The organism is Ruegeria sp. AF5, from assembly GCF_056541905.1.
Map to the genome: position 1 here is coordinate 1 of NZ_JBQFYZ010000010.1, position 54269 is coordinate 54269.

Genomic DNA, 54269 nt, shown 5'->3' on the forward strand with positions numbered 1-54269 from the left:
GACAAATACTGGTCCCCCGTCAACCGCGTCGACAACGCATACGGCGACCGAAACCTCGTCTGCACATGCCCACCAATGACAGAATACGAAGACGCCGCTGAGTAACACAGACAAACCCCGCCGAAACATCGGCGGGGTTTTTCGCCAATCGGAAACGCGTGTTCTGATTTGTGCCCGTTTCAGATGTCGTTTTTACCCGGTAAAGCGTCTTTTCCGCTTGCTGCAGATGCGAAGGCCCCCTAGGTCTGTCCGTGGGACACCCCTCCCCAACGAGGGGCGTGTATCTGGAAGGGTAATACACATGACGATCGAACAACCGGCGACGCGGCCGGCCAATCCGCGCTTTTCTTCGGGCCCCTGTGCCAAACCCCCCACATTTGACCTGACAAAACTGGCCGATGCCGCATTGGGCCGGTCGCACCGCGCCGCTGTCGGCAAGGACAAGCTGAAGGCGGCCATCGAAGGCACGCGCGAGATTCTGGGCATTCCGGCGGATTACCGCGTTGGCATCGTTCCCGCCTCGGACACTGGCGCGGTTGAAATGGCGCTGTGGTCTTTGCTGGGTGAGCGCAAGGTCGAGATGCTGGCCTGGGAAAGCTTTGGGTCCGGCTGGGTGACCGATGTGGTCAAGCAGTTGAAAATCGACGCCGAGGTGAAAACCGCGGATTACGGGCAGATCGTTGATCTGGCCTCGGTCGATTTCGCAAATGACGTGGTCTTTACGTGGAACGGCACCACCTCGGGTGTTCGGGTGCCCAATGGCGACTGGATTGCCGATGATCGCCAGGGCCTGACGATCTGTGATGCAACCTCGGCGGCCTTTGCGATGGATCTGCCCTGGGACAAGCTGGATGTAACGACCTTCAGCTGGCAGAAAGTGCTGGGCGGCGAAGCAGCCCACGGGATGCTGATCCTCAGCCCGCGTGCGGTTGAACGGCTGGAAAGCTATATCCCCGCATGGCCGCTGCCCAAGATTTTCCGCCTGACCAAGGGTGGCAAGCTGATCGAGGGCATCTTTACCGGGGCAACGATCAACACACCGTCAATGCTGGCGGTTGAGGATTATCTGTTTGCGCTGGACTGGGCCCGCTCGGTGGGCGGATTGCAGGGGCTGATCGCGCGGGCGGATGCCAATACGGGTGCGGTACACGCGTTCTGCGACCAGAACGGCTGGATCGCAAACCTGGCCGAGGATGAGGCGACACGGTCGAACACTTCGGTCTGCCTGAAGTTCACCGATGCGCGTATTCAGGACGGTGCAGCCTTTGCCAAGGCAGTCGCCAAGCGGCTTGAGACCGAGAATATCGCGCTGGATATCGGCGCCTATCGCGACGCGCCAGCAGGTCTGCGCATCTGGTGCGGCGGTACGGTTGAAACCTCGGATATCGAGGCGATGCTGCCCTGGCTGGCCTGGGCCTTTGCGACCGAGATCAAAGCGCAGGCGCAGGCTGCCTGAGTTTCATGTGCCGGGCTGAAGCCCGGCCTACCCCATCACCGTTTTAGGGCGGGCGTCAGCCCGCTATCCCCCTGAAGAATTCAAAGGACCAAGCAAAATGGCTCCCAAAGTACTGGTATCCGACAAGCTCAGCGAAACCGCAGTGCAAATTTTCCGCGACCGTGGCATCGACGTGGATTTCATGCCCGAGCTTGGCAAAGACAAGGACAAGCTGGCCGAGGTGATCGGTCAATATGACGGTCTCGCCATCCGTTCGGCCACCAAGGTCACACCGACCCTTCTGGAAAAAGCCGACAGGCTGAAGGTCATCGGCCGCGCCGGGATCGGCACCGACAATGTCGACAAAGAGGCGGCCTCGAAAAAAGGTGTGATCGTGATGAACACACCCTTCGGCAACATGATCACCACCGCCGAACACGCCATCGCGATGATGTTCGCCGTGGCGCGGCAGATCCCCGAGGCCAGCACCTCGACCCATGCGGGCAAGTGGGAAAAGTCCAAGTTCATGGGGATCGAGCTGACCAACAAGACACTGGGCGTGATCGGTGCCGGCAACATTGGTGGCATCGTGTGCGAACGCGCGTTGGGCCTGAAGATGAAGGTTGTCGCCTATGATCCTTATCTGGGCGAAGAGAAAGCCTCTAAGATGGGCGTCGAAAAGGTCGAGCTGGATGAACTGCTGGCGCGTGCCGATTTCATCACCCTGCATGTGCCGCTGACGGATCAGACTCGCAACATCCTGAGCCGCGAGAATCTGGCCAAAACCAAAAAGGGTGTACGGATCATCAACTGTGCCCGTGGCGGTCTGGTCGATGAAGTGGCGCTGGCCGAGATGCTGCAATCCGGCCATGTTGCCGGAGCGGCCTTTGACGTGTTCAGCGAGGAACCCGCCAAGGACAACGCATTGTTCAACCTGCCCAACGTGGTCTGCACGCCCCATCTGGGCGCGGCGACGACCGAGGCGCAGGAGAACGTGGCCTTGCAGGTGGCTGAACAGATTTCGAACTACCTGCTGACAGGCGCGGTCGAGAACGCGCTGAACATGCCCAGCGTGACCGCTGAAGAAGCCAAGCTGATGGGGCCGTGGATCAAGCTGGCAGGTCATCTGGGCAGCTTCATCGGCCAGATGACGGACGAGCCGGTCAAGGCGATCAACATCCTCTATGACGGTGTGGCCGCTGAAATGAATCTGGCTGCGCTGAACTGTTCGGTGGTCGCGGGGATCATGAAAAAGTTCAACCCCGAGGTGAACATGGTCTCGGCCCCTGTGGTCGCGAAAGAGCGCGGGATCAAAATCTCGACCACCAATCAGGACAAGTCGGGTGTTTTTGATGGCTATATCAAGGTCACGGTCGTAACGGACAAGCGTGAACGGTCGATCGCGGGTACGGTGTTCAGCGATGGCAAGCCGCGCTTTATCCAGATCAAGGGCATCAATATCGATGCCGAGGTCGGCGCTCATATGCTGTACACCACCAACGAAGACGTGCCCGGCATCATAGGCACGCTGGGTCAGACCATGGGTGAAAACAACGTGAACATCGCCAACTTTACCCTCGGCCGATCCGAGGCCGGAGGCGAAGCGATTGCATTGCTCTATGTCGACGAACCGGTCCCGGCCGAAGCGCGGGCGAAGCTTGCCGAAACAGGCCTGTTCACACAGATCAAGCCACTGGAATTCGACGTCGCCTGATCGGGGCTGTTGAGTTTGAGGAACAGTTCAGGACCCGGTTATGCGAATATCCGGGTCCTTTGTTCTCTCAAACCATGATCTGAGGCACAAGCAAGCTGAACTTTACCGCCGGAGGCCGTCTATGACGCAGCCAATCTATGTTATTGGTGATCTGCACGGGCAGGTGGCTGAGCTGGAGCGCGCGCTGTCCCTGATCCAAAGCGACGGCGGCCCCGATGCTCAGATCGTGTTTCTGGGTGACTACGTTGACCGCGGCCCTGACAGTCGCGGGCTGATCGAACGCCTGATTGCCGGGCGTGATGCGGGTCGGAACTGGATCACTCTGCTGGGCAATCACGATCGCATGTTTGCCTGGTTCATGGAGGACACGCCGCGCCACGATCCGCATTTGTTGGTGGGATACCACTGGCTGCATGACAGGTTGGGCGGGGTCGAAACCCTGCGCAGCTATGGGGTGGAATTCGAAGGTCAGATCCGCCTTGAAAACCTGCACCGGATGGCACAGGCAGCCGTGCCGAAATCGCACCTGACCTTTCTGCGCGATCTGGTGGCGATGCATCAGACGCCCGAGATTGCCTTTGTTCATGCGGGTATCCGTCCGGGTGTGCCGCTGAATGAACAGCAGGCAAGTGATCTGATCTGGATCAGACAGGACTTCCACGACTACCAAGGCCCGCATCCCAAACTGATCGTTCATGGACACACGCCTGTGGATCAGGCGACGCATTATGGCAACCGGATCAATCTGGACACGGGGGCCGGGTACGGACGCCCGACGGGCGTCGCCGTATTCGAGGGACAGAATTGCTGGGAACTGACCGAACAAGGTCGAACACCATTGACGCCCTGACCGTTCCGCATGGGTATGACACTGGAGATTGGAATATGTACGTCGCCACTTTGCTGACCAACCCGGCTGCACCCTCACTGGACCGCGACTTGCCAGAATCGCTGCGCAACGCGTGGGGCGGTGGGGATGTCCTGTGGCTCAGCCCGGACGAGGCGGTCGAGTTTGACCTGCGCGACATGCCCGCCAATCGCTGGGACGTTTGGGCAGACTTGCAAGGCATGGGCGTGGACCTGATTGTACAGCCTGCGGCTGGGCGGCGCAAAAAGATGCTGCTGGCCGATATGGACAGCACCATGATCCAGCAGGAATGCATTGACGAACTGGCGGATGAGGCTGGCGTCGGCGAAAGGGTCAAGGACATCACCGCCCGCGCCATGAACGGAGAGTTGGATTTCGAAGGTGCCCTGATCGAACGGGTTGGTCTGCTGAAGGATCTGGATGAAAGCGTCATTGGCAAAGTTCTGCGCGAACGGATCACGCTGATGCCCGGCGGACAGGCGTTGCTGGCAACGATGCGGGCTAACGGAGCCTATGCTGCACTGGTGTCCGGTGGCTTTACCGCCTTCACCACGCGGGTGGCAGAACTGCTGGGGTTCGATGAAAACCGCGCCAACACTCTGCTGGCCGCAGATGGCAAACTGACGGGCGATGTGGCGCGTCCTATTCTGGGACGTCAGGCCAAAATCGAGGCGCTGGAACAGATCTCCACTCGCCTTGGCCTGTCCGAAGTTGACGTGATCGCCGTCGGCGACGGGGCCAATGATCTGGGCATGCTGGGGCGGGCCGGAACCGGCGTTGCCCTTCATGCCAAGCCGTCGGTGGCCGCGAAATGCGATGTGCGGGTGAATCACGGCGACCTGACGGCACTGCTTTACCTGCAAGGGTACAGTCGCGCGGATTTTGTCGAGTCTTGACAGGGCTTTTCATTATTTAACATTTGTGTTAAATATAGGTCATGAGCACGCTTCTGACCACCTTTTCCGCTTTGTCCGACGCCACCCGGTTCTCGATTGTCGAGCAATTGATGGAGCAGGGCGAACTGCCCGCCGGTGACCTGATCGAAGGGCGCGGAATGTCCGGCGCTGCGATTTCGCGCCATCTGAAAGTATTGCGCGAAGCCGGGCTGGTTGAACAGCGCGTGCGGGGCACCCAACGGATGTACTCCATCCGGCCCGACGGGCTGCGGATGATTGCCGACTGGACGATCTCCAAACGGCAATTCTGGGAAAGCAGCCTCGATCGCCTCAGTGATATCATCGAAAGGGAGAATTCATGGCCGACCTGAAACTGGAACGGGACTTCCCCGTCAGCCCAGAAGACCTGTTTGCATGGATCAGCGACGGCAGCCGGTTGTTGCAATGGTGGGGGCCCGAAGGGATGCACGTGCCTGAACACAATCTGGATTTCTCGCGCACCGGCCCGTGGTATTCGGTCATGGAAAACGGCGAGGGCCAGCAATACAAGGTCTCGGGCCACGTCACGCATGTCGACCCGCCAAACTCGGTGGGGTTTACCTGGGGCTGGCATGACGATCAGGATCAGCGCGGGGCCGAAAGCCACGTCACCTTCACAGTCACAGCGACAGGCACGGGGTCACGCCTGGTTTTGGACCATCGCGAACTGGCCGATGCCGAAGCAGCCGCGAACCACAATCAGGGCTGGACGTCTTCGTTGCGCAAACTCGAAGCGAATTGCAAATAAGATTTCATCAGGGAGGAGCGATATGCCCCAATATTTGTTTGTCTATCACGGGGGACACACCCCGACCGACCCCGCCGAGATCGAGGCGACCATGGCCGCTTGGGGCGCATGGTTTCAGGGTATGGCCGAAGCGTTAGAGATCCCCGGCAACCCGGTCGGACAATCCTATACGGTCAGCAGCAGCGGGGTTGTCGACAATGGTGGTGCAAACCCGGCCTCGGGCTTTACCGTGATCAAGGCCGACAGCATCGACGCCGCGACCGAGATGGCCAAGGGCTGTCCGATGGTCGTCAACGGCTCGGGCTCGGTCGAGGTTGCCGAGGTGCACGAGATCGAGATGTAGCGGCCTTAGCCGGGGAAACCCGGCGCAGGTTTGATCACGCCGCATTCCAGCCCCCGGCGGCTGTATTGCGTGGCGTTCATGAATTTGCGGGTGGCCGGGTGATCGGCCTCCAGCACACCTAGGCTCACCAGAATGGCGGCGATGGCACATTCGCTGGCGCGTGTGGTGCCATCGGTGATCTTCAACGCAACGCCCATACGTTTTTCCGGGATGATGGCCACAAACACCGCCTCGGCCCCGGTCTTGATGGCGACGCGCCCGTTCATGGCGCGCATCAGTTCGGTGCAGGCACGGGTCTCACCGGCAACCAGTTCCGGATGTTTCACCATGGCTGCCACCAATTGAACCGCCGCCTCGCTGGAACGGTCGGACCGATCCGAGGCGCTTGCGAACCATGCCATCGACCGGGCCAGCCCGGCCAGCGACACGGCGAAATTCGGGGCGGAACAGCCGTCAATACCGTAACCGGGGCTGGTTTCGCCTGACGTTTCTTCGATGGCAGACAGGCAGGCCTGCTGCACCGGGTGATCGATTTCCAGATATTCCGGCCCTGCGCCCATATGCTGACCCAGTGTCAGGAAACCACAATGCTTGCCGGAACAATTGTTGTGGATCTGGCACGGGGTGTCATCCGCCAGGATCAGCCGATCCCGCGCGGCAGTGTCTGCCGGCTCCTGTGGCCCGCAGCGCAAGTCGTGCTCGCTCAGCCCCAGATGATCAAGCCACGCCGTCACGCGGTCGGTATGGATCGCGGCCCCGTTGTGTGACGCGCAGGCCAGCGCAAGATGTTCGCTGTTCAATCCGTATTTTGCCGCGGCTCCTGACGTGACCAGCGGAAGCGCCTGAATCATCTTGGCGGATGAGCGCGGATAGATAACCGCCTGCGGGTCGCCCCAGCTGCGCACGATCTGGCCGGTGTCGTCGCAGATGACCGCGTGGCCCAGATGCAGGCTTTCCAGCAACTTGCCGCGCCACAGTTCTGTCATTGCTACGGGCTGCGTCATCAGGACCTCCGAAATTTATGCGCAAAAATCTGCCAATCGCCCTTTCGCCTGTGGCGAAACCTGCGTTAGTGTGTGTATGTCGGCAATCATCGGAATGCGCAACGGAATAGACGGGCCGGAAGGGTTCGCAGCCATGTCCGATGGATTTGAGGTATCGGTCGAGCTAGGAGGCTGGACAAATGGGATCAATGCTCGTTCGTACGATTGCGGGCCTGTGTGTGGCAGGCATCGCCGCAACGTCTGCACTCGCCCAACAGGCGACAAGCACAAACCGGGTTGCTGCAAAAACGGACTGGAGCGTTTTTGTCGAAGATGATCCCACCGAATGCTGGAGCGTTTCGGCCCCCAAGGAAACCGTGAACACCCGGGGCGGGCGTGTCGTATCCGTTCGGCGCAGCGACATCCTGTTGTTTGTGTTCTATCGCCCCAATGCCGAGGTCAAAGGACAAGTGACCTTTACCGGCGGCTACCCGTTTGCTCCTGGATCGACGGTGAACCTGAATGTCGACGGGTCCGAGTTTGAACTGTTCACCGAAGGTGAGTGGGCCTGGCCCGCATCAGATGCAGATGACGCCAAGATCGTCACCGCGCTGAAACGCGGAACCGAGGCTGTTCTGACTGCCCGGTCCGAACGCGGCACACAAACCAAGGACACCTTCTCGCTGCTGGGCTTTACCGCAGCAATCGAAGACGCTGAAAAGCGCTGCACCAAGTAAGCACCCCGACCTAAGCAAATGGTCCCGTCTTTGGCGGGGCTTTTTTTTGATTGGCTACGGTCAACGGCGTTCAGCAATTGCTACGGCATTCCTGAAATGTCCGTTGGTTCAGGAGTTACCCCTGTCGCAGTGAGCATGGCATGTACCTGTCCCCGGTGATGGGTTTGGTGGTTGAAAAGCTGAACGACACAGACAGCTTTCGGCATTTCAATTTTGGCAGAGCCGTCCGGAGGGTACCATTTGATCGCGCCCTTGAGATCTGTGTCGGTTGTACTGGCTGCCCACCGTTCGATTTCCGCGTCTCGTTCTATGCGTAAGCTTTTGAACTCAGACCAGTCTGTTGGACTGGTTAGTGAGTGTGTGATCGTATCTTGTGGGCGTTCATTGCCTTTAATGCGCTCAAGGATAAGCGCGTCGGCCCAATAGAGGTGGTTCAATGTCCCGGCGATGGACTGAAAAAAAGCGCCTCGATCCATCCAACGCTCGGCATTTGTCAATTCGTTGGCCGCTGTAACGAGTGAGGAGTTTTGCCAGCTGTTGTAGCGTGCCATGAGTTGGCAATATTCGGCTGAAATCATTTTCAATGACCTTAGTTCTATTGAAGGGATTGTGGAAAGATGGGGCGCTTAGCATTGGCATTGAGCAAATTGCGCCTTCAAACGGGCAGGCTAGCGCGCCGCCGCGTGACGCCATGTTAGATGCGCCACCGACTTTGCGTAAGCTTTTTCTTATTTGTGCCTGTCAGGATGCAGTATCACCAAGCGCCGCTTTCGGTACGCTCCACATTCAACCAGTATGCCACACAAGCGCTTCCGTCGTAATTATGTTTAAACCCTCTGAGATGGGGAACCTTCAACACCGCGGAACTCAATCACAACGTGGACCAGTACTGTAATTCCTTCCAGAGCGTGGGTTGTAACTTTACGCAGGATCAACCCGTTTACTTGATCCGTATCAATGTGAGCTCTGACGATTTCCGAACTAATCAGTTCAAGAGAAACCAGGGAGTTGCCACCATGCTGAACAAATCTCTTGCCGCGTTGATGATGATATCAGCCATGCTGCTGAGTGCCTGCGAAAACAAGGGCGAGACTTATCCTGTAACCGGCGAACAATGCGGACCGAACGATCCGGTCAAGACCCTGGATGCCGAAGATTGCTATATCCCACCCGCGGGTGTCTGACGCGGAACTGCATTTCCGTTGGTTTAGGGGGCCAACCGGCATCTAAACCTTTCTGGCAAAAAATGTTACTCTGGCCTGACCCCAGCTGAATGGATGAATGAGGCGGCCATGCGTCTGATCTTGATCGCGCTGCTTTTGCCAGCCACCGCAACCGCCGACCCGGCGTTGGAATGTTCCGACGCCGGATCACAAGTCGAAATCGGATCCTGCGTCGGAGAGATGGAAGCACGGATCTCGCGCGCGCTGCAGGTGAGTTTTGATTTGGCGGTACAATCTGCCAAGGAACTGGACGAGGTCACCGGGCGGATAGTGGCTGAACCTGCCCTCATAGCGGCGCAACAGGCCTGGGAAACCTATCGCGATACGCATTGCACCGCCGTCGGCGCGTCGTTTGGTGGCGGATCGGGTACAGGTATCGCAATCACATCATGTCGGGTGAATTTGGGGCGGGCACGCGTTGAAGAACTGTTGAGTTTTGCAGACTGACTGAAACGATTCCTTTTGATCTTTGCACAGGTTCCTATATAGAGGCGCATCCCAAGCCAGAATCCTTGAAGATACGCCTCAGCAGGTACCACAATGTCGCCCAAAGCGCCGATCACTCAAGACGTCATGACCCTCCCTCGCAAATTGCCCGAGGGGAAGGTGAACCTTGTCGGTCTAACCCGCGACCGTTTGCGCGAGGTCCTGATCGAACATGGTACGCCCGAAAAGCAGGCAAAGATGCGTACCGGTCAGATCTGGCAGTGGATCTATCAATGGGGTGTGTGTGATTTTTCCCAGATGACGAATCTGGCCAAAGCCTACCGTGCGCAACTGGCCGACAACTTTGTGGTCGAGATACCCGAGGTGGTGACCCGACAGGTGTCCGAGGACGGCACCCGCAAATATCTGTGCCGGATCGCGGGTGGGCACGAGGTCGAGGTGGTCTACATCCCCGAGGAAGATCGCGGAACGCTGTGCATATCGTCTCAGGTCGGATGTACGTTGACATGTTCGTTTTGTCATACCGGCACCCAGAAACTTGTACGTAATTTAACATCTGCAGAAATTGTCGGGCAGATCATGATGGCGCGCGACGATCTTGAAGAATGGCCGACCCCCGGTGCGCCAAAGGATGAAACGCGCCTTCTGTCGAACATCGTTCTGATGGGAATGGGTGAGCCGCTATACAATTTCGAAAACGTCCGCGATGCGATGAAGATCGCGATGGATCCCGAGGGGATTTCCCTGTCGCGCCGCCGCATCACGTTGTCAACCAGCGGAGTGGTGCCCGAGATTGCGCGCACCGCCGAGGAAATCGGCTGTCTGCTGGCGATCTCGTTCCATGCAACCACGGATGAAACCCGCGACGTTCTGGTTCCGATCAATAAACGCTGGAATATTGAAGAGTTGTTGAAGGCGCTGGCCAGCTATCCGAATGCCTCGAACTCCGAGCGGATCACGTTCGAATACGTGATGCTGGATGGTGTGAATGACAGCGACGCGGATGCCCATCGTTTGATCGACCACATCAAGCGTCACAAGATTCCGGCCAAGATCAACCTGATCCCGTTCAACGAATGGCCCGGTGCACCGTACAAGCGCAGCTCGAACAACCGCATCCGCGCTTTTGCCAACATCATCTATCAGGCAGGCTACGCCTCTCCCATTCGCAAGACACGGGGCGAGGATATCATGGCGGCGTGCGGTCAGTTGAAATCGGCAACCGAACGCGCCCGCAAATCGCGCAAACAGATTGAGTCCGAAGCCGGTTTAACCCGGTAGTTTTTCTGTTGGATTCATCATGGTTTGGATGGTCGCGCTTTGATTGTCAAAGATGACCGCCCGCACGCATGAAGTGTGCCTGTAAACTTAATGTTTCAGGTACTGATTCAATATGCAAAGTTTGCTATATTTTAATGATTCAATGCCGCAGGATGCAGGTTCAAATCGATGCACAAGGCGGTGAGTTTCCGGGACCTGAGCTGGTAAGAGATCCCGGAGCCGCTAAAATGCGAATACTGCCGTCAAGTGGCGCTCAGGCGAACTGATTTTCAGGTGGGTCGTAATAATGGACTCGTATCTTCGAATTTTTCTCCAGCACAAGGCCATTGCGTGCGCGATACTTCTGATTTCTTCAGGATTGGCAACGGCGGATGGCCACAACGCTCATATCGCGATTGAAAATCCGGCAGAGCTGAGCAAGGATGAAGCCGCGGCTCACTACCATTCACTGCGCCGCCGCATGGCACGGGGGTATGCTGCGGCGCAACTGGATCTGGTTCTAAACTATCAAAGCTGGCCGCTTTTCAACGACGCGCCATATATTTCCGCGACACACGGTCAGCGTTACGTAAACACGTATGCCAACCGAATGGCCCATAACTACGGGACATTGCAGCAAGGCGAAGAACTTCCCATGGGATCGGTGCTTGCCAAGGACAGCATGACGGTGACCGATGAAGGTCACATACATCCCGGCGCCATGTTCATAATGGAAAAACTGCCAGAGGGTACCAGCCCGAACACCGCTGACTGGCGTTATATCATGGTGCTGCCAGACGGGTCCTTGTATGGCGATACAATGGGCGCCCGTGCCAGCGAAGTTGCATATTGCCATGTCTGTCACGAACAAGTGGCGGATCGTGACTATACGTTCTTTGTTCCCGAAGAATATCGGGCGGGAAACTAAGCCGGTTCTCCCGGCAGCTTGAGTTCTGTCGCCTCGCGGCGGCTGAGTTGCTCGCCTTGCTTCCGTTTGGACAGTACCTCGCGGGCCAAAGCGTATTTGTCATCCTGCCAGAAGATCAGGCATCCGTTGCAGCCCTTGCCGCAGCATCCTTCCGTACCGATGCGGTTTGTCTTGAACCGGCGTTCGTTACCGTCTGCGCCGATCTTTTCAACCAGATCATCGCGACGGCGTGCATAAGCTGTTGGATTGTCTCGACCGGAGGTTTCCAATCCCTGCACGAGCTTGTCAAAGCGAATGCGGCTCCAGTGTTCGTCGGTCAGGGCGCGTTCCTTGCGCAGCACCGAGTAGACCGGAAAACGGGCGCGCAGGTCGTCGGTATCCTCGTGATCGAACAGGGTGAAAGGCAACCGGATGATGGTTTTTGTGCTGCCATGAACCACGTCCAACCGTGCGCCATCATGGGCGCGTTCGAAATCATAGACCCGCAGCAGAACCGTGTCGCGTGCGACTGGCGAGACGAAATCCAGCACATCACCCGGTTCCAGCTTGTTCTTCACCTCAACCAGAAAGGCATCCTCGGTCACTTCGGTGACGATCCCGGCATATTCCCATTGCGAGATCGAGGCCGTGTGTTCGTAATCATGTGCATAGTTTGTCAGCCGACCCTCGTGAAAGGCCAGCGTATAGCCGCGATTTCCGACGGTTTCGAGCTCGCGCATGTAAGGCTTGGGGTCCCAGTTTTCGGGATCCGCGAAATAGTCATCGATGGCCATACGATAGGCCCGCGCGACGATCGCGGCGTAGTATTCCGATTTGCCGCGCCCCTCGACCTTGAGGCTGTCGACTCCGATTTTCAGGTACTCGTCCAGCTTCGGCATGATGCAGAGGTCGCGTGAGTTGAGGATGTACGAGCCGCGATCATCCTCTTCGATGGGCATAAGGTCACCGGGGCGGCAGCCTTCTTCCAGCAGGAATTCGAACAGGTCGGCGTTTTCCTCGGTGATACGCAGCTCCTGATGTGTGCCATCCTTGAGGCGCAGTTTCAGACCATAGTTCCAGCGACAGGAATTGGCGCAGTTGCCCTGGTTGGCCCCGCGTTCGGCCATGAAATTCGACAGCAGACAGCGGCCCGAGTAGGTCATGCACATAGCACCGTGCACGAAGGCTTCTAGCTTTATATCAGGGCATTTCTCACGAATCTCGACCAGTTCGGGATAGGAAACCTCACGCGCCAGAACCACCAGCTCGGCCCCCTGATCCTGCCAGAACTTCACCGACAACCACGAACAGATATTGGCCTGGGTCGAGATATGCAGCGGCAGTTCGGGCGCGCGCTCGCGGACGTATTGGAATACGCCCGGATCGGCGATGATCAACCCGTCGGGCTGCGCCTTGCGCACCGTGTCGATGTATTCGTCCAGTTTCGGGATGTCTTTGTTATGCGAGAACAGGTTCAGTGTCAGGTAGGCGCGCCGGCCATGGTTGTGGCAGAACTCGACCCCTTCAATTACCTCGTCCAGCGAAAACTCGGACTTGGTACGCAGCGACATATCCGGCGTGCCCAGATACACGGCGTCTGCCCCATAGAGGATGGCGAGTTTAAGTTTGCGCAGATTGCCCGCAGGCATCAGCAACTCGGATCTGGGCTGGGTCATGGAAGCTACCTGACAAAGGATCAAGGCGGCCTTCTACGCCATAATCATTGCGCCCAAAACCCTGTTATCTGCGACGGAACAGCGCTGTGCCGATAACTTCGATCAGTTGTTGGCGCACCGGCTCGGGTTGCGCCTCGACTGCGTTCAGAACCTCACGCAGTTCGGCGCGCAGCCCATGCATCTGATCAATCAGCGAGATCATCATCGACAGCGCATCGGCCTCCATGTCGTATTGCTCGTGCAACTCGCAAGCCAGTTCCAGCCGGGCAACGTCGATACTGTGATAGACCAGCCCCTGCTCCGATTGTTCAGGGATCACGATCTCGGCCGCAAGATACTCGGTCAGGCGGTCCGAGGTCAGGCGCGAGACGGTTTCGATCAGTTCCTTTTCGGTCAGGGTCATGACGGCATTCCTTTCCGCGGATCGTAGCGGTGCGTTTCGCGCCATGTCTCCATGAACTGCCTGAGATCATCATCGATCTTGTCGGGCATCGAGACAGTCAATTCGATCAGTTGGTCGCCGCGCAGGGACGAGCCGCGTTTCTTCACCCCCTTGCCGCGCAGGCGAAGGGTTTTGCCGCTGCTTGTGCCCGCCGGAACATTGACGTTCACACCGCCATCGATGGTGGGGGCGGCGACTTTCCCGCCCAGAATGGCCTCATCGATGCTGATCGGCAGCGTGATATGGATGTCGTCGCCCTGACGGTCAAACACCGGATGTTTGGCGACCGTGACGGTCACCAACGCATCCCCCGGAGGGCCTTCGCCATAACCCGGAGCACCCTTGCTGCGCAGGCGGATGGTCTGACCTTCTGTTATACCGGCGGGGATCTTGATCTCGATCCGGTTGCCGTCTGGTAGGGTCAGTTTCTGGCTGGCGCCAAACACGGCATCCAGAAAGCTGATTTGCAGGGAATAGTTCAGGTTATGCCCCGGCGCATGAAACTCATGCCTTTGCTGGTCGCCAAATCCACCGCGGCCGCGCATGAATTCGGCAAAGATGTCCGACATGTCGTCCGGGTCCGCCTGACGCCCGCGATAGGGGTTTCCAGCGGCCTCGGCATAGTCCCGGTAATAGTGTTGTTGCGGGCGTTCCTGACCCGATGCGTCGATTTCGCCATTGTCGTAACGGGCGCGGGTTTCAGGGTCTTTCAGCAAGTCATACGCAGCAGCTGCGGCCTTGAATTTGGCCTCGGCCTTGGCATCGCCGGGTTTCAGGTCCGGGTGGCACTCCTTGGCAATACGCCTGTAGGCTTTCTTGATTTCGTCGGCACTGGCGTCTTTCGATACGCCAAGGACGGAATAGGGATCGTCGCTCATCTCACACTCACGGGTCAGGGACAGGTCTGATCTTGATGAATGTGTTCTACCACGTGTTTTCAACGGGTCAAAAGGAAGAGGCGATTGAATTGTCTCGAAAAAACTCAGAAGCCTGCTAATATCTTCATATTTCTGATTGTAGATTGACGGAGGCCATCCCATGTCGCGCAGAATTAAATCCGCTTTGGCCCTGCTGGCCGGCAATGCCATCGGGTTGTTGCTGGCTTCGCTGATACTGTCCGGTTTCGCGATCAAACCGATCTCATTTATCGTGGTTGTGATCGTTTTCACTGTCGTTCAGGTGATCGCCGAGCCCTTGATACTGAAGCTTGGCGAAAAGAAAGCGCCCGCATTGAAAGGCGGGATCGCCCTGGTCGTGACATTTGTGGGCCTGCTGGTGACCGACCTCATCGCGTCGGGGCTGACCGTTGGCGGTATCTCGAACCTGCTGGCGGCGACGCTGCTTGTCTGGCTGGGGGCGCTGATCGCCAGCGTGGTACTGCCGATCTACGTTTTCAAGGACCTGCGTGCCGCGAATAAGTAATCACAGCGCGTTCAGGCTGGCCTCGATCGCCTTCCACAGTTCGTCCACCGGTTCGCATCCAACGGACAGGCGGATGAAGGCCGGGTCGACACTATCGCCCCAGCGTGCGCGGCGCTCGGCCGAGCTGTGAACACCACCGAAGGAGGTGGCGGGGCGCAAAAGCGGGCAAGTGTTGATGAAGGCCTCGGCCTTGTCTTCGCTTTCCAAAGTCAAGGATAGCAGAAATCCGAACCGTGCCGTTTGTGCCTGCGCCAGTGTGTGTGATGGATCATCGGCCAGCCCAGGATAGCGGACCTGTTTGACCGCCGGGTGACCTGCCAACCGTTCCGCTATTACCTGAGCCGAGTTGCACATCCGGTCAAACCGGACATCCAGCGTTTCCAACCCGCGATGCAACAGCCATGCCTCATGCGGTCCGGGGATCGAGCCGGAGACTCTCCGCCATTCCTCGACCCGTTCCATGATGTCACTGTTGCGGCTGGCCACGTGACCCATCAGCATGTCGGAATGCCCGCCCATAGCCTTGGTGTCGGACGACACGACCACGTCGATGCCCAAATCCAACGGGCGCTGACCCAGCGGTGTCATCGTCGTATTGTCGGCAATCGTCACCCCGCCAGCAGACCGCACCTGTTCGGCTATAACTTTCAGGTCAATCATGTCCAGACCGGGGTTCGAAGGGCTTTCGGCGAACACAACGTCAAACTCATCAAAACCACCTGCGGCAAACGCTGTGGTCGGGCGCTCTTCAACTGTCACGCCAAGACGCGAAAGGAATCGGTCCGCCAGCAGACGGGTGACATAGTACCCGTCCGAAGGGATCAGAAGGCGCGACCCGGCTTGCACCGTTGCAAAAAGAGCCGCAGAAATTGCGGCCATCCCCGAAGGAAAACTGAGGCAAGGCGCGTCTTCCAGATGGGACAAAACATGCTCAAGATGTGCCCAGGTGGGGTTATCGACACGGCCATAGGTCGGGTGACCGTCCGGCGCGCCCGGCAGATGGAACATGCTGCTTTGCGTCAGTGGAAGGGCGACGGGTTCGCCTTTTGACAACGCGTTGCCACGCAGGTGGAGCATTTCGCCTGTCTTTGGGAGTTTCATCGCTCAGCGTCCCGGAATTTCGTCGCGGGGCGGGGCGGGTTCCCAGTTCTCGATGATCTCGGCCGCCTCCTGCGCGGTATCGACAAAGCGGAACAGGTCCAAATCCTCCTCCGAGATCGTACCGGCATCCGCCAGTGCGTCCCAGTTGATAACCTTCTCCCAGAACGCGCGGCCAAACAGCAGGAATGGCACGCGATCCATTCTGCCGGTCTGGATCAGGGTCAGGGATTCGAACAGTTCGTCCAGCGTCCCAAACCCACCGGGAAAGATGGTGATGGCGCGGGCGCGCATCAGGAAGTGCATTTTGCGGATCGCAAAATAGTGGAAATTAAAGCTGAGCTCTGGCGTCACGAAACTGTTTGGTGCCTGTTCGTGCGGAAGCACGATATTCAGCCCGATCGAGCACCCGCCTGCTTCGTGTGCACCGCGATTGCCAGCTTCCATCACACCGGGGCCGCCGCCAGTGACAATCACATTCTCGCGGCAGCCGGTTTCTTTTGATTTTACGGTCATCAGCCGGGCAAACTCACGCGCCTCATCATAATATTTCGAGAGGCTGGCCAGAGTCTCTGTCCGAGCGGTGTGCTTTTGCGAGGGTTCGGGAATGCGGGCACCACCGAACATGACGATGGTCGACGTGATCTCACGCTCGGTCATGATCATTTCGGGTTTCAGCAACTCAAGCTGCAAGCGTACAGGGCGCAGCTCGTCCCGGCACAGAAACTCGTCATCCGCGAAAGCCAGACGGTAGGCCGGAGAGCGTGTTTGCGGTGTGTCCGGAACCTCTTTCGCGGTCGAGCGGTCGGTCTGCGCATCGCGAAACGGACTGTGACGGTCTTCTCTCATCGGTGATCGATCCCTGCTTGCGTGTTTGACAAACAGCTATAGGGTTCGCGGGCAGAGTGCCAGTCACGGAAAGATGAGAATGAATTGGAAAAGTGAAATATCGGCAGCACGGGACCGCATCGCGGGATATGCGCAGGTGACCCCTGTTATGGAAAGCAACATTCCCGGCTATCCGGTTGAACTGAAACTCGAGCACATGCAGCATACTGGCAGTTTCAAGGCGCGGGGTGCGTTCAATACGCTGCTCAGCTCGGACGTGCCGGCTGCGGGTGTGGTCGCCGCATCCGGTGGCAATCATGGTGCGGCGGCGGCCTATGCAGCGCAGACGCTGGGGTATCCTGCAAAAATATTTGTGCCGGAACTGGCGGGCCCGTCCAAGATCGCACTGATCCGGCAAACCGGTGCCGACCTGAGTGTTGTTTCCGGTGAATACGCGAACGCGCTGACCGCAGCGCAAGAGCATGAGGCAACGACGGGTGCAATGCAGATCCATGCTTATGACGCCCCGGCCACGGTGGCGGGGCAAGGGACCTGTTTTGCCGAATGGGACGCCCAGGGCTTGCAGGCGGATACGGTACTGGTCGCTGTTGGCGGCGGCGGGCTGATCGCAGGGGCGCTGGCCTGGTTCGGTGGCGCGCGCAAGGTTGTGGCGGTCGAGCCGGAAACGTCCTGTGCGTTGAATGCAGCGTTGCGCGCTGGTGAACCGGTCGATGTTTCCGTGTCGGGGATCGCCGCAAACGCGCTGGGCGCGCGGCGGATCGGCGAAATCTGTTTTGAACTGGCACAGGGTATGAGTTCGGTTCTGGTGTCTGACGATGCCATCGCTGCGGCACAACTGGCGCTTTGGCGCGCGCATCGCATTCTGGTAGAACCTGCGGGCGCGACCGCATTGGCAGCCTTGACCTCGGGTGCGTATCGGCCTGAACCGGGTGAACGCGTGGCCGTTCTGGTGTGCGGTGCAAATATCGCGCCGGACCCGTTCGCTGGGTAAATTATCGGGTTGTGGATGTGGATGGTGGATTTTATCTATAATCCATGACTGCAATGATTTCCGACACGATTTACCAAAGCCTCAGCCAGCGGATCATCACCGGAGAGCTGGCGGCCGGTGAAAAGCTGCGGCAGGATCATATTGCCCGAACCTTCGATACCAGCCATGTTCCGGTGCGCGAAGCCTTGTTGCGGCTTGAGGCGCATGGGTTGGCCCGGCATGAACCACGCAAGGGAATGCGGGTTACGGCGCTGGACCCGGCAGAGGTTCGGGAGGTGATCGAAATGCGCGTGGCGTTGGAAACGCTGGCGTTGCAGCAATCGATGCAAAACATGTCTCCGGTCGCGCTGGAGAAGATCGAAAACGCACGCATCGCCTGTGACGAGGCGCAGTCGATGCCGCAATGGGAGGCTCTGAACAGAACGTTTCATCGCGCCATCCTGACACCTTGCGGGTTGCCTCGGCTTTTGCACGCAATCGACGATCTGCATATCGCAAGCGCACGCCATCTGTTCGCGCAATGGCGGTTGAAATGGGTGCAACGGGCTGACACGGATCATGCGGCCATCGTGCGGGCGTTGAAGCGCAAGGAAATGGCCACAGCAACGGCGATCCTGACCCGCCATATCCGGCGCGCAAGCTGATGACCCTCTGCCTCAGACGCAATTGGGCCCGTCTACGTCGCATTGCGCCATGGGTCGGGCTTGCGTATAGGCCAAATCAACGTGAACAGATTCTGTAGGGAGACACCCCATGTCCAACGCGCAACTGGAAGCCGCCATCGAAGCCGCCTGGGAGGCACGCGAGACCATCACGCCCGCCACAACAGGCGAGCAGCGCGAGGCGATCGAGGACACGCTGAATGCGCTGGACAGTGGCTCGCTGCGCGTGGCGGAAAAGCTGGAAACCGGTGACTGGCACGTAAATCAATGGGCCAAAAAGGCGGTTCTGCTGGGCTTCCGTATCAAGGACATGGAAATCCAGCCGGGCGGTCCGCAGGACGGCGGCTGGTGGGACAAGGTAGACAGCAAGTTCGCCGGTTGGGGTGAAAACCAGTGGCGGTCTGCCGGGTTCCGCGCGGTTCCAAACTGTGTGGTTCGCAAGTCGGCATATATTGCACCGGGCGTGGTGCTGATGCCGTCTTTCGTGAACCTCGGGGCCTATGTTGACGAAGGCACGATGGTTGATACCTGGGCCACCGTCGGATCCTGCGCGCAGATCGGCAAGAATGTGCACCTGTCGGGCGGCGTTGGCATTGGCGGAGTGCTTGAGCCGATGCAGGCTGGCCCAACCATCATTGAAGACAATTGCTTTATCGGCGCGCGCTCGGAAGTGGTCGAGGGATGTATCGTCCGCGAAGGCTCGGTTCTGGGGATGGGCGTGTTCATTGGTAAGTCCACCAAGATCGTGGACCGAGAAACCGGAGAAGTCATGTATGGCGAGGTTCCGCCCTATTCGGTTGTGGTCGCGGGTTCCATGCCGTCGAAGAACAACGTCAACCTCTATTGCGCGGTGATCGTGAAGCGGGTCGACGAAAAGACCCGCTCGAAAACGGGCATCAACGAATTGCTGCGGGACTGATCGTTCTGGGAATGTCATAAGGCCGGAGCAGTTACGCTCCGGCCTTATTTGTTCTTTGGGTCAGGTCGGCTAAGGCAGATACCAAGCTTGTGGCCCTAGCCTGCCTTGAAGTGCTGCTTAGCGGCTCTCACCCTGCATGGCTTCCACTTCTGTGCTTCCTGCATTGGTTTCCGCACCATCGGCCTCACCACCGCCTTCGGCCTCGCCGCCGCCATCGGCTTCACTGCCACCTCCGGATTCACCATCGCCGCCGGATTCGCCTCCGCTTTCGGCCTCACTACCGCCTTCGGAATCGCTACCGCCCTCGGTTTCACTGCCACCTTCGGCCTCACCATCGCTGCCGGATTCACCTCCGCCTTCGGTCTGCGCGCCGCCTTCGGCCTCGCCGCCACCGGTGGTTTCGCCGCCTTCACCGCCCGCTTCTTGGGCATAAGCAGCATCACTTGTTACAAAGGACAGAATTGCAACAGCCGGTATACCGGAAAGTACAATCACGCTTGCTGTTGTTGTCATCAATCTGGACAGAACACTCATCTCAACTCTCCTTTGAAAATGACTTATGCAGTACCCACAGCGTAGGGCCGGCATCGACGCTTAGTTGTGAAATGCTGGCGTCGTGTCCCGGCTAGCGGGAATTGGCCCAAAATGAAGAGGAAGACTGGCGCAAAAGTGCCGGATTCAACTCAACAGCTTTTCAGGCCGGAGGCCTTCAATCAATGAGGGAGGCCGAGACTCGCGTTCACTGAGTCTCTCACCCAGCTTATCCCTTGATCGGATATCGGTCCGGTTCCTCGAAAACATCGATTACCCGTGTGCCAGCCTTGATTTTGCCGCCATGTTCCACGCCTGATGGGATCGAATAACTGTCGCCCGAGCGGTAGGTCCGGGTCTGCCCGTCGATGGTCAATTCAATCTCACCCTCGACCACTGTGCCCCATTGGGCTTTGTGAGAATGTAAGGGCAATTCGAAATCTTGAAGAAACGTAAAGAACGCCACCAATCCTGCATCCGACCGGATCACGGCCGTTTGCACCACGTCGTCGGGGAACGGTACGTCGAGGCTGGGAAAACTCGCTATGAAATCTGGGTAGGGCATGAAGACGTCCTTTGTATCCGGGATCGGTTTATTCCGGGTACTATGGGCGCAAGGCGGGGCTCCTGCAATTGTTGGCTGCTTGACCGCGAACCGGCGCGGGGCTATGGCCCGGTGCATGGAGAAGCAAAAGAAACCCTCGCGTCAGCAAGTCTATACCCTTCTGGTCCAGATTGGCCGCAAGGAGGGCGACGGGCTGCCCGATGGGGCGACCGGCGCGGCGCTGATGTGCTATGCCAGCGGCGTGGATGAGGCCGAGGCCGTGCGTGAGACGGTCGCGATCCTGAAGCAGGCCGACACCGCACCGCTGGATGTCACCGGATACGGCACATTGGCCGAGCGTGAAGCGCAAGGTCACGATATCGAGGCGGACGAACGTGCGCTGATGCAAAGAGCATTGGATGAAAACGCAGTGATCGTCGCGCAGATGACACCGTTTTTCGGAGACGAGGCGCAGGCCTAGTTCCGCGATCCGAACCACTTGCGATAGATTTCGTCATAGGTTCCGTCTTCGCGCAAGCCAAGCAATGCCTGGTTTACATCCTCGACCAGAGGTGATCCGGTCGGGAAAGCGATGCCGTAGTTTTCGCGCAGGAAAACACCACCTGTCATCGACGCAATGCGCCGCCCTTCATGGGCCGCAAAATAGGACAGGATCGGCGCGTCGAATACGACGGCATCCAGATCTTCGGCCTTGAAAGCGTCCAGCATCTCATTCAGCCCCGGATAGCTGGTAAACTCGATCTCGCGCCGGTTCAGAAAACTTGCCGCAGTCGACCCTGATATTGTCCCGACAGTCTTGCCGTACAGGTCGTTCACCGAATTCACGCTGCCGGTAATGGCGTCCACAGTCATGACCGAGGTGATGCGGGCGGTGAACACCGAAACGATGAACAAGGATGACACCACCAGCACGACACCCAACATTCGACCGAACGGAGTGCGCGGCATTCGCTCTTCGAACCCGCCATTCACAACCAAGTTCAGCGCCCACCAGAACGATGGGAACCACGCTTCGTTCAAGTCGCGGTCGAAATAGGGTTGGGCGCGGCGTTCAAAGCTCCACATCAACATGCCGCCACCGAGGAGAATGGCAAAGGCCAGCCCTATGGCGATGAACAGTTCTTTCGAGAGCAGGGCCTGCAACAGCGATGGTTTTCGTACCGCGTCCGAGGGTACCATGATCTGAAGACCCGCTTCGAAGATCGGCTGAGAGAAATCCATTTGCGTTTCACGCAGGGCGGTGATCGAGATATTGGCGATGGCAAGGTCTGCAGATCCGCTCTGCACGGCACCCAACATGTCAGAAAACGCCTCGACGCGGTTGACCGTGTAGTCCCAGTTCAGAGCCTCGGCCAAAGCCGCCAGCAAATCCATAGAGAAGCCGGTTTCGTCGCCATCCTCGACATAGGAAAATGGCGGGCGGGTCACGGTTGTGACCGAAAGGGACTGTGCCAGGCTTTGCTGTGCGATGACGGCGAAAGTCAGGCAGATCAGTGCGAAGAAGGCGCGCTTCATATTCAATTCACCTGTTTCGCGGCCCTGTAACGCGAATTTGTGGCGGGCGGCAAGGTGGTCGCAGGGTAAAGTGTCATGTTTTATTGGGGTGTCGCTTTGATATCTAAATATTCGGATGACCGTTTTTTACGGATTGGGGTTGGAAAACCGGCCAAATCGTTGAATCTGTGCGCGAACCCGCGTCAGACACAGTTCCAGAGGCCCCCGCATGACTGATCCCGTCCAATTGACAGCCGAACTGATCCGTTGCCCTTCGGTCACACCCTCAGAAGGCGGAGCACTTGTTTTGCTTGAGGCGGTGCTGTCGGAGGCAGGTTTCGAATGCACGCGCGTTGATCGCGGCGGCATCAGCAACCTTTTCGCGCGTTGGGGGCAGAAAGGTCATGCGCGCAGTTTCGGATTCAATGGTCACACGGACGTCGTCCCTGTCGGCGACGAAGCTGCCTGGACTGCGCCGCCCTTCGGGGCCGAAGTGCGGGATGGGGTGATGTTTGGGCGCGGCACTACCGATATGAAATCCGGAGTTGCGGCTTTTGCGGCTGCCGCAATGGATTTCGTGCGTGACACTCCTCCGGATGGGGCAATTGTCCTGACGATTACCGGTGATGAGGAAGGCGATGCGTTGGACGGCACCACTGCGCTTCTCGATTACATGAAAGGCGCGGGTGAGCGTATGTCGGTCTGTCTGGTAGGTGAGCCAACATGCCCGAACAAAATGGGTGAGATGATCAAGATCGGCCGTCGGGGCTCAATGACTGCGTGGTTTAAGATTACAGGTGTGCAGGGGCATTCGGCTTATCCCCATCGGGCCAAAAACCCGCTGCCCGCAATGGCGCGGCTGATGGATCGGCTTGCCAGTCATGAACTGGATCAGGGCACGGACCATTTCGACGCCTCCACACTGGCTGTTGTCACCATCGACACTGGAAACGCCGCGACCAACGTGATCCCGGCGCAATGCAGCGGCGCGGTCAATATCCGCTTTAACGATCTGCATTCCGGGGCAAGCCTGAGTGATTGGTTGCAATCAGAAGCGGATCAGGTGGCAGCTCAGTACGGTGTCGAAATCGGTGTCACGATCAGTATTTCGGGTGAAAGTTTTCTGACCCCGCCGGGGCCTTTGTCGGATCTGGTGGCCAAAGCGGTCGAAGCCGAAACCGGCGTTACGCCGGAGCTGTCGACAACCGGCGGCACCTCGGACGCGCGCTTTGTCAAAGACCATTGCCCGGTGGTGGAGTTCGGCTTGGTCGGGCGCACGATGCATCAGGTGGACGAGTGTGTTGAGGTTGCGCAGATCGAGCAGCTCAAATCGATCTATACCCGTATCCTGACGGATTATTTCGCCTGATCCATGCAACGCACATTGGTGATCATGGTCAAGGAACCCAGACCGGGTCGTGTCAAGACGCGGCTGGGGCGTGATATCGGCATGGTTGGTGCCGCGTGGTGGTTTCGGCATCAGACCCGCGCCTTGATCCGCAGGCTACGTGATCCCCGTTGGCAGATTGTGCTGGCCGTGTCGCCCGATGCGGAGGGCCTTGTAAGCCGTGTCTGGCCCGTTGACCTGCCACGCGCGCCGCAGGGGTCCGGCGACCTGGGTGGCCGGATGAAGCGGATGTTGCGCGGAATGCCCAAGGGGCCGGTTTGCCTGATTGGTGCGGATATTCCGGGTATTTCGCGTGCACATATTGCCCGTGCTTTTGGTGCGCTTGGGCGATCCCAGATGGTGTTCGGCCCCGCGCCGGATGGCGGCTATTGGCTGGTCGGTGCGCAGCGTTATGGCGCGCTGCCCGCAGGTCTGTTCCACGATGTGCGTTGGTCGACAGAACATGCTTTGGGCGACACACTTGCCTCAATCCCAAACTGCCGTGTGACCCTGCTGGACCAGCTGCGCGATGTGGATACGGTTGCTGATCTGAAACCCTGAGGTTTTTTGGTCATGACGCGGTCGCAAACGCGTGCTACGCCGGAAGCATGACTCGCATCCCCACCAAGCAGGAGGTCCTTGACTGGATCTCGGCGAACCCCACCCTGACCTCGAAACGCGACATCGCCAAAGCCTTTGGTATCAAGGGCGCGGATCGCATTGACCTCAAGCGCATCCTCAAAGAGCTTGAGGCCGAAGGACACCTTGAAAAACGCAAGCGCAGCTATCGCGATCCAGACCGTCTTCCACCTGTCAGTGTCTTGCAGGTGAAGGCCCCGAATGCCGATGGTGATCTGTTTGCCCGTCCACTGGAATGGCATGGCGAAGGCGTCGAGCCCATCGTTCTGATCATCGCGCGGGCCAGCGACCCGGCCCTGGGTGAGGGTGACCGCATTCTGGCCCGCCTGACCGTCGTGCACGAAGAAGATCACAATTACGAAGCCCGCCTGATCCGCCGAATCGGGACCAACCCGCGCAAGATCGTGGGCATATTCCGTAAAGGGGCCGAAGGGGGCAGAATCGTTCCTATCGACAAGGCAGGCCAGACTGAATGGCTGGTTGCCGATGGCGCGGTGCATGGTGCCAAAGACGGCGAATTGGTCGAGGCCGAACAGGCCGGGCCGAAAAATCGCATGGGCCTGCCGCGCGCGCGCATTGTAGAACGGTTGGGTGATCCGACCGCGCCCAAGGCTGTTTCGCTGATCGCGATCCACCAGCACGGTATCCCGGATGACTTTCCCGACAAGGTCATTGCAGAAGCGGACAATGCCAAACCCGTTGGCCTGAAGGGCCGCGAGGACCTGCGGGACATGCCGCTGCTGACCATCGACCCTTCGGATGCGCGCGATCGTGATGATGCCTGTTACGCGCACGCGGATGAAGACCCCAAGAACCCTGGTGGACATGTGATCTGGGTCGCTATCGCCGATGTTGCTGCTTATGTGCTGCCCGGCTCGGCCCTGGACCGCGAGGCGCGCAAGCGGGGCAATTCAAGTTATTTCCCTGACCGTGTGGTGCCGATGCTGCCTGATCGGCTGTCGGGTGATCTGTGTTCCCTGCATGAAGGCGTCCCGCGCGCCTGTGTCGCTGTGCGGATGCAGATTGACGCGGACGGTAACAAGATTGGTCATCGTTTTGTGCGGGGGTTGATGCGTTCGGTTGCGTCACTGAACTATGCCGAAGTGCAGGAGGCCATCGACGGCAACCCGAACGACCGCACTGGGCCATTGCTGGAGACGGTCTTGAAACCGCTTTACGCCGCCTATGCCGCGCTAAAGAAAGCGCGGGCTGTGCGACAGCCACTGGAACTGGACCTGCCCGAGCGTAAGATCGTGCTCAGCGAGACGGGTCATGTTGAAAGCGTGGCGTTCCGCGACCGGTTGGATGCGCATCGGTTGATCGAAGAGTTCATGATCCTCGCCAACGTCTCGGCTGCCGAGACACTTATCGCCAAGCGCCGTCCGCTGCTGTTTCGCGTGCACGAGGAACCCGCGCCCGAGAAACTGGAAAGCCTGCGGGAAACGGCGCAGGCCGCCGGATTAAACCTCGCTAAGGGGCAGGTGCTGCAAACCCGACACCTGAATGCGCTGCTGAACGCCGCCGCCGGGACCGAGGATGCGGAACTGATCAACTTGACCACCCTGCGGTCGATGGCACAGGCCTATTACAACCCTGAAAACTTCGGCCATTTCGGGCTGGCGCTGCGGAACTACGCGCATTTCACCTCGCCGATCCGGCGCTATGCCGACTTGGTCGTGCATCGGTCGCTGATCTCAGCCCACGGTTGGGGCACGGACGGTTTGACCGAAGACGAGATTACCCGGCTCGAAGAAACGGCGACTCATATTTCAGATACCGAACGCCGATCCATGATGGCTGAACGGGACACGACTGATCGCTATCTGGCCGCGTATCTGAGCGAGCGTGTCGGCAATGAATTCACGGGCCGGATCAGCGGCATTGCCCGGTTTGGTGCATTTGTCAAAATGGACGAAACCGGCGCGGATGGCTTGGTTCCGGTGCGATCATTGGGGCGCGAGTTCTTCCATTTCGACCGCGAGGCCGGGACACTTATGGGGGCGGACACGGGGCTGATTATCGCCATCGGCCAACGTGTCACCGTTCGACTGACCGAAGCGACACCAGTGACCGGTGGGTTGGAGCTGGAGCTGCTGTCCATTGACGACCAGGCCCTGCCGCGTGGACATGGGCCAAAAGGGCGATCATCCCGGCGCAAAGCGATCAGCACCAAGCGCAAGAAAGACAAGATCAAGCGCAAGGTCGAACGCAAGCGCCGTCAGAGGTGATAGGTCAACGCGCGGGCAATCAGCCATCCGTGGCGTGTTGGATCGATTTGTGCGGTGTCATCAAACAGAACGGCACGGGTCCCATCGATCCGGTCCTCGGCCGGAAAGGCGGAAGTGAAATCGCTTATCAACCGGCTCTGACAGTGCACAAACAAGGCGAAACGTGCCGATTTGTGGGCGCCCAGCCGGATCGTTGACCCTTTGGCCGCAAGATAGGCGGGCTGACCCCAGCGCAGTTCCTCTTGCACCGAGGGGACAGCAGGCAGAGAGGCTGCCGTGTCAAACACAAGCGCCCGCAAGGCCAGAGCCCCCGCACGGGAATGCGGGGGCAGGGCTTCAAAGGCCGAAGCGACCAAAGGATTCTCAAAGGGTTTCATGCAATTGGTATCGCCTGTTCCAACCGGTCCACGTAGCTGTTCAGCAGGTTATCCTGTTTGATCCGGCGGGTCAGGGGGGTGTCCGCAGGTGTGGCGCGCATTGCGGCAAGCATTGGACCAACGCTCATGTCCGCAGATGTCGGCCGGTCCCCAAGCAGGAAAGAGGATTGCCACAGATAGGCCGAGATCGCCTCGAGGTCACGTTCGATACGGTCCAGCCGTTCGGACAGCGAAAACCGCCCGATTCCCTGTGACGTAATCCCCTTCAGAACGGATTTCCGGATCGCATTGGATGCCGGTTTCCGGATCAACGCCGGAATTCCGGTAAAGAACGTATCACGCAAGATCGGCCAGACTTCGTCATTGCCCCAACGATCCAGAACGATGTGAAAATACAGATGCTCTTCGGCCATGCGCACCAGTGCGCGGGACTGCGCCTTTTCGACATCCGTCAACCCTTTGTCGAAATCCGCGCCCTGCTGTTCCAACCAATCGCGGATCAGGTCGCTGTCCGGGACCAGGCGTTCCGGCGTTCGCAAAACGGGCAGTTTCTGGTGGGGCATCTTGCGGGGGTCAAGCATGTCCGAGCGTTGCCAGGTCTGGCCGGACTGCTGAAGCATCAATGCTGTCTTGACGCAGAAGGGGCTGGCACTGAACAGGCCGAAGGCAGAGGGGAAGGTGAGAAGGGTCAGCATTATGAGGCTCCGTGTCATTGTGTGCTGACTGAGTATCGGGACCTAATGACAGTTTCTGTCATTAGAGGTAAGCTATTGTACATCATGTCCCGCACCGCCCGATTGTTCCAACTGATGCAAGCCCTGCGTTCTGGCCCTTCGCCCAGAACATCCGAACAGTTGGCGCAGGATCTGGGTGTTTCGGCCCGAACAATTCATCGGGATATTGATGCATTGCGCGGACTGGGTGCCGTGATCGATGGCGAAGCGGGGTTTGGCTTTACGCTGATCGAGGACGCGACCCTGCCGCCATTGGGGTTCACTGATGATGAGCTTGAAGCGTTGGTTCTGGGCCTGCGCGAAGTTCAGGTGATTGGCGATCCGGCTTTGTCTGGCGCAGCGGGTACGGCCCTGCGGAAACTTCAGGGACGCTTGCCACAACGCCAGTCCCATCGGCTCAGCCATGCGGTTCTGGCTGCTACGCGGTTCAGCCGCCCGCCTGAACCCACGATTGACGTGGCCACTCTGCGGCAGGCGACGTGGGATGAGCGCGCGGTCGAGTTTTTCTATACGGACGCGAAAGGCGACGCTACGCACAGGCGCGTCAACCCTTTGAGCATCGTCTATCTGGATCACTCGAACGTGTTGTTGGGCTGGTGCCACCTGCGACAGGATTTTCGCGTTTTCCGGTTGGATCGCTTGCAGGACATGTCAGTGACGGAACAAAGTTTCAGGCCGAACCGCGTGCCCCTGCTGCGCGAAGCATTGGAACGCATTCGGGCAGAGCGTGCCGTGCAGGAGCGTGAGGCGAACGTCTGAGCTCTTTGTGAATTTCCGATTTTGCGCTACCCTGTGGCCGAGCAGTAATCAGGAAAAACGGAATGCGAAAATGCGTAGGCGGCGTCATGACCGTCGCATTGTGGGCATCCATAGTGCAGGCGGAAACAACAGAGAACACCAGATGGGCAGACAGCGGGATATCGCGCGATGCGTTGCAACTGGCTTCGGCGGATGTGACCGTTTCGATCCGTCCGGTCCCGCGCCCGTTGACTGAGGCCTTGCCCGTGGCTTCTGCGACAACGGCACGGTTTCAGACCTGGCTTGGCGCGTTTCAGGGCCGCGCGCGGCGGCAGGGCATTTCGCAGGGAACACTGACTCAGGTGTTTTCGGGCATGAGCTATGACGCAGATGTCCTGGAACGGGATCGCAATCAGGCGGAGTTTTCGAAACCCATCTGGGAGTATCTTGAGACCGCAGTTTCGGAAACGCGCCTGTCGAATGGGCGCGCCGCCCTGCAGCGGCATCGGCAGGTGTTGAACCGGATCGAGGCTGAATACGGCGTCGAAAAAGAGGTGGTCACAGCCATCTGGGGACTTGAAACCTCGTTCGGGTCTTATCGCGGCAGCAGTCCAACGCTTCGTTCATTGGCGACGCTAGCCTTTGATGCGCGGCGGGCACAATTCTTTGAAACGCAGTTGGTCGCTGCCCTGCGGATTGTGCAGGCTGGTGATATCAGTGCCGGCAACATGCTTGGCAGTTGGGCGGGCGCAATGGGGCATACGCAATTCATGCCCACGTCATATCTGGATCACGCGGTAGACTTCGACGGTGATGGCAGGCGCGACATCTGGTCGGATGACCCGACGGATGCGCTGGCTTCGGCGGCGTCTTATCTGGCGCGGCATGGTTGGACGAAGGGTCAGCCGTGGGGCGTGGAGGTGCGTCTGCCCACGGATTTCGATTACGCTTCAGCCCGTCGTGATTTTACGCTGATGCCGTCTGAATGGGCCGCTCAGGGTGTCGTGGCGCGGGATGGTACCGTCGTGCCGGATCATGGGAAGGCCGCTATCCTGCTTCCGGCGGGAAGTCAGGGCGTTGCGCTGATGATCTTTGACAATTTCAACGTGATCGAGACGTATAACGGGGCCGACGCCTATGTGATTGGCATCGGGCATCTGTCCGACCGGCTTGCAGGGGGCGCACCGTTTCAATCCGACTGGCCGCGCGGCGACCGGGTGCTGAGCTTTGCCGAGAAAAAGGAACTTCAGACCCGTCTGACGGATGCGGGCTTTGACACAAAGGGTGTCGACGGGCGTACCGGGCCAAATACGATCAACGCGGTTCGGGCGTATCAAATGGCGCAGGGGCTGGTCCCGGACGGATACCCCACGCCAAACCTGCTGGAGAGGTTACGGTAAAGAAAAGGCGGCCCGAATGGGCCGCCTTTGAAGACGCATAAGTCGCTAAATCAAGATGCGGCTTTCATCAGCCCTTGTGCAATGATCTCGGCCTGCGCTTCGTCCAGCGACTTGTAGATCCGCACGAACATCTCGTCGATATCCGCAGGTGTCAGGATCAGCGGGGGTGAAATGATCATCCGGTCGCCAACATGGCGCATGATCAGGTTATTGGCAAAGCACCGATCACGGCAGATATAGCCGACCGTGCCGGGTTCGGATGCGAATTTGGCGCGGCTGGCTTTGTCCGGGGTCAGCGCGATGGATGCCATCATGCCAACGATCTTGGCCTCACCCACCAGCGGATGATCTGCCAGTGCCTCCCATTTCTCTTTCAGATAGGGGGCTGCAACGTCGCGCACATGCTCAACGATCTTCTCTTCTTCGAGGATGCGCAGGTTCTCCAACGCCACGGCGGCCGCGACCGGGTGGCCGGAATAGGTATAGCCGTGGTTGAATTCGGTACCGCCGATTACTTCGGCAATTTCGTCGTTTACGATGGACCCGCCGATGGGCGCATAGCCCGAGCTAAGGCCCTTGGCGATGGTCATAATATGCGGCTTGATGCCAACGGTTTGCGACCCGAACCAGTTGCCTGTCCGGCCAAATCCGCAGATGACCTCGTCAGCTATCAGCAGGATATCGTACTTGTCGCAGATACGCTGAATTTCCGGCCAGTATGTATCGGGCGCCACGATTACACCGCCTGCGCCCTGAACCGGCTCGGCGATAAAGGCGGCGACCCGGTCTTCGCCCAACTCTTCGATCGCCTCTTCCAGCTCGCGCGCGCGGGCCAGACCGAATTCTTCGGGCGACATATCGCCGCCTTCGGCCCACCAATTGGGTTGGTTAATGTGGTGGATATTCGGGATCGGAATGCCGCCCTGCGCGTGCATCCCGGCCATACCACCCAGCGAGGCCGAGCCCACGGATGAGCCGTGATAGGCGTTCTTGCGGCTGATGATGATGTTCTTGTCGGGCTGGCCTTTCTGGGCCCAGTAGGTGCGCACGAGGCGGATATTGGTATCGTTTGCCTCGGACCCGCCTGCTGCGAAAAAGACATGGTTCAGATCGCCCGGTGCCAGTTCGGCAATCTTGGCGGCCAAAGCAATCGCCGGGACGTGGGTGGTTTTGAAGAAAGTGTTGTAGTAGGGCAGCTCGCGCATCTGGCGCGCGGCAACATCGGCCAACTCATTACGCCCGTACCCGATATTGACGCACCACAGACCCGCCATCGCGTCCAGAATTTCCTCACCTTCGCTGTCGGTCAGATAAACACCATTGGCACGTGTGATCACGCGCGCCCCTTCCTTCCCCAGCGCACCATTGGCCGAGAAAGGGTGAATGTGATGCGCGGCATCCAGCGCCTGCAATTCGGCGGTCGGCATGTGGTTGGTGATGGTAGACATCGGAGAATCTCCTACAAGAACGCAGTTGGCGAACACAATATGATCAAATTTTTTCCTGTCAATCGAATCAAGTTAGATCAGACAGACGTCAATGCCTCTGCCATCAGGTCCATACCCTGTTCGATGTCCTGGGCGGTTGCCTTTGCGGTCATTTCTGCGTCACCGGCGCGCAAAGCGGCAATAATGTCCTTGTGGCGATCCGGAAGGCTCTGAGTGCCGAAGCGCCCGCAGACAACACGCAAAGAAGGGCCAAACCGCAACCAAAGTCTTTCAGCCAGATCACTGAGGATCGGCGCGTTTGCGTAAGAATACAGCGTTTCGTGAAAAGCTTGGTTCAAACGCAGATAGCCACCGACATCACCATCGGCGATCATGCGATCCAAATGCCTGTCCAGGCGTTCCAGGTGATCAATGTCCTGCGTTTTCAGGTTGGCGGTTGCACGTCTGGAAAGCTCTGATTCTATTGAAATTCTGGCGAAGATCATCTCTTCAATATCGTTCGAGTTCAGCAGCGGTACACTGACGCGCCGATTGCCCTGGAAAACCAACCCTCCATCCGAGATCAACCGGCGAATCGCTTCGCGGACCGGAGTCATCCCAACACCCAGCGAATCAGTCAGGCCCTGGATTGTGACGGGCTGACCTGGGACCAGTTCACCGAACAGAATCTGTGATCTGAGTGTTTGGTAAACCTGCTCATGCGCGGGTTGTTTGCCCCCTTCGGTCGACGGCGCATATGCCTTATTTTTGATCAAATCCAATTGGTTCTTCCCATTTCGACTAAGCCTGACTTGTCAGGTGACTGGCCACGTGAAACCATACGCTGGATCGAGGGAAAACGCAAAACTTGATCAAATCCAAAAAAACGGGAAAATACCCGTACACTTGCAGGGAGAAGAATATGACAATCAAAACGCTGACTATGACGGCGGTCATCGCATTGGGGACTTCGGCGGCATTTGCTCAAGAGGTGCGTGTTTACAACTGGTCCGACTACATCGACGAAGAACTGCTGAGCAAATTCGAAGCAGAAACAGGTCTGACCCTGATCTATGACGTGTTTGACAGCAACGAGGTTCTGGAAACCAAGATGCTGGCTGGTGGTTCGGGCTATGATGTGGTGGTGCCGTCAGGTACATTCCTTCAGCGCCAGATCCAGGCCGGCGCGTTTCAGCAGCTGGACCAAAGCAAGCTTTCGAACGCCGGAAACCTTTGGGATGTAATCGAAGAGCGAACCGCCGGTTATGACCCGGACAACGCGTATTCGATCAACTACATGTGGGGAACAACCGGGATCGGCGTGAATGTCGGTAAGGTCAAAGAGGTTCTGGGCGACGACGTTGCTCTGAACAGCATGGATCTGGTCTTGAAGCCCGAGAACATGGAAAAGCTGGCCACTTGCGGCGTGCATTTCCTGGATGCCCCGGCCGAGATCATTCCCATGGTGCTGCAATACCTTGGTGAAAACCCCGACAGCCACGACGCGGACGTGATTGGCAAGACCGAAGCGGTTCTGACGGCGGTCCGCCCGCATATCCAGAAATTCCACAGCTCGGAATACATCAATGCACTGGCAAACGGCGATATCTGCGTTGCTGTGGGCTGGTCGGGTGACATCCTTCAGGCACGCGACCGTGCTGCAGAAGCAGATAACGGTGTAGAGATTGAATACCACCCCTTCGCCGAAGGGTCGCTGATGTGGTTCGACCAGATGGCAATTCCTGTCGATGCTCCAAATCCCGAAGGCGCACACACGTTCCTCAACTTCATTCTGGACGCCAACAACATGGCGGCGGCATCGAACTATGTGTATTACGCCAATGGCAACAAAGCGTCTCAGGAATTTCTGGAAGAGGACGTGATCGGCGATCCGGCCATCTATCCGGATGATGCCACGATGCAGAACCTGTACATCACGACACCTTATCCGGCGAAAACACAGCGGGTCGTGACGCGTCTGTGGACCAAGGTCAAATCGGGTACCTGATCCGAATTGCACCGGCAGGGCGGCGCCGCCGCCTTGCCTCTCTTTCCAGCTATTCGAACGAGGGCCGTAGTGAATTCTGACGTCTTTGCGCCATGGGATGACCCGCAGGCGAAACCCTTGATCCAGTTCCGAAACGTGACCAAGCGTTTTGGTGAATTTACTGCCATCGACAACCTGTCTCTGGATATCTTCGAGCGAGAGTTCTTTGCCCTGCTTGGTCCGTCTGGATGTGGCAAAACGACGATGATGCGGATGCTGGCCGGGTTCGAAACACCGACCGAAGGCCAAATCCTGCTTGGGGGGAAGGATATCGACCCGATCCCGCCCAACAAGCGGGCCGTGAACATGATGTTCCAGTCCTATGCCCTTTTTCCTCATCTTAGCGTCTGGGAAAACATCGCCTTTGGCTTGCGCCGGGACAGAATGCCCAAACACGATCTGGAAGACCGGGTCGAAGAGATGCTGCGCCTGACCCGGCTTGAACAGTTCGCCCGCCGCAAACCGCATCAGATATCGGGTGGGCAGAGGCAGCGTGTGGCGCTGGCGCGCTCACTTGCCAAAGCGCCCAAGCTTTTGCTGCTGGATGAACCGCTGGGCGCGCTAGACAAGAAGTTGCGCCAGGATACCCAATTCGAACTGATGGATATTCAGGAAAAAACCGGCACTACATTCGTGATCGTTACGCACGACCAGGAAGAGGCCATGACAGTCGCCAGCCGTGTGGCGGTGATGGATCAGGGCCAGCTTATGCAGGTTGCCACTCCGGACCGGATATATGAGAACCCCGCCTCGGTCTATGTCGCTGATTTCATCGGGGACGTGAACATCATTGAAGGGCGCGCGACATCTGTCGGAGAGGATACCTATCAGGTAGACTGGGCCGAAGGGCAAGCGCCGCTGACCGCCGCGTCAGCGAAAAACTTTGAAAACGCTCAGTTGTGTCATCTGGCGATCCGCCCGGAAAAAGTGACGATCTCGGCCGAGCGTCCGGCGGATGCAGTGAATGCGGTGCAAGGCAAGGTTCATGACATCGCGTATCTGGGCAATCTGTCCACTTATCACGTTGAACTTGCAAACGGCACAATCATCAAGGCGCAGACGGCCAACACCCGCCGCATCTCGCGCCGTTCGTTCACCTGGGAAGACCCGGTCTGGCTGTCCTGGACGGCCACGGCTGCGGTTCTGCTGGCCGACTGATGCGCCGCGCTGTTCTGATCGCCATACCTTATGTCTGGCTGTTGGCGCTGTTCATGGTGCCGTTCTTCATCGTTCTGAAGATTTCGCTGTCGGACACCGCGCTTGCGATCCCGCCTTATACACCGACACTGGATTTTTCAGCTGGTTGGGCCGGGATCAAAGAGTTCTTCAGCCAACTTGATCTTGAAAACTTCGTCTGGCTGACCGAGGACGACCTGTACTGGAAAGCGTACCTGTCCAGCGTCAAGATCGCTTTGATCTCAACCTTCCTGACTTTGCTGGTTGGCTACCCCATTGCCTACGGTATGGCCCGCGCGCCCGAGGAATGGCGCCCAACGCTGATGATGCTGGTGATCCTGCCTTTCTGGACGTCATTCCTGATCCGGGTCTATGCGTGGATGGGCATTCTGTCGAATGAAGGGTACCTTAACCAACTGCTTCTGTGGACGGGCATCATTTCGACGCCTTTGACGATCCTGAACACCTCGACTGCCGTCTATATCGGTATTGTCTACACTTATCTTCCGTTCATGATCCTGCCGATCTATTCGTCATTGGAACGCATGGATGGTTCGCTGATCGAGGCGGCCGAGGATTTGGGTTGCTCGAGGGCACAAGCCTTCTGGCTGGTCACCATTCCACTGTCCAGACCGGGCATCATCGCAGGTTGTTTTCTGGTGATGATCCCCGTGATCGGTGAGTTTGTGATCCCGTCACTACTGGGTGGGTCCGGCACGTTGATGATCGGCAAGGTTCTGTGGGAAGAGTTTTTCTCGAACCGAGACTGGCCCGTGGCAAGTGCTGTCGCGATCGTGCTGTTGCTTATTCTGGTCGTTCCCATTGTGCTGTTCCAGCGCAACCAGCAGAAACAGGCGGAGGCTGACGGATGAACAGATTAAGCTGGTTCAATACAGTTTCGCTGACGCTGGGTTTTGCGTTCCTCTATATTCCGATGATCATCCTGATCATCTTCAGCTTTAACGAAAGCAAGCTGGTCACGGTCTGGGCCGGGTTTTCGACCAAATGGTATGGCGAACTGGTTCAGAACGAGGCATTTCTGGATGCCGCGTGGGTCACGGTCCGGGTTGCGGTGTTTTCTTCGACACTGGCAACGATTCTGGGGACTGCGGCCGCTTATGTGCTGGTTCGGGGCAAGCGGTTCTTTGGCCGGACACTGTTTTCCGGCATGATCTACGCGCCACTTGTGATGCCCGAGGTGATCACCGGCCTGTCGCTGTTGTTGCTGTTTATCGGGATCGGGCTGGACCGGGGTATCCTGACAATCGTTCTGGCTCACACAACATTTTCGATGTGTTTTGTCTCGGTTGTCGTCTCGTCACGGCTTGTGACATTCGACAAATCGCTGGAAGAAGCCGCTTTGGATCTGGGTTGTTCACCCGCGCAGGCCTTTGGTCTGGTCACCCTGCCGATCATCGCGCCTGCGGTAATCTCGGGCTGGCTGCTGGCTTTCACATTGTCGCTGGATGATCTGGTTATCGCGTCGTTCACATCGGGCCCGTCGGCGACGACCCTGCCGATCAAGATCTTTTCGGCCGTGCGGCTGGGCGTCAGCCCCGAGATAAACGCGCTGTCGACGATCATGATTGCGGTCGTGACGGTTGGGGTGATAACGGCCTCACTTGTGACCAAGCGCGCCATGATGCGTCAACGGCAGGACGAGCAGGCCGCTGCGCGCACCGAATGAAACGGATATTTCCCGAATACACCTATGGTGCGGGTCCTCGTGATGGTTGCTGGTGGGACGAGACCATTGCAAACCCGAACTGGCCAGAGTTTCAGGGCGATCTGAACGTTGATGTCGCCATCGTCGGTGGCGGCTTTACAGGGGTCTCAGCGGCTTTGCATCTGGCTGAAAACGCGACCTCGGTTGCTGTGCTCGAGGCAGGCCCACCGGGGTGGGGCGCATCAGGCCGCAATGGCGGTTTCTGCTGTCTTGGCGGGTCAAAGCTTGGGCAAAAATCCATGGTGCGCCGCTATGGCCGCGAAGCGGCTCAGGCCTATGAGACGGCTGAACAGGACGCGGTCCAGCTGGTTGCCGATCTGCTGGCGCGGCATCGGATAGATGCGGATACGCATTCCAATGGTGAGACCCAACTGGCCCATTCGCGACATGCGATGGATGTCCTGCGCCGACACGCGGACGAGACCGGCATTCTGCACCAAGCTGCTGATTTGCCAGCGCTTGGTATGGGTGGTGCTTTCTTCGGAGGGTATACTCTGCCTGTTGGCTTCGGGCTCAATCCCCGGAAATACCTGTTCGGGCTGGCAAGCGCTGCGGCGGCTTCGGGTGTGAATTTCTTTCAGAACAGCCCCGTTCTGAACATTGAAAAAACAACGTCCGGCTTCAGACTGCAAACAAGCGCAGGGCAGGTTAACGCTCAGGTCGTGCTGATTTGTACCAACGGGTATTCTAGCGAAGACATCCCCGATTGGATGTCCGGACGCTACTTGCCCGCGCAATCGACCGTGATGGTAACGCGCCCGCTTAGCCAGGCTGAACTATCGGCGCAGGGCTGGAACTCGGACCAGATATGTTACGACACGCGCAATCTTCTGCACTATTTTCGCCTGATGCCGGATGGGCGCTTTTTGTTCGGAATGAGAGGCGGTTTGTTATCGTCGCCCCGGTCCGAGGCCGCGATCCGGGCAAAGGTTCAACAGGACTTCAAACGCATGTTCCCGGCCTGGGCGGCGGTTGAGGCGACTCATATCTGGTCAGGTATGGTGTGCCTCTCGCGAAGCCTGATGCCTTTTGTTGGTGCCGTGCCCATGCAGCCAGGCATGTTTGCCGGATTTGCGTATCATGGCAACGGCGTCGCCATGGGCACATACAGCGGACGCGCATTGGCACGGCTGGCTTTGGGCAAGGATGCCCGTTTGCCAGCCCCGATGAGGCAAACTCCTGAACGGTTTCCGTTGGGCCGCTGGCGTCGCGCATTGATGCCACCGGCATACGCCCTCTTTGCGCTTTCCGACCTCAGGTGAATTCGTTCGGTTTCAGGGTTTCGATTTCCAGTTTCAAGCCTTCGGAATAGTCGGGTGCACCGTTTTCCGCGCGCCACAGGCAATAGGCGGCCATGCGCCAAGCATACCATGGCTTGAGCCGTTGATAACGGGAAACAATCTCGGGTCTGCGATAGGCGGACAGAAACTGAACTTCTTCCGCGTCCGACAAAGGTGAGCCCCGGTAAAGCCTTTGCATCGCCGGGGACAGAAACATCGCAAGGTCTTCGCACGGGTCGCCAAAGGCCGGGCATTGCCAGTCGATCAAGGTCAGGCCGCGGGATGCAACCAGAATATTCCCAGCGACCGGGTCGCCATGGATCAGGCAAGTCTTGGTCGTGGAGGGGACAGATATTGAGGGTTGCAATACTGCCAGTTCGTTTCGAGTTTCTGACCTGCACCCTTGCAGAATTTTGTACCCATGGGCCATCAGATCCGCGCTGCCGTTGCACCCGGCAGGCGCTGGAATGGTGTTGGGCAGCGAATGCAGCCTGCGCAGCAGTTCACCAACCTTGTCCGAACCATTCCGCCAGGGTGTTCCGGGTGCGTGGTCGTAAAACACCCAATGCGCGTCCTTGTGCTGTCCTGCGGCGCGCAGCCTTGGCACAAAACCGGTCGGACCAAGCGCCTTAAGGCAGAGGGTTTCCAGCTTTGCATCATTTCGAAACAAGGGGTTGCGCAGGGTCGGGCTGTAAAGCTTCAGCACTTTGTCGCCGTCGTCCCCCAGCACTTTCCAAACCCTGTTGGTCCGACCGCCATACAGGATTTCGAACTGCGCATACATGTTGACCAGCCCAAGAGAGCTGAGGTGTTCAACCAGATCATGAGGGGGGGCAGGCAGGTTGGGCAGAGGTCTTTTCACTTCTTCTGGCGAGTCAAGTTGCCAACCTTTGGCCCGTCCAGCCCAACAGATCAAGCGCCCGTTCGGACCGCAGTGACCAGATCTGCGGAAATCACTTGACCACCTTGCAGGGTCAGCAGAACAGCATCCTCTCCCACCTGCGCTTCGACGACGCGGTTATAGGCAGCGACCGGTTTCTCGGAAATCAGCCGGTCATTTTTGTAGCTTTCCAGCGTCGCGGTGTAGTTGCCAGCGGCCATCGGATCGCCTGAGGAACTCACACCTGCCCAAGCAAACTCCGTCGCTGTTGTGGGAACAGAAACCGTGTCGACGACTGCGCCTTCATGATCACGGATCACCAGTCTGGTTGCGTCCGCGTCAGAATCCGCGTTCGAGAACAGGGTCACTGGCTGGCCGTTGAAATGGAAACCCGAGGCAGATCGGACGTCCATTCCGACCCAGCTTGCAAGGTCGTTCAGATTGACACTGCCAAGCGTGCTGGTCAGGGCGGAAAGCAGGTCATTGGTTTGAACCTGTTGTTCAACCATCGAAAACTGCGCAAGTTGCGATGCGTATTCGGTTGAATCCATCGGCTCCAGCGGGTCCTGATTTTGGGCCTGCGCGGTCAGCATCAGCAGAAACGTTTCGAAATCCGAAGTGATCGCAGAACTCCGGGACGGACCGGCAGTATGCTGAGAGGTGGCAGCCTGTATGGCGGTGATGGGTGTGATCATTTTCAATATCTCATATCGATGCCCCTGACCGGAGCAGGAGTTTGTGGAAGCGGCGTGGCTTGCGCGAGGTGTACGTTCTGAACCGGTTCGGATTCCGGTGCGGCCTGAGCGTCGAATTCATCTGTCCACTGATCCCGAGCACCTGAATCCGACGGAGTCCCCAGATCGATGTTCAGGTTCCCATAGCCCAGTTTCTGAAACTCCTCCGTAAGAACGGACAGGTGGCGGCGCAAAAGTTCCATCGTGTCCGGGCGTTCGGTGGCGATTGTCATCTGGAGCCCGTCATCCCGACCGTTCAGCACAATGGATACGCGCCCCAATTCTTCGGGGCTTAGCGAGATTTCCATGATGCCGGTTCCCGGTCGGGTCTGGATCGTTGCCGCCAATTGCCCGGCTATGGCACGGGCAATTTCAGCACGGGCGAACGGAGAGGGCATCGCCGAGTGTTGTGCCACCTCGCGGGGGGCTTGCTGAACGGGTTCGTCTAAGGCGATGGGCACAGAGTCAACCTCTTGAACCGGTGCCGCCTGTTCCGCTTCGATTGAGTTGAGGATCAGTTGAAGCTGTGCAACGGGTGTCGCGCGGTTTGGACTTGTCGGATTGGGCGTGGCAGCGACTTCCGCTGTCTCGGGCACCGTCTTTGCGCCTTCAAGGAGGGGTTCGGCTGTCAACCCGGCTGTCTGGTCCTTTGATCGGGTTGGCTGGCTCAGCACAGGCAAAGCCTCTGAGGGTTTTTGGGCTGGCGTGACCTGGGTCGAAGCGGTGTGAACCTGCTCTTCGATTGGTTGCCCGGGCACAAAGGGTTGAATGTCGGTCTGACGGGGCAAACCCGTTGACGCAACGGTTTGTTCCGGTTCTGTCGTACCCGTTGCGGGGATATCCGCTGCAGCAGGAACAAACGGCGCGGGATGCGTTGTATCTGCCCCAGGCGTTTCGGATGTCCCGGCCATTTCGGTCTGCGATGAAATGTTGTTTGCCAGCTCTGGTGCCCGAGGTGAAATCGCCTCGACAGATGCCTCAGCCGTGTTTGACAGAACGGCCTCAACCTCAATCTCGGCAGTTTCGTCGGTGGTTTCGATAGAAGTGGCCAAAGCCGTGGTGCCGGGGAGAGGATGTGTTTGGTTTCCCTGTTCAAGGATATCCTCGAAACTGTCCGACCCGGCAGTACGACCCGGTTCTTTGGCGGGCGAATTGGGTTTCGCAGTTGCTGTTGGCGCTGCGGCCGCCAGCGTTAGTGGGTTGGGCATTTTGCTCTGGCTCCGTGTGATTGATCAGAACTCTGCCCGCAGGAAGTTACGTTTATTTTAACCGCTTTCACCTTTGATCGAGAAAGTTCGAAGCATTTTCGGAGAAAACCATGCACGTCTCAGCAATTTCCCAGGTGGCTCAAACGCCATTGGCCCAGACACGACTGAAAGACGCGGCCATAGAGTTGGAGGCCGCATTCCTCAGCGAAATGATGAAGTCGGCCGGATTGGGCAAAACGCGCCAGTCTTTTGGAGGAGGAGCCGGTGAAGACCAGTTCTCTTCGTTTCTTGTTCAGCATCAGGCACGCGAACTGGCCCGGGCTGGAGGGGTGGGTTTGTCAGAAATTCTGCTGAAATCACTGATGGAGAAAACCGATGACATCTGAAGTCGACATGGCACTGATCAAATCTCTGGAAGAAGTTCTGGATCTGGAGCGTGCGGCGCTTGTCCAGGGCGATCTGGATCGCCTGACGCATATGGTGCCGGAAAAAGAAAAACTGATCGGCGCGATCAACGACCTTCAGGTGATTGACAGCGATGCATTGGTTCGAGTGCAGCAGAAAGTCGAACGCAATCAGGCATTGCTGAACAGTGCCGCCGACGGGATTCGGGCCGTCGCCAGCCGCATGGCTGAACTGCGACGGGTTCGGCAGGAATTCAGCACGTACGGCGCGGATGGGCAACGAAGTGAGTTTTCCGTTCGAAATACGGCAAAGCTGGAAAAACGCGCATAGGCTTGGGTTTGATTCAAATCTGAAACACCTGGTTCGGGCGTTTTAGCACTCCGTTAGGGGATCGGGCTCAAAAGTGATGCTGCACCTGGAAACATCAGGTGGCGCGAACAGCCACGCGGCGCGTCGCACAAGTCAGAAAGACACCAATGCCCGCAGATATTGTGGGGTGAACATGGGCGAAAATCGCCCGAAGGCAAAAGGATAAAAGCTATGTCCAGCATTCTGACAAACAATGGCGCGATGGTTGCGCTGCAAACTCTCAAGTCGGTCAACAAGAACCTGGCGATGACCCAGAACGCGATTTCGACCGGTAAGGACGTCGCGACAGCCAAGGACAACTCGGCGGTTTGGGCGATCTCGAAAGTGATGGAGTCCGACGTCAAGGGCTTTAACGCGATCAAAGACAGCCTCGCGCTGGGCGAATCGACTGTTGCAGTTGCGCGAAATGCGTCTGAAACTGTCACCGACCTCTTGACCCAGATGAAAAGCAAGATTGTCGCGGCGCAGGAAGACAACGTTGATCGCGGTAAGATCAATGACGATGTGACCGCACTGAAGGATCAGATCGCATCGGTTGTCAGCGCGGCCCAGTTCAACGGTCTGAACCTTGTTGACGGCTCGACCGGCTCTGCATCGATCCTCGCATCGCTGGATCGGGACAACACCGGGGCGGTGACTGCGTCGTCAATCTCGGTCTCGGGGCAGAACCTGTCGACCGGTGGATATGTCACCAAACAGGTTTTCGACGGCTCTACCGGCGCATCGACCGGCAATGACCGCGTGGGGGCAACCATTGACAATGGTGCAACGGCCGCGACGGCGTTGGTGACCGATGAATCCAGCGGTGCTTTCGCGGCCGGAGACAAGGTTGTCGTCGCCATTAACGATCAGGTTGTGTCCTATACCGTTTCTGCGGAAGATGCTGCCGCGACAACGACCGGTGACCTTGTTGCTGTCGGATTGAAATCGAAGATCGAAGAGCTGGGAATTACCGGTCTGACTGTCGATTACGACTCCGGCACTGCGGGTACGTTGTCGGTTACAAACGGCACAGGATCTGACATCTCGTTCTCGGCTCAGTTCGTGAATGCGGGTGCCGGTGGTTTGGGCGCGCTGGCAGGTATTGATGTGTCGACAGGTGCGGGGGCAACCGCTGCGTTGGCGGCTGTCGAATCGCTTATCGATACTTCGATTGATGCCTCGGCCGCCTTTGGCTCGGCGCAGGGTCGTATCGAGACCCAGAAAGAGTTCATTTCGAATCTCTCTGACTCGTTCAAATCCGGTATCGGTGCGCTGGTCGACGCTGACATGGAAGAAACCTCGGCGCGTTTGCAGGCCCTTCAGGTGCAGCAGCAGCTGGCAACACAGTCGCTTTCGATCGCCAACCAGGCGCCGCAGTCGATCCTGTCGCTGTTCCGCTAATACGCAACGCGGTCCGGGGCGCGGTTTTCGCGCCCCGGTCGTGACTATCTGACGACGGCTTTTTGGAAGGATTTCAAGTGACCCCGCAAACCCTCGCTCAATACACCTATGCGCAAGCCGCCGCGCCGACGCGAACGCCCCGTGACACTGAATATGAGGCAATTTCCAGAATTACACGGCGTCTCAAGGCGGCCACGGCGCGCAAGGCAACGGATTTCTCGGCGTTTGTTCAGGCCGTGCACGAGAACCGCCGGTTATGGGGGGTGTTGGCGACAGGTGTCGCGGATTCGGCAAACGCTTTGCCGAACGATATTCGCGCCAGGATTTTCTACCTTGCCGAGTTTACGGAACTGCACAGCAGCCGCATTTTGGCGGACGGCGCGTCCATCGAACCATTGCTTGAAATAAACACGGCGATTTTGCGCGGATTGCGCCAGATGAGGGCAACCTGATGAGCGGGCTGGTTTTGAAACTCGCCCCGAAGGAAAGGGTGCTGATCAATGGTGTTGTGATTGAAAACGGCGACCGCCGTGGCCGGTTTTCGATCATGACGCCGCAGGCCAATGTCCTGCGGTTGCGCGATGCGATACATCCGGATGAAGTAAATACTCCGGTGCGCCGTGTCTGCTATGCCACGCAACTTGTTCTGTCCGGAGACATGGATCCGGCTCGGGCGCGTCAACACCTGTTGCGCAGCGTAGAAGAGCTGAGCCAAGTTTTTACGGATACAGATAGCCGTCGTGTATTGTCCGAGGCGACAGACGCGCTGGTGGCCGAGCAATACTATAAATGCCTCAAGTCACTTCGCTCGCTTCTCCCGCGCGAAGATCGGTTGATGGCCTATCAGCAATGAGCTTTCAACCTGTCATTCCGACTGGCGGGATCGTCGGCTGGCGGTTTCTGCAACGTACTTACCAAGGACAGTTTCAAAGTTTCTCGTCTTCGGCAGTGAATGAGAGGGAGACAAAGTATTTCCTGGACAACATTGGGAAAGTGAAGACCGCCGAACAGTTGGTTTCTGACCGCAGATTGTTGCAGGTCGCTTTGGGTGCCTTTGGGTTGGAAGGGGATGTGGATAACCGGTTCTTTATCCGGAAAATCCTGGAGGATGGAACACAGGCGGATGACGCTTTGTCCAATCGTTTGGCGGATAAACGTTACCGGGAGTTTTCGGATGCTTTCGGGTTTGGTCCGGGAGCTGTTCGAAAAACGGTGCTGGTCACAAATATGGAAGAGATAGCTCAGGCCAGCCTTTCAGCGCGGTTTGAGATCGCGGTCGGACAGTCAGATGAGACGATGCGCATTTCGCTTTATGCCCAGCGCGAGCTGTCTGATCTGGCGAAAAGCGGAAGCAGTACAGATACGAAATGGTTCGATCTTATGGGATTGCCACCGCTGCGCAAAATGATGGAAACGGCGCTTGGGCTACCACCATCATTCGCCCAACTGGATATCGACAAGCAATTGGTCGAGTTCAAAAGCCGGTTATTCCGTCTGACTGGATCGGATGATCTGGCACAGTTTTCCGACCAGAAGGCGGTTGAGAAACTCACCGACACCTATCTGGCCAGAAGTCAAATCGCGGGTCTTCAAAGTACGATCTCGTCAGCGCAGACCGCTTTGATCTTGCTTGGGGCTGTGTAATCAGAAGACGCGGGCAAAAGCCCTGGTCGCAATCTAGTACCCGACATCTCTCGTTTGACCTGCACAAACCAAAAGTTAACCGTTCAAAATCTCGTCGGCTGTGGTTTGCAATGCGTAGCATATAACGGGTCGAGTCACGTTGTGCAGGTTGACCGCGCCCAATGGTAAGGCGTTGGAACAGGCAGGCTCAATATCTTCGGACACGACTATGCGATGGCCTTCGGTTTTCCCATATTCGCCCAACCGCGCTGCTATGTTGGCCGCTTGTCCAATAACCGTAAAATCAAGTCGTTCACGAGAGCCCACATTGCCATAGGTGACGCGCCCATAAGCCACGCCAATAGAACAGTCGCAATGTATGCCGGTACCTGCTTTACGCAACTCTCCCAACGTTTCGACGATTTTGATTGCCGAGCGCTGGGCGTTGGCACGGGCCGCGCTGGCGTTTTCATCAGCTGCCGGAAATACCGCCAGAACAGCGTCACCAATGAATTTCAAAACTTCGCCTTCGTTTTCGTGAACGATACCCGAGACGGTTTCAAAAAACTCGTTCAAAACACTGATATATGTGCCCCGCCCCAGTTTCTCTTCGAGGCTTGTCGAGTTGCGGAGGTCACAGAACATGATTGCAGCGTCGATTTCATCCCCGTCACCGCGCCGGATCTCACCCCCCAACACGCGTGCGCCAGAGCGTTTTCCAACATATGTTTCCAGCAAAACCTGTGCATTCTCGCGTTGCATGAACACTTCGTAAAAGCGTGCGATTACCGAAGAGCATTCGAATACAAGGCCCAGATTCTCGGTGGTGAACCCGTTGGGATGGTCACAGGTCAGGGTCAGAACGTTGGTCCGACCGTCAGAGAAGGGCAACGGCATCGCGACATAGTCGGTGGCACCCTTTGCCCGCAACTCCTCCATGATTGGGAAGCTGTAATGCGGGTTATCGTCGTTCAATCTTTGCCGTACGCCGCCCAACCCGTTCGAGACATGGCGCAACGGGCTGTTGATGAAAGCCGGGTGATCATAGATTTCGTAGGTCGGGGCGCGGGTCAGAATCTCGTCCTGATCCTTTTCCCAGATATAGTGTTTGCCCGCGATCAGGGGGTGCAAGGACCATGCCAGAATGCTCAGCCGCTGGATGGCGATGCCGTGCTCCAGCATCTTCTCGGCCAATGCCTGGGTAAAGCTTTCGGGCGTGGTCGCGGCGGAAGCACCGCGCATCAGCCAGTCGATCAGTGGTCCGCTGATATTGCCGTCGTCAGGCTCGCGCAGGCGATTGTTGCCCAGGTCAATCCGGGTGTAGGCGCCGGACACAAACCCGATACAGCCCCGGATGTCCGCGCTTTCCGGCAGGGCTTGTTCATAAGCCCAGACGGAATTGGTCAGGGGCCCCGAGGCCAGTTGGATGTCGTGGTAAGTGGCGGTGCCTTTGAACGGGCAGAATGTTTGCAGGTCTGTTTCTTCGCTCAGATCCACACATACATCTGCGCGGGGAACGTAAATCGTTGGCGGCAAACGCGTTTCATACATCACCTTTGCGTTTGTGCTTTCAGCCAGAAGAATGTCGTTCCGGTAAATGGCAATCCTGCCTTCCAGCGGCTCAACTGAGATTCCATATCCATTCATCTGTGGCGCGGCGTGGACGTTCATAAGCGACCTCCTCTGCCTGGGGTTTGTTTAGAATGGGGCTTTCCACCTGACATTCCAAGAGGCTGCAACGGGAATTTACCGGGCGCGAGCGACGCGCCAAAACGTCAGACCATTTGAATGACGTCCTTCTCGATCGACAGCATATACCCCTTCTTGGCAATATTCTTGACCAGCAGTTCGCTGACCATCTGGTTGCCAAGCGCGTCGCGCAACCGCTTGATCCGTGTTGCGCCCGCGGCTTCGTCACAATCGGCGGCATCGCGACCGGAAATCATGGCCTCGATCTGGGCGCCGGACAATACCTCGTCATCCAACCGGGATTCCGCCAGAATCGACAAGGTTTCCATCGCGGCGGGCGTCAGTTTGAAATCCATGTTGTTAAGGTAGACAGTGTTTTCTTCGCGACTGATCAGCAGCGACGTTACCTGAATGCCGGTACGTTCGATCTGTGCCATGCGCCGGTTCAACAAGACCAGCATCACCAGAAAGACCAGTGCCGAGATCATCATCGCACTGGCAAAAACCAGCAGCACATAGATCACCATCCGGTAACTGGACAGGGTGTCAGCAAAGGCGGTGCCAGACTGGGCCAGAATTTCAAGCAGGCGAATCTCAGTCTGTGACGTCAGATCGGCCTCGACAAACAGCCGCTCGACACGTGCGTTGAACGCATTTGCGTCCGGCAAGGTCCAGAACAGGAAAACGGCAGCGGTGATCAGAATGACGACAATGGCCGCGATGCCCAGCACAACCAGACGGACACCCGACCGGCGTGCATCAGAAACGGAGATAGAATTGTCCGGCATTGCCTTTCCTCTGATCCAACCCTTCCGGCCCGAAAACGGACTGCACTTCAAGCAAGGTCCAACCCGACGCGTTCAGGCGCTGGGCGATTTCTGCCCGGGCCTGCCCCTTGTCGCAACTTGTGACCTGCATGACGCCGTAATGCAAACGCAGCGGGTTGTCCTTCTTGGCTTTGTAGTCCGCATAACAATCTGCCGCTGTCGCAGCAGAACCAAGCGATAACAGGGCCGCAAAGGTCAGAGAAGAGAGGATCTGTTTCATAGGCCGCATCCTGCGCATGAGTTGTCGCGATATTCAATAACCCAAGGGGTTTGCGGCCCCTGATATCCGATAACACCGGGCCGTTATTGCTTGTCTGGGGCAGGTGTCCCCACTTTCAGGGCAATCAGCACGCGGTCCGTCATACGGTCGCACGAACATCCGAAAGGACAGGCATCATGCATAAGAAATTCATCGCTTTGATCATTGCAACCGCAGTTGCGATTACCGGTGTTTCAGCTTCTCAGGCGAAGGCGGCCGACGCAAAGGACATTCTTGGGGGGCTGGCGGCCATCGCAATTATCGGTGCCGGTGTTCATTACTATAACAAGGAAAAGAAAAAGGACCGGGCAACGCGTCAACAGACCTATTCCCATACACCATATGTGGCGCAGCCAGTGCGCCCGTTGCCGCCGCATGTGGCGCGTTACGACCTGCCCCAGCGCTGCCTGCGCACCTATGATGGGTATTCGCAGGATCATCCGCTGCTTGGGCCGAAATGCCTTGAAAAACACTACAAACATGCCAATAGCCTGCCGCAAGAGTGCAAGGTCGGTTTCTGGAATGGCAAAAAGGTCAGGCAGGCCTATGAACCTGCATGCCTGCGCCAGAAGGGATACCGCGTCGTTTATCAGTAGTTTGGGTTGAGCAGGAACGGTGCCACAGAAGTGCCGTGAGAGAGAGGGTGGTGTGGGCCGCCCTCTCTTTTTTTCTTGCGGTACTGCGCGAAACGCGGTTTTCCAAGGGCATGACAATGCCGACTTTCGAACTTGAGCAGGCGCTGCTGGACATGGGCCACATCCGTATCGCAGGTGTGGATGAGGTCGGGCGCGGCCCATTGGCCGGGCCGGTTGTGGCTGCCGCCGTGATTCTGAACCCGCAGCACTTTCCTGATGGCCTGAATGACTCAAAAAAGCTGACCGCAAAACGCCGGGCTGCGCTGGACGCTGAGATTCGAAACACTGCTGAGTTCGCGGTAGCCGAAGCTTCTGTCGCCGAAATTGATGAGGTCAATATTCTGAGGGCGTCGCACTTGGCGATGATGCGCGCGGTGGAGGCGTTGACCTCGGCACCTGATTTTGTGCTGATTGATGGCAACCTGATACCGCAGGGTCTGAGAATTCCGTCACAGGCCGTTGTGAAGGGCGATGCACGATCGGTGTCGATCGCGGCTGCTTCGATCCTGGCGAAAAACTGGCGCGATCAGGTGATGGTGGATTTAGCGCAACAGCATCCGGGTTATGGGTGGGAAACCAACGCGGGCTATCCGTCAAAACAACACAAGGAAGCGCTGCGAAATCTTGGCGTGACCCCACACCATAGGCGTTCGTTCAAACCGGTGCACAATATCTTGTATCAAGAGTAAATCGTAAGTTGCTGATTCAAAAAAGAATTTGACGGCGAATCGACTTTGACTCATCCTTGTCTCAACCAAATGAGCGCAAAAGCGCCGTGGACACTTGAGGCAGTGATATGACAACAACCACCAAAAAGGGCGCAAAAGCGCTCCCTTTAAACACGATTCTCTCCGGGGACTGCATCGATGTGATGAACAGTCTACCCGAGGCATCTGTGGATCTGATTTTTGCGGACCCGCCGTATAACCTGCAATTGAAAGGTCAGTTGCATCGTCCGGATAATTCGCAGGTCGATGCGGTGGATGATCACTGGGATCAGTTCGCAAGTTTTGGAGCGTATGACCAGTTTACGCGCGAATGGCTGAAGGCGGCGCATCGTCTGCTGAAACCCAATGGTGCGATCTGGGTGATCGGGTCTTATCACAACATTTTCCGCGTGGGGTCAGCGCTGCAGGACGCCGGATACTGGATCCTGAACGATGTCGTGTGGCGCAAGTCGAACCCGATGCCGAATTTCCGCGGCAAACGGTTCACCAATGCGCATGAAACGATGATCTGGGCGTCCAAGCGCGAAGGCGCGAAATACACCTTCAACTATGAGGCGCTGAAAGCTCTGAACGAAGGTGTGCAGATGCGCAGCGACTGGGTACTGCCGATTTGCACCGGGCATGAGCGCCTGAAGGACGAAAACGGCGACAAGGCGCATCCGACGCAAAAACCGGAATCGCTGTTGCACCGCGTGCTGGTCGGCTCGACCAACCCCGGCGATGTGGTGCTGGACCCGTTCTTTGGTACCGGAACCACCGGGGCCGTCGCCAAGATGTTGGGGCGCGAGTTCATTGGTATCGAGCGAGAGGAAAGCTATCGCAAGGTGGCTGAAAAACGCATCGCCAAGGTCCGCAAGTTTGATCGCGAAGCTCTGGAAGTCAGCGCCAGCAAACGTGCCGAGCCACGCGTGCCATTCGGTCAGCTGGTCGAGCGCGGAATGTTGCGCCCGGGTGAAGAGCTCTATTCCATGAACCAACGTCACAAGGCGAAGGTGCGTGCGGACGGAACGCTGGTGGGCGACAATGTCAAAGGGTCAATCCATCAGGTCGGCGCGCATCTGGAAAACGCACCGTCCTGCAACGGCTGGACATACTGGTGCTTCAAACGGGACGGCAAGACCGTACCGATTGACATCCTGCGGCAACAGATCCGCGCAGAAATGCACAATTGAATTCACGAACACCGCCGGTGCCTGTGGCCTGACACATGGCACTATGCCTTGCCCCGCCGATCAACCGGCGGGGTCTTTTGTTTTGCCTTCAACAGTGATTGCATAAGGCTGCCAAGCCTCTGCAAGAAAGACCACGGCCATGACCGAGACGACCGCACAGCCCCGCCGAAGCCTGTTTTTCACCCAGCCCGATGCGTTTGATCTGGACAACAAATATACCGAGGCTGCGTTGGAACGGCACAAGCGCGAGGGTCTGGAACTGGCTGTGCGTGCGCGATGGGTGGCGATGGCGCTGACTGCGGTGCTGCTCATTTTTCTGAACCCGCAATGGGAGGTGCTTTGGTATCACTTCATTCTGCTGCTGATCTGCGGCAACGGGTGGTTGATCCGCCGTGCAGGTCGTGTCGGGCAATCGCGGGGCGAGTTGTTTTTGATTTTCGTCGACCTGCTGATCATGACGCTCGGGATGATCGTGCCCAATCCCTTCAGCGATGATGTCAGGCCATTGGCCATGCAATACCGGTTCGACAACTTTCAGTACTTCTTCGTCATTCTGGCCGCAGGCACGTTGGCTTATTCCTGGCGGACCGTGATCGCCATCGGAACCTGGACGGCGATGATGTGGACGATCGGTTGGATCGTTGCGTCGTGGGTCGCAACGCCTATTCCGGGGATCAGCGAAAAAGTTGCAGCCGCCCTGCAAGGCTACCCAGATGTTGCCGAGCTTCTGGATCCGAACAGTTTCATGGCGCCTCTGCGCATCCAGCAGGTGATCGTGTTCATGATGGTGGCCGTGACTTTGGGCATTTCGATGCAGCGGCTGAACCGGCTATTAATGAGCAACGCAGGGCTGGAACGGGAACGGGCCAACCTGTCACGCTATTTCTCGCCCAACGTGGTAGAGGAGCTGAGCCAGAATGACGAGCCGCTGAAACGGGTCCGAAAAGAGAATGTGGCCGTTCTGTTCATCGACATCGTCGGGTTTACAAAATACGCGGCCGGGCGTGACCCCTATGATGTGATCGAAGTGCTGCGAGGCTTTCACGCCCGCATGGAAACCGAGGTTTTTCGCCACCACGGAACCCTGGACAAGTATCTGGGGGATGGTCTGATGGCGACCTTTGGCACCCCGGTGCCTACACCGCTGGACGCGAGCAATGCGCTGGGATGCGCACGCGCGATGGTCGGCGTGATTGATCGATGGAACCTGGACCGCCGCCGGACGGGAGAGCCGGAAATCCGCGTCGGGATTGGGGTGCATTATGGCTCGGTCGTATTGGGCGACATTGGTGCGAACCGGCTTGAATTTGCTGTCATCGGGAATGCCGTCAATGTCGCGGCCAAGCTCGAGGCGCTGACGCGTGATTTGCAGGCGCGTATCGTGGTCAGTGATGCCGTGCGCGTGCGGATCGCAGAGGAAAACCAGTCTGCGTCTGTCGCCATGACTGGCTTTACAGAGCTTACCGATCAATCTGTGCGCGGCGTGGAAACACCGATGGATATCTGGGTGATGAAAGGCTGAAGACCTTACACCTCGCCAGAACAGTACCCAAAGCGCCGAGCCTGATGCGCCGGGCGGCGCATTGGTTACGCATCAGGTACCGGGTTCAGGGCCTTGTTATAGGCGTGCCAATCGGTGATCTCGGGGTAGTACTGGCGCCGCCATTCCCGGACCCGTGGGTTCATGACCCGCCGCCACAGCGGTGGGATCATCGCAGCCACAGTCATGACGGGATAGCCATAGGGCAGTTGCGGTGCCGTTTCGGGCGTGTGGTGTTGAAGCAGCGGGAACCGGCGGTTTGGTTTGTAGTGGTGATCCGAATGGCGTTGCAGATTGATCAACAACCAGTTTGAAGCTTTCTGCGAGGCATTCCAGGAATGTCTGGGTAGGACGTGCTCATACCGCCCGTCCCCCAGATGTTTCCGGGTCAGGCCGTAATGTTCCACGTAGTTGACCAGTTCCAGCTGCCAGATCGCGACCCCGGCCTGCAACAGAAACAGGGCCAGACCGGACCATCCTCCGATCAGCGCCGCCAGTGCCAGCATCCCCCCTTGCAACGCCCAGTACCGCCAGAACGGGTTGGAGCGGTCGGTCCAGGGGCGGTCCTTGCGGGCCAGTTTTCCGCGTTCGGCGTTGAAGGCCGAGACCAGACTTTGCCGCAACACCCTAGGGTAAAAGCGGTGAAACCCTTCGTTGTATCGCGCCGTCACCGGATCGCGTGGCGTTCCCACATGACGGTGATGGACCAGCAGATGCTCGGACCGGAAATGAGAATACAGCACCATGGCAAGAAGGATATCGCCAAGCCAGCGTTCCCAACGGCTTTTCTGATGCATCAGCTCGTGGCTGTAGTTGATACCGACCGTACCCGAGATAACACCCATACCAAAGAACAGGCCGATTTTCTCAGGCGTCGAAAGCTGACTGCCGTGGCTCGCGTACCAGATCAGGCCAAACAGGGTAAGGAACTGAAGGGGTGCCCAAAGCTTGGTCAGCAGGATATACCGTTGAAGAGCGTCGTCTGGCGTCTCAGGGTCCGCATTTCCCACGTTGAGCCCGGTGATCCGGTCCAGCACGGCAAAGACCCACCAGGTCGAGATCGGGATCAGCAGAACCCACCATCCGCCCGCGAAAGCAGTGAACCAGATCAGTGGGATCAACAGCAGGGACACCCAGAAGGGTGATGCCGATTGCCAGCGTGCCAACGAGACTGTTGCGCTCATCTCTGGTGCTCCTACTAGATGGGGACAGCCTAGCCGCGAGGCCAGGGAATGCACAGCGGTCTTATTGTCCTTTCCACAGATCATAGGCTTTGCGCATCACCGTGGGCAGGTCGCTGGGTTTGAAGCTGTGCTTTCCCACTGCGATTAGATGATCGGGAGCATCTTGACCGGTGGTTTCTGCGGTCCAGATTCTTAAAATCAGATGAAAATGCGTAAAAGTGTGGCGCACCTCGCCCGACACCATCTTCCAATCTGCCGCAAGCGGGGGGTGCTCGACCGGATCGTCAGCCCACTCCGATCCGGGCCAGCCCAGCATTCCGCCCAGCAGACCCTTGTCCGGTCGGCGCTCGAGCAGCAAGGCCCCATTTGGCATGCGCGCGATGTAAACGTGACCGTGACGGGTGGGTTTGGGCTTTTTCGGTGTTTTTCGGGGAAGATCAGCCTGTGTTCCCGCAAGCCGCGCTTGGCATGGATCGCGCAGCGGGCAAATGCCACATGCCGGGGATTTCGGTGTACAAATTGTGGCCCCCAAGTCCATGACCGCCTGAGCGTAATCACCGGGCCGATTAGAAGGTGTCAGCGCCGAGGCTTTTTCCTTCAGCAAGGGTTTCGAGCCGGGCAGCGGCGCATCAATGTCGTAAAATCGGGCCATGACGCGTTCGACATTGCCATCCAGAACCGTTTCAGGCTGATCGAAGGCGATGGCCGAGATTGCCGCAGCTGTATAAGGGCCGATTCCGGGTAATTTCAGCAGCGCATCATAAGTTTCGGGGAACTGACCATTGTGATCCCGCGTCACAACGCGGGCGCACTTCAAGAGGTTGCGCGCACGTGCGTAATACCCAAGGCCGGCCCATTCCCCCATGACCTGCTCATCCGGTGCGGCGGCCAACGCCTGAACCGTAGGCCAACGTGTCATGAAGCGCAGAAAGTAATCCCGCACCGCTGCTACAGTCGTCTGTTGCAACATCACTTCGGATAACCAGATCCGATAAGGGTCAGGGCGCACCCCGGCGGCGCGCTCTGCCGGTCCTGTGCGCCATGGCATGGCGCGAGCGTTGTGGTCATACCACTCCAGAAGCGCAGCGCTGACAGTGAATTCAAAGGAATCACGCAAGTTTTATTCGTCTCCCTGTCAGGTTTCGCTGGCACCCGGTGTTCTGCCTACTACAATAGCGGTGCAGGAGTTGGAAACCAGATGCAACGCAGACGTTCGTCAACCCGCGGGTTCAAGCGCACCGCGTCTTTGCTGAATGACCAGATCAGGCGCGCCGGGGAAAGCCGGGGCTTTGCTGTGTCACGTCTGTTGACCCATTGGGCCGAGATCGTGGGTCAGGATACCGCCGCTATCGCGCGCCCAGTCAGTGTCGGCTATGGCAAAGGCGGTTTTGGCGCGACCCTGACCGTTCTGACCACAGGTCCGCAGGCCCCGATGCTGGAAATGCAGAAGGAACAGCTGCGTGGTAAAGTGAACGCGGTTTACGGTTACAATGCCATCAGCCGTGTCCGCATTACTCAGACCGCTCCGACCGGATTTGCCGAGGGGCAGGCCAGTTTCGACCATAAACCGAAGCAAGCAAAACCCGAGATTGCACCTGAAATTGCAGCCGAGGCAGACAAAGTGTCACGCAGTGTAAATGATGAAGATTTGCGCGCGGCCCTTGAACGTCTTGGGCGCAACGTTTTATCCAAACAGAAACGCTGAGAAAGGGCTGAGAATGAGCCGTATTGCAACCGTAATCTGTGCAGCCGTCGCCGTGGCCGCTGGCGGCTATTGGGTGTCGCTGTCAAACTCTAACACAAGTTTCCCGCTGGTCAGTGCCGCCGAGGCGCAAGAGGCGGACCTGGATACATCCACCATCATTGACATGGTTCAGGGGGCCGAGGACGCGCCTGTCGAAATCATCGAATACGCGTCCTACACCTGCCCGCATTGCGCGAATTTCCACAAGAGCGCATATAAACAGCTCAAGAAGGATTTCATTGATACCGGTAAGGTCAAGTTCACCTATCGTGAGGTCTATTTTGATCGCTACGGTCTGTGGGCGTCGATGGTGGCCCGCTGCGCCGGTCCCGAGAAATTCTTTGGCATCACCGATCTGATCTATGAAGGTCAGGCAGAATGGACGCGCGCAGGAGGTCCGGCCGAGATTGTCGATGAACTGCGCAAGATCGGTCGTCTGGCAGGTATCGATGGCGACCAGCTTGAGGCCTGTTTGCAGGAT

The 54269-nt window shown here is 57.8% G+C and carries 61 protein-coding genes (1 of these 61 running past the window's edge); 39 read left to right on the top strand and 22 right to left on the bottom strand.

Annotation, left to right across the window (positions count from 1 at the left end; translation table 11 throughout):
- The first annotated feature begins 301 nt into the window (after nt 1-301).
- From ACR0DS_RS14155 to ACR0DS_RS14185, 7 genes are all read left to right on the top strand, one after another.
- Nucleotides 302-1456 (top strand): phosphoserine transaminase, encoded by a 1155-nt coding sequence (locus ACR0DS_RS14155; protein ID WP_480559946.1) that lies wholly within the window; start codon nt 302-304, stop codon nt 1454-1456.
- A 97-nt stretch (nt 1457-1553) separates the two neighbouring features.
- Complete coding sequence (serA, locus tag ACR0DS_RS14160) at nt 1554-3149, top strand: phosphoglycerate dehydrogenase (protein WP_267364308.1); 1596 nt, start codon at nt 1554-1556, stop codon at nt 3147-3149.
- Nucleotides 3150-3270: 121 nt separating this feature from the next.
- Nucleotides 3271-3999, top strand: coding sequence for a metallophosphoesterase family protein (locus ACR0DS_RS14165; protein WP_209505052.1), 729 nt, complete (start codon nt 3271-3273; stop codon nt 3997-3999).
- 35 nt (nt 4000-4034) lie between these two features.
- The gene (gene serB, locus ACR0DS_RS14170) at nt 4035-4913 is read left to right on the top strand and encodes a phosphoserine phosphatase SerB (protein ID WP_480559948.1); all 879 of its coding nucleotides are present in this window, start codon (nt 4035-4037) and stop codon (nt 4911-4913) included.
- A 41-nt stretch (nt 4914-4954) separates the two neighbouring features.
- A complete protein-coding gene (locus ACR0DS_RS14175) occupies nt 4955-5284 on the top strand; it encodes an ArsR/SmtB family transcription factor (RefSeq protein ID WP_480506475.1) in 330 nt (109 codons plus the stop codon).
- Entirely contained in the window at nt 5272-5700 is a 429-nt protein-coding gene (locus tag ACR0DS_RS14180; protein ID WP_480559950.1) for an SRPBCC family protein, read from the top strand. The genes ACR0DS_RS14175 and ACR0DS_RS14180 overlap by 13 nt, the downstream gene beginning before the upstream one ends.
- A 22-nt stretch (nt 5701-5722) precedes the next feature.
- Nucleotides 5723-6043 (top strand): YciI family protein, encoded by a 321-nt coding sequence (locus ACR0DS_RS14185; RefSeq protein WP_209505048.1) that lies wholly within the window; start codon nt 5723-5725, stop codon nt 6041-6043.
- 5 nt (nt 6044-6048) lie between these two features.
- Here ACR0DS_RS14185 and ACR0DS_RS14190 read toward each other — a convergent pair whose 3' ends face one another.
- On the bottom strand, nt 6049-7047 hold the full coding sequence (locus tag ACR0DS_RS14190) for an asparaginase (RefSeq protein WP_480559952.1): 999 nt from the start codon (nt 7045-7047) through the stop codon (nt 6049-6051).
- Nucleotides 7048-7226: 179 nt separating this feature from the next.
- Between ACR0DS_RS14190 and ACR0DS_RS14195 the strand changes: the two genes are divergently transcribed.
- Nucleotides 7227-7763: an invasion associated locus B family protein gene (locus ACR0DS_RS14195; protein ID WP_209505046.1), complete on the top strand. Its 537-nt coding sequence runs from the start codon at nt 7227-7229 to the stop codon at nt 7761-7763.
- A gap of 80 nt (nt 7764-7843) precedes the next feature.
- Here ACR0DS_RS14195 and ACR0DS_RS14200 read toward each other — a convergent pair whose 3' ends face one another.
- A complete protein-coding gene (locus ACR0DS_RS14200; protein ID WP_480559954.1) occupies nt 7844-8314 on the bottom strand; it encodes a DinB family protein in 471 nt (156 codons plus the stop codon).
- A 465-nt stretch (nt 8315-8779) separates the two neighbouring features.
- On the opposite strand from ACR0DS_RS14200, the gene ACR0DS_RS14205 reads away from it, so the two are divergent.
- The 4 genes from ACR0DS_RS14205 (at nt 8780) to ACR0DS_RS14220 (ending at nt 11621) form a co-directional block, all read left to right on the top strand.
- Nucleotides 8780-8947, top strand: coding sequence for a hypothetical protein (locus tag ACR0DS_RS14205; RefSeq protein WP_480488542.1), 168 nt, complete (start codon nt 8780-8782; stop codon nt 8945-8947).
- A 108-nt stretch (nt 8948-9055) separates the two neighbouring features.
- Nucleotides 9056-9433, top strand: a complete 378-nt coding sequence (locus ACR0DS_RS14210) for a lysozyme inhibitor LprI family protein (RefSeq protein WP_480559956.1) — start codon at nt 9056-9058, stop codon at nt 9431-9433.
- 93 nt (nt 9434-9526) lie between these two features.
- A complete protein-coding gene (rlmN, locus tag ACR0DS_RS14215; protein ID WP_480559958.1) occupies nt 9527-10714 on the top strand; it encodes a dual-specificity RNA methyltransferase RlmN in 1188 nt (395 codons plus the stop codon).
- 286 nt (nt 10715-11000) lie between these two features.
- The gene (locus ACR0DS_RS14220; protein WP_480546618.1) at nt 11001-11621 is read left to right on the top strand and encodes a cytochrome P460 family protein; all 621 of its coding nucleotides are present in this window, start codon (nt 11001-11003) and stop codon (nt 11619-11621) included.
- On the opposite strand, the gene ACR0DS_RS14225 is transcribed toward ACR0DS_RS14220, so the two are convergent.
- The 3 genes from ACR0DS_RS14225 to ACR0DS_RS14235 all read right to left on the bottom strand — a co-directional run bounded on the left by ACR0DS_RS14225 (nt 11618) and on the right by ACR0DS_RS14235 (nt 14596).
- The gene (locus tag ACR0DS_RS14225) at nt 11618-13276 is read right to left on the bottom strand and encodes a U32 family peptidase (protein WP_480559960.1); all 1659 of its coding nucleotides are present in this window, start codon (nt 13274-13276) and stop codon (nt 11618-11620) included. The two genes, ACR0DS_RS14220 and ACR0DS_RS14225, sit on opposite strands and share 4 nt — an antisense overlap.
- Before the next feature lie 64 nt (nt 13277-13340).
- On the bottom strand, nt 13341-13679 hold the full coding sequence (locus tag ACR0DS_RS14230) for a hypothetical protein (protein ID WP_480559962.1): 339 nt from the start codon (nt 13677-13679) through the stop codon (nt 13341-13343).
- Nucleotides 13676-14596 (bottom strand): DnaJ C-terminal domain-containing protein, encoded by a 921-nt coding sequence (locus tag ACR0DS_RS14235; RefSeq protein WP_480559964.1) that lies wholly within the window; start codon nt 14594-14596, stop codon nt 13676-13678. The genes ACR0DS_RS14230 and ACR0DS_RS14235 overlap by 4 nt, the downstream gene beginning before the upstream one ends.
- Nucleotides 14597-14756: 160 nt before the next feature.
- Here ACR0DS_RS14235 and ACR0DS_RS14240 point away from each other — a divergent pair, with 160 nt between their 5' ends.
- Nucleotides 14757-15140 (top strand): hypothetical protein, encoded by a 384-nt coding sequence (locus tag ACR0DS_RS14240; protein ID WP_480493903.1) that lies wholly within the window; start codon nt 14757-14759, stop codon nt 15138-15140.
- Here ACR0DS_RS14240 and ACR0DS_RS14245 read toward each other — a convergent pair whose 3' ends face one another.
- Both ACR0DS_RS14245 and ACR0DS_RS14250 read right to left on the bottom strand, forming a co-directional pair.
- Nucleotides 15141-16241: a cystathionine gamma-lyase gene (locus tag ACR0DS_RS14245; RefSeq protein ID WP_480559966.1), complete on the bottom strand. Its 1101-nt coding sequence runs from the start codon at nt 16239-16241 to the stop codon at nt 15141-15143. It lies immediately after the preceding gene.
- Between the two features lie 3 nt (nt 16242-16244).
- Complete coding sequence (locus ACR0DS_RS14250) at nt 16245-17087, bottom strand: LOG family protein (RefSeq protein WP_480559968.1); 843 nt, start codon at nt 17085-17087, stop codon at nt 16245-16247.
- Nucleotides 17088-17166: 79 nt separating this feature from the next.
- Between ACR0DS_RS14250 and ACR0DS_RS14255 the strand changes: the two genes are divergently transcribed.
- From ACR0DS_RS14255 to dapD, 3 genes are all read left to right on the top strand, one after another.
- Nucleotides 17167-18078 carry a threonine/serine dehydratase gene (locus ACR0DS_RS14255; RefSeq protein ID WP_480474195.1) on the top strand — a complete coding sequence of 304 codons (912 nt, stop codon included), beginning with the start codon at nt 17167-17169 and terminating at the stop codon, nt 18076-18078.
- 44 nt (nt 18079-18122) lie between these two features.
- On the top strand, nt 18123-18722 hold the full coding sequence (locus ACR0DS_RS14260; protein WP_209598385.1) for a GntR family transcriptional regulator: 600 nt from the start codon (nt 18123-18125) through the stop codon (nt 18720-18722).
- Nucleotides 18723-18831: 109 nt separating this feature from the next.
- Nucleotides 18832-19659, top strand: a complete 828-nt coding sequence (dapD, locus tag ACR0DS_RS14265) for a 2,3,4,5-tetrahydropyridine-2,6-dicarboxylate N-succinyltransferase (protein ID WP_480559970.1) — start codon at nt 18832-18834, stop codon at nt 19657-19659.
- Between the two features lie 117 nt (nt 19660-19776).
- Here dapD and ACR0DS_RS14270 read toward each other — a convergent pair whose 3' ends face one another.
- Both ACR0DS_RS14270 and ACR0DS_RS14275 read right to left on the bottom strand, forming a co-directional pair.
- The gene (locus ACR0DS_RS14270) at nt 19777-20193 is read right to left on the bottom strand and encodes a hypothetical protein (RefSeq protein ID WP_480559972.1); all 417 of its coding nucleotides are present in this window, start codon (nt 20191-20193) and stop codon (nt 19777-19779) included.
- Nucleotides 20194-20419: 226 nt separating this feature from the next.
- Nucleotides 20420-20755, bottom strand: coding sequence for a cupin domain-containing protein (locus ACR0DS_RS14275; protein ID WP_209598382.1), 336 nt, complete (start codon nt 20753-20755; stop codon nt 20420-20422).
- Nucleotides 20756-20870: 115 nt separating this feature from the next.
- Here ACR0DS_RS14275 and ACR0DS_RS14280 point away from each other — a divergent pair, with 115 nt between their 5' ends.
- Nucleotides 20871-21215: a hypothetical protein gene (locus tag ACR0DS_RS14280; protein ID WP_209598381.1), complete on the top strand. Its 345-nt coding sequence runs from the start codon at nt 20871-20873 to the stop codon at nt 21213-21215.
- On the opposite strand, the gene ACR0DS_RS14285 is transcribed toward ACR0DS_RS14280, so the two are convergent.
- Nucleotides 21212-22270 (bottom strand): transporter substrate-binding domain-containing protein, encoded by a 1059-nt coding sequence (locus tag ACR0DS_RS14285; protein WP_480484152.1) that lies wholly within the window; start codon nt 22268-22270, stop codon nt 21212-21214. The two genes, ACR0DS_RS14280 and ACR0DS_RS14285, sit on opposite strands and share 4 nt — an antisense overlap.
- Nucleotides 22271-22478: 208 nt before the next feature.
- Between ACR0DS_RS14285 and dapE the strand changes: the two genes are divergently transcribed.
- From dapE to rnr, 3 genes are read left to right on the top strand one after another with little or no spacing between them, the layout of a single operon-like run.
- Nucleotides 22479-23618, top strand: coding sequence for a succinyl-diaminopimelate desuccinylase (gene dapE, locus ACR0DS_RS14290; protein WP_480559974.1), 1140 nt, complete (start codon nt 22479-22481; stop codon nt 23616-23618).
- A gap of 3 nt (nt 23619-23621) precedes the next feature.
- Nucleotides 23622-24197, top strand: a complete 576-nt coding sequence (locus ACR0DS_RS14295) for a TIGR04282 family arsenosugar biosynthesis glycosyltransferase (RefSeq protein ID WP_480484150.1) — start codon at nt 23622-23624, stop codon at nt 24195-24197.
- Between the two features lie 47 nt (nt 24198-24244).
- Entirely contained in the window at nt 24245-26503 is a 2259-nt protein-coding gene (rnr, locus tag ACR0DS_RS14300; RefSeq protein WP_480474188.1) for a ribonuclease R, read from the top strand.
- On the opposite strand, the gene ACR0DS_RS14305 is transcribed toward rnr, so the two are convergent.
- Both ACR0DS_RS14305 and ACR0DS_RS14310 read right to left on the bottom strand, forming a co-directional pair.
- On the bottom strand, nt 26494-26880 hold the full coding sequence (locus ACR0DS_RS14305; RefSeq protein WP_480559976.1) for a DUF1801 domain-containing protein: 387 nt from the start codon (nt 26878-26880) through the stop codon (nt 26494-26496). The two genes, rnr and ACR0DS_RS14305, sit on opposite strands and share 10 nt — an antisense overlap.
- The gene (locus ACR0DS_RS14310) at nt 26877-27575 is read right to left on the bottom strand and encodes a glutathione S-transferase family protein (RefSeq protein ID WP_480488559.1); all 699 of its coding nucleotides are present in this window, start codon (nt 27573-27575) and stop codon (nt 26877-26879) included. The genes ACR0DS_RS14305 and ACR0DS_RS14310 overlap by 4 nt, the downstream gene beginning before the upstream one ends.
- Before the next feature lie 84 nt (nt 27576-27659).
- Here ACR0DS_RS14310 and ACR0DS_RS14315 point away from each other — a divergent pair, with 84 nt between their 5' ends.
- Both ACR0DS_RS14315 and ACR0DS_RS14320 read left to right on the top strand, forming a co-directional pair.
- Nucleotides 27660-28373: a helix-turn-helix transcriptional regulator gene (locus tag ACR0DS_RS14315; protein ID WP_480559978.1), complete on the top strand. Its 714-nt coding sequence runs from the start codon at nt 27660-27662 to the stop codon at nt 28371-28373.
- Nucleotides 28374-28459: 86 nt separating this feature from the next.
- A complete protein-coding gene (locus tag ACR0DS_RS14320; RefSeq protein ID WP_480559980.1) occupies nt 28460-29752 on the top strand; it encodes a lytic murein transglycosylase in 1293 nt (430 codons plus the stop codon).
- Nucleotides 29753-29802: 50 nt separating this feature from the next.
- Here ACR0DS_RS14320 and ACR0DS_RS14325 read toward each other — a convergent pair whose 3' ends face one another.
- Entirely contained in the window at nt 29803-31200 is a 1398-nt protein-coding gene (locus tag ACR0DS_RS14325; RefSeq protein ID WP_209505020.1) for an aspartate aminotransferase family protein, read from the bottom strand.
- 77 nt (nt 31201-31277) lie between these two features.
- On the bottom strand, nt 31278-31961 hold the full coding sequence (locus tag ACR0DS_RS14330; protein ID WP_480484143.1) for a GntR family transcriptional regulator: 684 nt from the start codon (nt 31959-31961) through the stop codon (nt 31278-31280).
- A gap of 140 nt (nt 31962-32101) precedes the next feature.
- Here ACR0DS_RS14330 and ACR0DS_RS14335 point away from each other — a divergent pair, with 140 nt between their 5' ends.
- The 5 genes from ACR0DS_RS14335 to ACR0DS_RS14355 all read left to right on the top strand — a co-directional run bounded on the left by ACR0DS_RS14335 (nt 32102) and on the right by ACR0DS_RS14355 (nt 37390).
- Nucleotides 32102-33187: a polyamine ABC transporter substrate-binding protein gene (locus ACR0DS_RS14335; protein WP_480559982.1), complete on the top strand. Its 1086-nt coding sequence runs from the start codon at nt 32102-32104 to the stop codon at nt 33185-33187.
- Between the two features lie 69 nt (nt 33188-33256).
- Nucleotides 33257-34384: an ABC transporter ATP-binding protein gene (locus ACR0DS_RS14340; RefSeq protein ID WP_480559984.1), complete on the top strand. Its 1128-nt coding sequence runs from the start codon at nt 33257-33259 to the stop codon at nt 34382-34384.
- Complete coding sequence (locus ACR0DS_RS14345) at nt 34384-35274, top strand: ABC transporter permease subunit (protein WP_480559986.1); 891 nt, start codon at nt 34384-34386, stop codon at nt 35272-35274. The genes ACR0DS_RS14340 and ACR0DS_RS14345 overlap by 1 nt, the downstream gene beginning before the upstream one ends.
- A complete protein-coding gene (locus ACR0DS_RS14350; RefSeq protein ID WP_480474178.1) occupies nt 35271-36089 on the top strand; it encodes an ABC transporter permease in 819 nt (272 codons plus the stop codon). Before ACR0DS_RS14345 ends, ACR0DS_RS14350 begins: the two co-directional genes overlap by 4 nt.
- Nucleotides 36086-37390, top strand: coding sequence for an NAD(P)/FAD-dependent oxidoreductase (locus tag ACR0DS_RS14355; RefSeq protein WP_480559988.1), 1305 nt, complete (start codon nt 36086-36088; stop codon nt 37388-37390). Before ACR0DS_RS14350 ends, ACR0DS_RS14355 begins: the two co-directional genes overlap by 4 nt.
- Here ACR0DS_RS14355 and ACR0DS_RS14360 read toward each other — a convergent pair.
- Genes ACR0DS_RS14360 through ACR0DS_RS14370 form a run of 3 tightly spaced genes read right to left on the bottom strand, consistent with a single transcriptional unit; the run spans nt 37383 to nt 40230 of the window.
- Nucleotides 37383-38270 (bottom strand): phosphotransferase, encoded by an 888-nt coding sequence (locus tag ACR0DS_RS14360; protein ID WP_480559990.1) that lies wholly within the window; start codon nt 38268-38270, stop codon nt 37383-37385. The two genes, ACR0DS_RS14355 and ACR0DS_RS14360, sit on opposite strands and share 8 nt — an antisense overlap.
- 50 nt (nt 38271-38320) lie before the next feature.
- Nucleotides 38321-38983: a flagellar hook capping FlgD N-terminal domain-containing protein gene (locus ACR0DS_RS14365; RefSeq protein ID WP_480559992.1), complete on the bottom strand. Its 663-nt coding sequence runs from the start codon at nt 38981-38983 to the stop codon at nt 38321-38323.
- A gap of 2 nt (nt 38984-38985) precedes the next feature.
- A complete protein-coding gene (locus ACR0DS_RS14370; RefSeq protein ID WP_480484137.1) occupies nt 38986-40230 on the bottom strand; it encodes a flagellar hook-length control protein FliK in 1245 nt (414 codons plus the stop codon).
- A gap of 110 nt (nt 40231-40340) precedes the next feature.
- Here ACR0DS_RS14370 and ACR0DS_RS14375 point away from each other — a divergent pair, with 110 nt between their 5' ends.
- From ACR0DS_RS14375 to ACR0DS_RS14400, 6 genes are all read left to right on the top strand, one after another.
- Entirely contained in the window at nt 40341-40616 is a 276-nt protein-coding gene (locus ACR0DS_RS14375; protein ID WP_480484136.1) for a rod-binding protein, read from the top strand.
- Entirely contained in the window at nt 40606-40965 is a 360-nt protein-coding gene (locus ACR0DS_RS14380) for a flagellar biosynthesis protein FlgN (RefSeq protein ID WP_480484135.1), read from the top strand. Before ACR0DS_RS14375 ends, ACR0DS_RS14380 begins: the two co-directional genes overlap by 11 nt.
- A 210-nt stretch (nt 40966-41175) precedes the next feature.
- On the top strand, nt 41176-42387 hold the full coding sequence (locus tag ACR0DS_RS14385) for a flagellin N-terminal helical domain-containing protein (protein ID WP_209505009.1): 1212 nt from the start codon (nt 41176-41178) through the stop codon (nt 42385-42387).
- 77 nt (nt 42388-42464) lie between these two features.
- Nucleotides 42465-42839: a flagellar biosynthesis regulator FlaF gene (gene flaF / locus ACR0DS_RS14390; protein WP_267366590.1), complete on the top strand. Its 375-nt coding sequence runs from the start codon at nt 42465-42467 to the stop codon at nt 42837-42839.
- Entirely contained in the window at nt 42839-43240 is a 402-nt protein-coding gene (gene flbT, locus ACR0DS_RS14395) for a flagellar biosynthesis repressor FlbT (protein ID WP_480484134.1), read from the top strand. The genes flaF and flbT overlap by 1 nt, the downstream gene beginning before the upstream one ends.
- Nucleotides 43241-43380: 140 nt before the next feature.
- On the top strand, nt 43381-44031 hold the full coding sequence (locus ACR0DS_RS14400) for a DUF1217 domain-containing protein (protein WP_480616769.1): 651 nt from the start codon (nt 43381-43383) through the stop codon (nt 44029-44031).
- Nucleotides 44032-44106: 75 nt separating this feature from the next.
- On the opposite strand, the gene ACR0DS_RS14405 is transcribed toward ACR0DS_RS14400, so the two are convergent.
- From ACR0DS_RS14405 to ACR0DS_RS14415, 3 genes are all read right to left on the bottom strand, one after another.
- A complete protein-coding gene (locus ACR0DS_RS14405) occupies nt 44107-45681 on the bottom strand; it encodes a DUF427 domain-containing protein (protein ID WP_480488571.1) in 1575 nt (524 codons plus the stop codon).
- Nucleotides 45682-45785: 104 nt separating this feature from the next.
- Nucleotides 45786-46487: a winged helix-turn-helix domain-containing protein gene (locus tag ACR0DS_RS14410; RefSeq protein WP_267365085.1), complete on the bottom strand. Its 702-nt coding sequence runs from the start codon at nt 46485-46487 to the stop codon at nt 45786-45788.
- Nucleotides 46459-46746, bottom strand: a complete 288-nt coding sequence (locus tag ACR0DS_RS14415) for a hypothetical protein (protein WP_480484131.1) — start codon at nt 46744-46746, stop codon at nt 46459-46461. Before ACR0DS_RS14415 ends, ACR0DS_RS14410 begins: the two co-directional genes overlap by 29 nt.
- Nucleotides 46747-46922: 176 nt before the next feature.
- Between ACR0DS_RS14415 and ACR0DS_RS14420 the strand changes: the two genes are divergently transcribed.
- The 4 genes from ACR0DS_RS14420 to ACR0DS_RS14435 all read left to right on the top strand — a co-directional run bounded on the left by ACR0DS_RS14420 (nt 46923) and on the right by ACR0DS_RS14435 (nt 50842).
- Nucleotides 46923-47381 (top strand): hypothetical protein, encoded by a 459-nt coding sequence (locus ACR0DS_RS14420; RefSeq protein ID WP_480517879.1) that lies wholly within the window; start codon nt 46923-46925, stop codon nt 47379-47381.
- 110 nt (nt 47382-47491) lie between these two features.
- A complete protein-coding gene (locus ACR0DS_RS14425) occupies nt 47492-48109 on the top strand; it encodes a ribonuclease HII (protein WP_480555014.1) in 618 nt (205 codons plus the stop codon).
- Between the two features lie 107 nt (nt 48110-48216).
- A complete protein-coding gene (locus ACR0DS_RS14430) occupies nt 48217-49320 on the top strand; it encodes a site-specific DNA-methyltransferase (protein ID WP_209505001.1) in 1104 nt (367 codons plus the stop codon).
- Between the two features lie 139 nt (nt 49321-49459).
- Nucleotides 49460-50842 carry an adenylate/guanylate cyclase domain-containing protein gene (locus ACR0DS_RS14435; protein WP_480559994.1) on the top strand — a complete coding sequence of 461 codons (1383 nt, stop codon included), beginning with the start codon at nt 49460-49462 and terminating at the stop codon, nt 50840-50842.
- A 65-nt stretch (nt 50843-50907) separates the two neighbouring features.
- On the opposite strand, the gene ACR0DS_RS14440 is transcribed toward ACR0DS_RS14435, so the two are convergent.
- Both ACR0DS_RS14440 and mutY read right to left on the bottom strand, forming a co-directional pair.
- Nucleotides 50908-52044, bottom strand: a complete 1137-nt coding sequence (locus ACR0DS_RS14440) for an alkane 1-monooxygenase (RefSeq protein ID WP_480559996.1) — start codon at nt 52042-52044, stop codon at nt 50908-50910.
- Nucleotides 52045-52105: 61 nt separating this feature from the next.
- Complete coding sequence (mutY, locus tag ACR0DS_RS14445) at nt 52106-53161, bottom strand: A/G-specific adenine glycosylase (protein ID WP_480559998.1); 1056 nt, start codon at nt 53159-53161, stop codon at nt 52106-52108.
- A gap of 81 nt (nt 53162-53242) precedes the next feature.
- Here mutY and ACR0DS_RS14450 point away from each other — a divergent pair, with 81 nt between their 5' ends.
- Nucleotides 53243-53749: a DUF721 domain-containing protein gene (locus ACR0DS_RS14450; RefSeq protein WP_480484125.1), complete on the top strand. Its 507-nt coding sequence runs from the start codon at nt 53243-53245 to the stop codon at nt 53747-53749.
- Between the two features lie 13 nt (nt 53750-53762).
- Nucleotides 53763-54269, top strand: partial view of a DsbA family protein gene (locus tag ACR0DS_RS14455; RefSeq protein WP_480560001.1) — the 5' portion only. The gene runs 156 nt beyond the window's last position; the window shows 507 of its 663 coding nt (coding positions 1-507); its start codon is at nt 53763-53765; its stop codon lies beyond the right edge, outside the window.

Excerpts from the sequence above, each read along its gene's own strand:
- rlmN (WP_480559958.1), top strand. The coding sequence starts at position 9,527 with ATGTCGCCCAAAGCGCCGATCACTCAAGACGTCATGACCCTCCCTCGC.
- ACR0DS_RS14195 (WP_209505046.1), top strand. The coding sequence starts at position 7,227 with ATGGGATCAATGCTCGTTCGTACGATTGCGGGCCTGTGTGTGGCAGGC.
- ACR0DS_RS14315 (WP_480559978.1), top strand. The coding sequence starts at position 27,660 with ATGTCCCGCACCGCCCGATTGTTCCAACTGATGCAAGCCCTGCGTTCT.
- ACR0DS_RS14225 (WP_480559960.1), bottom strand. The coding sequence starts at position 13,276 with ATGACCCAGCCCAGATCCGAGTTGCTGATGCCTGCGGGCAATCTGCGC.
- rnr (WP_480474188.1), top strand. The coding sequence starts at position 24,245 with ATGACTCGCATCCCCACCAAGCAGGAGGTCCTTGACTGGATCTCGGCG.
- ACR0DS_RS14415 (WP_480484131.1), bottom strand. The coding sequence starts at position 46,746 with ATGAAACAGATCCTCTCTTCTCTGACCTTTGCGGCCCTGTTATCGCTT.
- ACR0DS_RS14425 (WP_480555014.1), top strand. The coding sequence starts at position 47,492 with ATGACAATGCCGACTTTCGAACTTGAGCAGGCGCTGCTGGACATGGGC.
- ACR0DS_RS14310 (WP_480488559.1), bottom strand. The coding sequence starts at position 27,575 with ATGCTGACCCTTCTCACCTTCCCCTCTGCCTTCGGCCTGTTCAGTGCC.
- ACR0DS_RS14365 (WP_480559992.1), bottom strand. The coding sequence starts at position 38,983 with ATGATCACACCCATCACCGCCATACAGGCTGCCACCTCTCAGCATACT.
- ACR0DS_RS14350 (WP_480474178.1), top strand. The coding sequence starts at position 35,271 with ATGAACAGATTAAGCTGGTTCAATACAGTTTCGCTGACGCTGGGTTTT.
- ACR0DS_RS14380 (WP_480484135.1), top strand. The coding sequence starts at position 40,606 with ATGACATCTGAAGTCGACATGGCACTGATCAAATCTCTGGAAGAAGTT.
- serA (WP_267364308.1), top strand. The coding sequence starts at position 1,554 with ATGGCTCCCAAAGTACTGGTATCCGACAAGCTCAGCGAAACCGCAGTG.
- ACR0DS_RS14430 (WP_209505001.1), top strand. The coding sequence starts at position 48,217 with ATGACAACAACCACCAAAAAGGGCGCAAAAGCGCTCCCTTTAAACACG.
- ACR0DS_RS14375 (WP_480484136.1), top strand. The coding sequence starts at position 40,341 with ATGCACGTCTCAGCAATTTCCCAGGTGGCTCAAACGCCATTGGCCCAG.
- ACR0DS_RS14240 (WP_480493903.1), top strand. The coding sequence starts at position 14,757 with ATGTCGCGCAGAATTAAATCCGCTTTGGCCCTGCTGGCCGGCAATGCC.
- ACR0DS_RS14450 (WP_480484125.1), top strand. The coding sequence starts at position 53,243 with ATGCAACGCAGACGTTCGTCAACCCGCGGGTTCAAGCGCACCGCGTCT.
- ACR0DS_RS14185 (WP_209505048.1), top strand. The coding sequence starts at position 5,723 with ATGCCCCAATATTTGTTTGTCTATCACGGGGGACACACCCCGACCGAC.
- dapD (WP_480559970.1), top strand. The coding sequence starts at position 18,832 with ATGTCCAACGCGCAACTGGAAGCCGCCATCGAAGCCGCCTGGGAGGCA.
- serB (WP_480559948.1), top strand. The coding sequence starts at position 4,035 with ATGTACGTCGCCACTTTGCTGACCAACCCGGCTGCACCCTCACTGGAC.
- ACR0DS_RS14355 (WP_480559988.1), top strand. The coding sequence starts at position 36,086 with ATGAAACGGATATTTCCCGAATACACCTATGGTGCGGGTCCTCGTGAT.
- ACR0DS_RS14175 (WP_480506475.1), top strand. The coding sequence starts at position 4,955 with ATGAGCACGCTTCTGACCACCTTTTCCGCTTTGTCCGACGCCACCCGG.
- ACR0DS_RS14280 (WP_209598381.1), top strand. The coding sequence starts at position 20,871 with ATGGAGAAGCAAAAGAAACCCTCGCGTCAGCAAGTCTATACCCTTCTG.
- ACR0DS_RS14305 (WP_480559976.1), bottom strand. The coding sequence starts at position 26,880 with ATGAAACCCTTTGAGAATCCTTTGGTCGCTTCGGCCTTTGAAGCCCTG.
- dapE (WP_480559974.1), top strand. The coding sequence starts at position 22,479 with ATGACTGATCCCGTCCAATTGACAGCCGAACTGATCCGTTGCCCTTCG.
- ACR0DS_RS14205 (WP_480488542.1), top strand. The coding sequence starts at position 8,780 with ATGCTGAACAAATCTCTTGCCGCGTTGATGATGATATCAGCCATGCTG.
- ACR0DS_RS14405 (WP_480488571.1), bottom strand. The coding sequence starts at position 45,681 with ATGAACGTCCACGCCGCGCCACAGATGAATGGATATGGAATCTCAGTT.
- ACR0DS_RS14320 (WP_480559980.1), top strand. The coding sequence starts at position 28,460 with ATGACCGTCGCATTGTGGGCATCCATAGTGCAGGCGGAAACAACAGAG.
- ACR0DS_RS14180 (WP_480559950.1), top strand. The coding sequence starts at position 5,272 with ATGGCCGACCTGAAACTGGAACGGGACTTCCCCGTCAGCCCAGAAGAC.
- ACR0DS_RS14255 (WP_480474195.1), top strand. The coding sequence starts at position 17,167 with ATGAATTGGAAAAGTGAAATATCGGCAGCACGGGACCGCATCGCGGGA.
- ACR0DS_RS14435 (WP_480559994.1), top strand. The coding sequence starts at position 49,460 with ATGACCGAGACGACCGCACAGCCCCGCCGAAGCCTGTTTTTCACCCAG.
- ACR0DS_RS14275 (WP_209598382.1), bottom strand. The coding sequence starts at position 20,755 with ATGCCCTACCCAGATTTCATAGCGAGTTTTCCCAGCCTCGACGTACCG.
- ACR0DS_RS14385 (WP_209505009.1), top strand. The coding sequence starts at position 41,176 with ATGTCCAGCATTCTGACAAACAATGGCGCGATGGTTGCGCTGCAAACT.
- ACR0DS_RS14235 (WP_480559964.1), bottom strand. The coding sequence starts at position 14,596 with ATGAGCGACGATCCCTATTCCGTCCTTGGCGTATCGAAAGACGCCAGT.
- ACR0DS_RS14230 (WP_480559962.1), bottom strand. The coding sequence starts at position 13,679 with ATGACCCTGACCGAAAAGGAACTGATCGAAACCGTCTCGCGCCTGACC.
- ACR0DS_RS14440 (WP_480559996.1), bottom strand. The coding sequence starts at position 52,044 with ATGAGCGCAACAGTCTCGTTGGCACGCTGGCAATCGGCATCACCCTTC.
- ACR0DS_RS14245 (WP_480559966.1), bottom strand. The coding sequence starts at position 16,241 with ATGAAACTCCCAAAGACAGGCGAAATGCTCCACCTGCGTGGCAACGCG.
- ACR0DS_RS14210 (WP_480559956.1), top strand. The coding sequence starts at position 9,056 with ATGCGTCTGATCTTGATCGCGCTGCTTTTGCCAGCCACCGCAACCGCC.
- ACR0DS_RS14250 (WP_480559968.1), bottom strand. The coding sequence starts at position 17,087 with ATGAGAGAAGACCGTCACAGTCCGTTTCGCGATGCGCAGACCGACCGC.
- ACR0DS_RS14155 (WP_480559946.1), top strand. The coding sequence starts at position 302 with ATGACGATCGAACAACCGGCGACGCGGCCGGCCAATCCGCGCTTTTCT.
- ACR0DS_RS14420 (WP_480517879.1), top strand. The coding sequence starts at position 46,923 with ATGCATAAGAAATTCATCGCTTTGATCATTGCAACCGCAGTTGCGATT.
- flbT (WP_480484134.1), top strand. The coding sequence starts at position 42,839 with ATGAGCGGGCTGGTTTTGAAACTCGCCCCGAAGGAAAGGGTGCTGATC.
- ACR0DS_RS14295 (WP_480484150.1), top strand. The coding sequence starts at position 23,622 with ATGCAACGCACATTGGTGATCATGGTCAAGGAACCCAGACCGGGTCGT.
- ACR0DS_RS14270 (WP_480559972.1), bottom strand. The coding sequence starts at position 20,193 with ATGAGTGTTCTGTCCAGATTGATGACAACAACAGCAAGCGTGATTGTA.
- ACR0DS_RS14345 (WP_480559986.1), top strand. The coding sequence starts at position 34,384 with ATGCGCCGCGCTGTTCTGATCGCCATACCTTATGTCTGGCTGTTGGCG.
- ACR0DS_RS14410 (WP_267365085.1), bottom strand. The coding sequence starts at position 46,487 with ATGCCGGACAATTCTATCTCCGTTTCTGATGCACGCCGGTCGGGTGTC.
- ACR0DS_RS14285 (WP_480484152.1), bottom strand. The coding sequence starts at position 22,270 with ATGAAGCGCGCCTTCTTCGCACTGATCTGCCTGACTTTCGCCGTCATC.
- ACR0DS_RS14200 (WP_480559954.1), bottom strand. The coding sequence starts at position 8,314 with ATGGCACGCTACAACAGCTGGCAAAACTCCTCACTCGTTACAGCGGCC.
- ACR0DS_RS14325 (WP_209505020.1), bottom strand. The coding sequence starts at position 31,200 with ATGTCTACCATCACCAACCACATGCCGACCGCCGAATTGCAGGCGCTG.
- ACR0DS_RS14370 (WP_480484137.1), bottom strand. The coding sequence starts at position 40,230 with ATGCCCAACCCACTAACGCTGGCGGCCGCAGCGCCAACAGCAACTGCG.
- ACR0DS_RS14190 (WP_480559952.1), bottom strand. The coding sequence starts at position 7,047 with ATGACGCAGCCCGTAGCAATGACAGAACTGTGGCGCGGCAAGTTGCTG.
- ACR0DS_RS14165 (WP_209505052.1), top strand. The coding sequence starts at position 3,271 with ATGACGCAGCCAATCTATGTTATTGGTGATCTGCACGGGCAGGTGGCT.
- ACR0DS_RS14260 (WP_209598385.1), top strand. The coding sequence starts at position 18,123 with ATGACTGCAATGATTTCCGACACGATTTACCAAAGCCTCAGCCAGCGG.
- ACR0DS_RS14220 (WP_480546618.1), top strand. The coding sequence starts at position 11,001 with ATGGACTCGTATCTTCGAATTTTTCTCCAGCACAAGGCCATTGCGTGC.
- ACR0DS_RS14335 (WP_480559982.1), top strand. The coding sequence starts at position 32,102 with ATGACAATCAAAACGCTGACTATGACGGCGGTCATCGCATTGGGGACT.